The organism is Pseudomonas sp. UF-293 (assembly GCF_058245595.1).
This window is the reverse complement of the sequence record NZ_JBSICA010000006.1, coordinates 1-56,577: the sequence shown is the minus strand read 5'-3', so window position 1 is coordinate 56,577 and position 56,577 is coordinate 1. Positions and strand designations below refer to the sequence as shown.

The following is a 56,577-nucleotide window of genomic DNA, read 5'->3' as shown; positions in this document are numbered from 1 at the left end:
GATTTTCACACCGCACCGACCTGCTCGCCGACGCGCTCGATGCTGCTGACCGGCACCGATCACCACATCGCGGGCATCGGCACCATGGCCGAAGCGCTGACTCCGGATCTGATTGGCAAACCCGGTTACGAGGGCTACCTCAACGACCGCGTCGTCGCGCTGCCTGAGCTGCTGCGTGAGGCCGGCTACCAAACCTTGATGAGCGGCAAATGGCACTTGGGTCTGAAGGCTGAACTGGCGCCCCATGCGCGCGGTTTCGAGCGCTCGTTTTCACTGTTGCCGGGCGCTGCCAACCACTATGGTTTCGAGCCGACCTACGATGAGCAAACGCCGGGCCTGCTGAAATCCACCCCGGCGCTGTACATCGAGGACGATCAGTTTGTTGACGAGTTGCCGAAGGATTTCTATTCCTCCGATGCCTTCGGCGACAAGCTGCTGCAGTACCTCAAGGAGCGCGATCAGACCCGGCCGTTCTTCGCCTATCTGCCTTTCTCCGCGCCCCATTGGCCGCTGCAGGCGCCCGCCGATATCGTCGCGAAATACCGTGGCCGCTATGACGCCGGCCCCGAGGTGCTGCGCCTCGAACGCCTGGAAAAACTCAAGGCGCTGGGCCTGATCGAGCCAGACGTCGAGCCGCATCCGCTGATTCAGCTCAGCGCCCAGTGGGACGCCTTGAGCGATGAACAAAAGCAGATTTCCGCACGGGCCATGGAGGTCTACGCGGCGATGGTCGAGCGCATGGACTGGAACATCGGCCGGGTCGTCGATTACCTGCGCCAGCAGGGACAGCTCGACAACACCTTCATCCTGTTCATGTCCGACAACGGTGCCGAAGGCGCGCTGCTGGAAGCGTTCCCCAAGTTCGGCCCGGAGCTGATGACCTACCTCAATCAGCATTACGACAACAGCCTCGACAATATAGGCCGGGCCAATTCCTACGTCTGGTACGGGCCGAACTGGGCGCAGGTGGCGACCGCGCCATCGCGCTTGTTCAAAGCCTTCACCACTGAAGGCGGGATCCGCGTGCCGGCACTGCTGCACTATCCGCAATTGCCGCTCAAAGGGCAGATCAGCCATGGTTTCGGTACGGTGATGGATATCACCCCGACCATCCTTGATCTGGCTGGCGTGCGGCATCCGGGCAACCATTGGAAAGGCAAAGCGGTGGCGCCACTGCGCGGTAAGTCATGGCTGGGCTTCTTGTCCGGCGAGACCGCGCAAGTGCATGACGAGCACACCGTTACAGGATGGGAATTGTTCGGACGTCGGGCGATTCGCCAGGGGTCGTGGAAAGTGGTGTGGATCCCCGGGCCGGTGGGGCCGGCGAACTGGCAGCTTTATGATCTGGCGAGCGATCCGGGGGAGATTCATGATCTGGCGTTGAGTCAGCCGGACAAGCTCAGTGCGTTGATCGGGCATTGGCAACGTTATGTGGAAGAGACCGGAGTGATCCTCAGTGCTTCGCCGTTTCAGCCGGATTGATATCGTCTGACAGATCGTATTCGCGAGCAGGCTCGCGCCCACAGGAAACCGTATTCCAACTGTGGGAGCCTGCTCGTGAAGGTGCCTTTGAGAACAACCCGTTAAGCCCGGGCTGTACTCACCTCTTCATTCACCACTTCAGCCTGCCGAACAAACCGGTTCGCCCGGCCAAACGTGCCGAAATCATTGAACCGCACACCCATCTCGCGCATGACCTTGTGCGCCACCGGTACGGTCATCTGACGAATGTAAAACGGCTCCTTCACCACGAAGTGATGAATCCCGTGACTGCTGCCGAAGTTGAAGCAGAACGCTTGCAACGGCCACAGCCACCAAGGGTTCAGCACTTGGCATTGCTGCAGCACATTGCCCGGTTCGACGTCGCCGTAGTAATGCATGTTCGAGCTGATGAAGTGCAGGCAAAAAGTGCGCAGCACGTTCGGGCCGATGATCACCACGGCGGCGATATCGATCACCTGCATCACCGAAAGCGTGGTCGCCGACCACTCGATTGGCGAGCCGAGCAACTGCGCGATGCCATTGGCCGCGTGAAAGCCGAGAAACACATACCACGCGCCCCAGTGCAGCAGCGCCAGCGGTGCATAGACCTTGAGCACGCGTTTGCCGATGCTCAGCTTGTGTGCCCAGGTCTTGGCGCGCAGCAGGCGGATAAACGCCGACATGACGTTATCGCCAACCATCAACAGTCGCGCAAAACCCCACGGCTCGCCGTTGGTGATTGCGCGCTCTTCCATGTCGGCTTCAGTGCCGGAAACCTTGTGATGGTTGAGGTGCAGATGACGACGGATCCAAGGATTGATCGTGCTCGGCCGCGCCAGCCAGACCAGAGCCATCATCAGGTTGTGCGGCACGCGCTGTTTACGGAAGTACATGCTGTGAATCAGGTCATGCTCCAGCTCGTGGGTCAGCGAGGCGAAAAAAGCATTGAGCAGCAGACACACCCACCAAGCCATATGGCCAGTGATGTACAGCGCCGCCGAGCCGATCATCCCGGCCAGCGCTAACGCCAGAATCCCCGCGCCCAGAGCATCCTGATGCTGAAGAATCGGGTAGCGCTCACGCAATTGCGCACCTTTGGCCAACACCACCTGGCGAATATGTGCCGAGCGCTGCGCCGCATTCAGTCGTTCAGGGCTTGCAGAAGTACCGTCCATGCTTCCATCCTCGGGTCTAAGATGAATGCATCGTGCCTTGCCGGGGTTCGATCCGCGCTAGCCAAGAACGCCAACCTGTTGACCGGACGCGCCAATCAGCATGAAGGAACCGACCTCCCTCGCCAGCTGGACCCGCGCCTTGCGCAAACAACTCGATGCGCTGGGGCTGGACAGCCTTGCCTTGTGCCAACAGGCCGGGCTCGACCCAACGCTGATGGACGACCCCAATGCGCGCTATCCGCTGTCCGGTACCACGCGTTTGTGGGCGCTCGCGATTGAGGCCAGCGGCGACCCGGCGCTGGGCTTGCGCGTGTCGCGCTTCGTCAGCCCGACCACCTTCCACGCGCTCGGTTACGCGCTGGTGGCCAGCGGCAGCTTGCGCGAGGTGTTCGAACGCATCGTGCGTTATCACCCGGTGGTCAGCGATGCGCTGGAGCTGGAGCTGAGCCGCCACGAAGACCGCTATCAATTTCGCCTGAAAATCCCCTCAGGCAATCCGGCGCCGGCCTTCGAAGCCATCGACGCCTTCGCCGCGATCTACGTGCGCACCTGCCGCAATCGCCTCGGCCGCGATTACGCACCGCTGGCGGTGTACTTGCGCCGCCCGGAACCGAACGACGCCCAGCAATGGCACAAAGTCTTCCGCGCGCCGGTATGTTTTGCCGCAGCCGAAGACCGCCTGGAGTTCGCCCTCAACGACTTCGACAGCCACCTCGACGACGCCAACCCGGAACTGGCCGAACACAACGAAGCCGTACTCAAACGCACCCTCGCCCAGCTCAAGCCGCTGACCTGGGAGCGTAAGGTGCGCGATGCGATTGAAGAACAATTGCCCGAAGGCGAGCCGAGCGCCGAACGCATCGCCCAGGCCTTGCACCTGAGCCTGCGCAGCCTGCAGCGGCATCTGGCGGATGAAGGTTGCCGCTTCGACACTTTGCTCAACGAAAGCCGTGAAAACCTCGCGCTGCTGCACCTGCGTGACCCGCAGTGTTCCTTGAGTGAAGTCAGCTATCTGCTGGGATTCGCCGACACCAGCAGCTTCAGCCGCGCGTTCAAGCGCTGGACAGGGATGACGCCGGGGCAGTTTCGGGATCAGTTGCGCTGAGTTTCAACTGGTGCGCAGGCTGCGCGCCAGACCGGCCGACCATTGTTCGATCATTGCAGCGCCCACCTCTGCGAAGGCAGGATGATTTGCGCTGTACTCCGCCATTTCGCCCATCGCTTCCTGCACACCGTGCGCGACCATATGCAGTAACTGGTTGCAGCGTGCTTCACTCAGATTGCAGGCCGTACGACCAAACTTGGTAAGCATTTTATGCTTGGGCCACGCCTTCGAACCGCCCAACAGCAGTGCCATGCTATCGCTCTTGATGTACACCGACGTGGTGATGATGTCGTACGCCGGAGCGAGCCTGACCAATGAGTGCTCGCCACAATCCTCATAGAGCACGCCAAAGTTTTTCAGGTGGGCATCGCCGTTTTTCAATGCCGCCGATAAAGCGACAATCTTGAAGAAAGCTTCCAGTGCGTGCTTGAGTAATGAGGGCGAAACAAACGCCTTGATCTGCCGTGCGACTCCTTCGTAAGAGCCATCGTATTTGGCCTTCGACGGCCAGCCGTTGAGCACGCAAAAGTCTTCGAAACCGAGGTATCCGGTGTCGCTCAAGTCGAAACGCTCGATGACGAGAAATTTGCCATGCTCGCTGAGTTCGAAATGCGGCACGTCGAGGCCACAAAGTTGCGCAGCGCGCATGCAGAAATATTCGTTGGTTGCCAACTCGGGATAATCTTCGGCACGGAAGGCTTTGACCAGATGAGTCGAGCCTCGGTGCGTCAGTCGGTCTATTGCAGCGGCACTGTCGCGCACCAATACTTTGGGCTGCACGCCTGAAACCCCGGAATACTGCCCGTAAGTCTGCAAAAGATCCTCGAACAAACCTTGCGCACCGTCATGAACCAATAACTCAGCGAGCGAGGTTTCAGGTGGACGATCAGTTGTCGATGCGCTCGCGATCGAAAGACGCCCGAGTTGATGCGGGCCGACGATACCTAGTAAAGCGAAGTCATCGAAGCCGCGCACGGCTTTGCTGAACCGCCGTATCAACTCATCGCGCAACGCACCCTCAGGCAGGTTCATCTCGAATATCGGATGGATGCCGCGTTCACAACCATAACTTTCCAGGCGTGTCGGCATGGTCAGCGAAACGGCATTTTCATCAATCGCATCGTCCCGATAGCTGAACACGCTGTCGACACCTGCGTGCCCGCGCCCCAATCTTCCAACCTCATGGCCGCCGACGCAGACCTGCAAGCGGTCCAATGCCTCAGTCATGGAAGTTCACCTTGCGCAGCGTGTCGAGTGTCGGCCGTCGAGAGGCGCGGGGTATTGCGGCCAGTTCGTAGCCGAATCCGTTAAGAATGGCTTCGACTTTGCGCAAACCGATTTCCGAGATTGTGTTGTTTTCAATCCCCGAGATTGTCGCGCGGCTCATTCCGTATTGCTGCGCCAAAGCTTGTTGGGACAGCTTTTCGGCCTTACGCAAGCTTCTGATCAACTCGCCAATTTTTTCCATCACCGCCCCAAATGCATTGCTTGCAATGCAAGATTCACCTAAAAAATCGAAATGCATCATAAACAATGCAATTGAATGAGCTTAGCGTAGATGGTCAGCCATCGCTAACGTCTTGACACCGCCTCTCAAACCCCAACTCAAACACCGTCCCCGACACATCACTACTCACCCGCACCCGCCCGCCATGCAACTGCATGATCGATTGCACAATCGCCAACCCCAGCCCCCCCGAATCCCCCGGCTCCGCCCTTGAGGGATCGACGCGGTAGAAGCGGTCGAACAGTTTGCCCAAGTGCTCAGGCGGGATGACCGGGCCGTGGTTGTGCACTTGCAGCCAGCACATATCCGGTTCATCGCGGCGTTGCAGACTGATCAGGGTGCCGGGGTCGGCGTGGCGTACCGCGTTGGCCAACAGGTTGCCGAGGGCGCGTTGCAGCAGTTGCTGGTCGGCGAGCAATTCGCCGTGCATGCGATTTTGCAGTTGGAGGTCGCGGTCATCGGCCAGGGCTTCGAAGTAATCGCAGAGCTCGTCGCCGACGTTACGCAAGTCCAGTGTGTGCAGATTGAGCGCGCGTTCGGCCTGTTCGGCGCGGGCGAGGAACATCAGGTTCTCGGCCATGCGCTTGAGCCGTTCGAACTCTTCCATGTTGGAGGCCAGCAGTTCCTGATAGTCAGCCGTGCTGCGCGGGTGGTTCAGGGCCTGGCCGTTGCTGGCGAGCAAGGTGTGCAGCGGCGTGCGGATTTCGTGAGCGAGGTCGGCGGAGAATTGCGACAGGCGCTGCACGCTGTCATCCAGCCGCGCGAGCATGGTGTTGAGCGCGTGCACCGGCTCGCGCAGTTCGCTCGGCGTGCCCTCGGTGGGCAGGCGTCGATCAAGGCTGCGCAGATCGATACTGCGAACGGCTTCGCTCAATTGATGCAACGGTTGCAAGCCACGCCGCAGCAACAGCAGGCCCAGAGCAAACGCGAGCACCGCGCCGAGGCCGACAGACAGATACAGACGCAGCCGATAACTGCCGAGCATCTGCTCACGCTCGCTGAGCACCTTGCCGGCGATCACTGTCAGGGTTTCACCGTTGGGACCTTGCGCCTGGCCAGACAGCAACGCCAGTTCGGCGCCGTCGCTGGCCTGCCAGGTGAGCACGTCGCGGCGCTGCGGCATTTGTTCTCGCGGTAATGCATTGAGCGCCGGCAATTCACGCTGACGCGGGTTGATTGCGATCACACTGGAGCCGTCGGCCCGGCGCACCAGCAACAGGCTGTCGAGATTGCCGAGCATGTTCTGATACAACCGTGGCCGTGCCTGCAGGGCGTCGAGGCTGTCGCTGTCGGCGAGCAAGGCGCGCACTTGTTCGAGGCGCCCGAGCAGGGCCATGTCGTCGCGAAAGGCCAACTCCGAGGCCAGCGAGCGGTAGAGGAACACGCCGATTGCGCTCAGCACCAGCGCGCATACCACGGTGAAAGCCAGCGCCAATCGCCAGGCGATCGACTTACTCCACATCGTCCGGCGCTTCCAGTTGATAACCGACGCCGCGCACGGTGTGGATAAGTTTCGGCATGTACGGGTCATCAACCTTGGCGCGCAGGCGACGCACGGCGACTTCGACCATGTTGGTGTCGCTGTCGAAATTCAGGTTCCACACCTGCGAAGCGATCAGCGTGCGCGACAGCACTTCGCCCTGGCGGCTGGCGAGCAGCTGCAACAGAGCGAATTCCTTGTTGGTCAGGGCAATGCGCTGGCCGCCGCGACTGACCCGGCGGCGCAGCACGTCGATTTCGAGATCGGCGATGCTGTACGACTCGGCTTCGCGCATCGGCCCTCGTCGCAGCAGCGTGCGCACCCGCGCGAGCAGTTCGGCGAAGGCAAAAGGCTTGAGCAGATAATCGTCGGCGCCCAGCTCAAGACCACGGACGCGGTCTTCGATGGCGTCCTTGGCGGTGAGAAACAGCACCGGCGTGGCGCCGCGCTGGCGGATCAGTTGCAGCAATTGCCAGCCGTTGAGGCCGGGCAGCATCACGTCAAGGATGATCAGGTCGTATTCCTGCTGCTCGATAAAATAGCGGCCGTCGAGGCCATTGAGCGCCACATCCACGGCGAAACCCGACTCGCCCAGGCCCTTGGCGAGGAAATTGGCGGTTTTGGCTTCATCTTCTACGACCAGCAAACGCATGGCACACCTCGATTGATCAGGTACACAGGCTAGGCGTGTTCGGCGCCGTTGCCCATTACAAACTTGTAATCCGCCTGACGGGGTTCTGACGAAGTGCGCCGGTTAAGGTGCAGACCTACCCCATCGGAGCCTGCACATGACCGTCAAATACCTTGTCGCCAGCCTGATCCTCGGCCTCAGCGGCGCCGCGAGCGCCACGCCAGAACTGCCGCGCCACGCCGACCTCGACCTGAAAACCGCACGCTGGCTGGCGGACAAGGCGATGAGCTCCTGCACCGGCACGGTGTCGGTGCTCGACCGTGGCGGCAACCTGCTGGTGACTCTGCGTGGTGACGGCGTTGGCCCGCACAACACCGCCGCCAGCCAGCGCAAGGCCTACACCGCGCTGTCGACCAAGACGCCGACGCGGCTGTTCGCCGAGCGCGCCCGCAGCAACCCGGAAACCGCCAACCTCAACACCCTCGACGAATTGCTCTTGCTCGGCGGTGGCATTCCGCTGTTCGCCGGCAGCGAACTGGTCGGCGCCATGGGCGTGGCCGGTTCCGGCGGCGGTGAGCAAGACGAAAACTGCGCCCGCGCCGCCGCCGACAAAGCCGGCCTGACCATCACCCGTTCCCACTAAGGAGATCCACCATGACCACCCTGCGCATGACCCTCGCCGCGCTCGGCCTGAGCGCTGTTTCCAGCCTGGCGCTGGCCGCCGGTAATCCGCTGAGCGTGCACGTGCTCAACCTGGAAAACGGCCTGCCGTCACCGGGCATCAACGTCACCCTGGAAAAACACGTCGGCGAAAACTGGCAGCCACTGGCTCAAGGCACCACTAACGAACAAGGGCGGATTGCCGAACTGTTCCCGGCCAAACAGCCATTCGAAGCTGGTGAATACCGCGTGGTGTTCAAGACCGGCGAGTACTACAAGAAGATCAAGCAAGAGACATTCTTCCCGGAAATTCCGGTGATCTTCCAGGTCAAGCAGACCGATCAGCACTACCACATCCCGCTGCTGCTGAGCCCGTACGGTTTCTCCACCTATCGCGGTTCGTGATTCAGACCCCGATTCCCTGTGGGAGCGAGCCTGCTCGCGAAGGCGTTTTATCAGTCGACATCATCGTTGAATGACACACCGCTTTCGCGAGCAAGCCCGCTCCCACAAGTGATTTATGGCGCTAGTTAAATCGTGGCCATGGCCCGCAATCCTGCGGCATCGAGGATTTCGATTTCGCCGTAAGCCAACCCAATAATCCCCTGCCCCTGCAGATCCTTGAGGATCTGATTGGTGGTCTGCCGCGACAGCGACAGCATCGCCGCCAATTGCTCCTGCGGCAGTTGCAGCGTCCGGCGTGGCGCGTCGAGTTCGCCGTAGCCTTCGGCGATCATCAGCAAGCGATGGGCCAGACGCGCCGGAGCTGGCAGCAGGCTCAGCTGTTCGAGACTGATGAAGGCCAGGCGCAACTTGTGGCTCATCAGCAGCGCCAGATGTCGCCAGTACTGCGGCTGTTCGTCGAGCAATTTGAGCAACGCCGCCTGGGGAATATTCAGCAAGGTACACGGCCCGACTGCATAGGCGTCATGGGTGCGTGGCTGACCGTCGAACAGGCAGATTTCGCCGAACCAGTGCGGCGCCTCCACCAGACTCAGCAAGGCCTCCTTGCCCTGCTCGCTGACCGCGCCAATGCGCACGGCGCCATCGAGCACTGCATACAGACCGCACGGCGCATCGCCGCGCTGGAACAGTCGTTGCCCCGCCGTCAGCCGCCGCTCCCGGGCCATCGCCAGCAGGCTATCCTGAAAAGACCCAGGCAGATGATTGAACCACTGGCCGCTAAGCAACCGTGCACGAATTTGCATAACCACTCCTGGAGTGTCGCCTGCCCGACAGAACGAACGCGGATCCCGAGGGATGATGCATTCAACCCCACTGGAGGAACAACAATGAAAAGCCTCGTCGACCACCTCAGTCAATACGCCGCCTACCACCGCGACCCGCGCAACATCGCCAGCCACTTTATCGGCATTCCGCTGATCGTGGTGGCGGTGGCTGTTCTGCTGTCACGGCCGCAATGGGCGCTGGGCGGGTTGTGGATATCTCCCGCCGTTGTGGTGGCCCTTGCCTCGGCGTGGTTTTACCTGCGCCTGGAGTTGAAGCTCGGCGTGTTGATGTCCGTACTGATGGGCCTGTCGGTGTGGGCCGGGCATGCACTGGCGCAGCAGAGCACCATGATCTGGCTGAGCAGCGGCCTGGCGATGTTTGTGGTGGGTTGGGTGATCCAGTTTGTCGGGCATCACTATGAAGGGCGCAAACCGGCGTTTGTCGATGACATCAGTGGGCTGATTGTCGGGCCGTTGTTTGTCGTGGCCGAGCTGGCGTTCTTGCTCGGGCTGCGGCAGGAATTGAAACAAGAGATCGAGTTGCGGGCGGGGGTGGTGCGGGTCAATCCCAATCGCAAAGCGGCGGCTTAGGCCGCTTAAAAGATCGCAGCCTGCGGCAGCTCCTACATTGGAATGCGTTTCCCTGTAGGAGCTGCCGAAGGCTGCGATCTTTTGATCTTAGAGGTTGGCGACTTTCTGCCAGACCTTCGGCTTGAAGAACAAGGTCTCACCCTTGGCCAGGCCGATCAGGCTGTCGTGATCCTTGACCACTTCCGCTTCGATCAGATCAGTCTGCCCTTCCACTTTCAAGGTCACCCGCGTCGTCGCGCCCAGCGGGCGGATATCGCGCACCTCGGCGGCATGGTGATCTTCCAGCTCATGCCTGGACAACGACACTTCATGCGGGCGGAACAGCACATGGTTGTCGTCGCTCAGCAGCAGGCGGTTCGAATCGCCGAGGAAGTGATAAACGAAATCGCTGGCCGGGTTCTCGTAAACGTCGCCCGGTGAGCCGATCTGCTCAATCACGCCCTTGTTCATCACCACGATACGGTCGGCGACTTCCATCGCTTCTTCCTGGTCGTGGGTTACGAATACCGAAGTCAGGTTGATATCTTCGTGCAGCCGCGCCAGCCAGCGCCGCAGTTCCTTGCGCACCTTGGCGTCGAGGGCGCCGAAGGGCTCGTCGAGCAGCAACACTTTCGGCTCCACCGCCAAGGCACGGGCCAAGGCAATACGCTGACGCTGGCCACCGGACAACTGCTCCGGATAACGATCCGACAGCCAGTCCAGTTGCACCATGTTCAGCAGTTCGTGAACCTTGTTCGCGATCTGGCTTTCACTCGGGCGCTGGTTTTTCGGTTTCATGCGCAGGCCGAACGCGACGTTGTCGAACACCGTCATGTGGCGGAACAAGGCGTAATGCTGGAACACGAAACCGACGTTGCGATCACGCACGTCGTGGCCGGAAACGTCCTCGCCGTGAAAAACGATGTTGCCCTGATCCGGAGTTTCCAGACCGGCAATGATCCGCAGCAAGGTGGTTTTGCCGCAGCCCGACGGGCCAAGCAGCGCGACCAGCTCACCGCTGTGGATATCCAGGCTGATGTTGTCCAGCGCCTTGAACGCATTGAAATTCTTGCTGACGTTACGCACTTCGATCGACATGAATTATTCCTCCGCGGCGCTGGCGCGCAGGCGGTTGATACGGTTTTCGCTCCACTGCTTGAGCAGCAGGATGAAGAGCGCCAGGATCAGCAACAGGCTCGCCACGGCGAACGCGGCCACGTGGTTGTATTCGTTGTAGAGGATCTCGACGTGCAGCGGCAAGGTGTTGGTCACCCCGCGAATGTGCCCGGACACCACCGACACCGCACCGAACTCACCCATGGCCCGCGCCGTACACAGCACCACGCCATAAATCAGGCCCCACTTGATGTTGGGCACGGTGACGTGCCAGAACATCTGCCAGCCGTTGGCCCCGAGCAGGCGCGCGGCCTCTTCTTCCTGGGTGCCTTGTTCCTGCATCAGCGGAATCAGTTCACGGGCCACGAACGGCACGGTGACAAAAATCGTCGCCAGCACAATGCCCGGCAGGGCGAAGACGATCTGGATGTCGTGATCCTGCAACCACGGCCCGAACAGGCCCTGAGCGCCGAACATCAATACATAGACCAGACCGGCGATCACCGGCGACACCGAGAACGGCAGGTCGATCAACGTCACCAGCATGCTCTTGCCACGGAATGAGTATTTGCTTACGCACCACGCCGCGCTGACGCCGAACACCAGGTTCAACGGCACCGAGATCAGCACCGCGAAGACGGTGAGTTTCAATGCCGAAAGCGCGTCCGGTTCAAAAATCGCGGTGAAGAATGCGCCGAGGCCATTCTTCAAACCTTGCGATACCACGATGAACAGCGGCAGCAGCAGAAACAGGAAAAAGATCAGCCAGCCAAGGCCGATCAGGACTCTGCGCGAAGTGGCGCTGCCACGCCGCGCAGCGTTGGCCGAGGACGCGGCCGCAATAGACGATTGGGACATGTTCGCGCCTCCTTATGGGGTTTCGATGCGCCGCTGCAGCAAGTTGATCAGCAGCAACAGGATGAAGGAGACCACCAGCATCAATACGCCGATGGCGGTAGCGCCGGTGTAATCGTACTGGTCGAGTTTGACCATGATCAGCAGCGGCAGGATCTCGGTTTTCATCGGCATGTTGCCGGCAATGAAAATCACCGAACCGTACTCGCCGACGCCACGCGCGAACGCCAGCGCAAAACCGGTCAGCCAGGCGGGCAGCAGTGCCGGAACGAGAATGTGGCGAAATACCTGCCATGGCTTCGCACCCAGGCACGCCGCCGCTTCTTCGACTTCACGGGGAATATCGGCCAGCACCGGCTGCACCGTGCGCACCACGAACGGCAGCGTGACGAAAGTCAGTGCCAGGGTAATGCCCAGCGGGGTGTAGGCGATCTTGAAACCGAGGTCAGCGGCAAATTGCCCGACCAGCCCGGCCGGCGCGTACAGCGCGGTCAGCGCAATACCGGCCACAGCCGTCGGCAGGGCGAACGGCAGATCGATCATCGCGTCGATCACCTTGCGCCCCGGGAAGGTGTAGCGCACCAGCACCCAGGCCAGCAACGTGCCGATGATGCCGTTGATGATCGCCGCACACAGCGCGGTACCGAAGCTCAGCTTCAACGCCGCGAGCACCCGCGGTGCGGAAATGATCGTCCAGAACTGATCCCAGGTCAGCTGGGCGGCGTGGACGAACATCGCCGCCAGCGGGATGAGCACAATCAGGCTGAGGTACACCAAGGTGTAACCCAGCGTCAGCCCGAAGCCGGGTATGACGGGGGAGATACGACGCGACATAAAAGTCCCTGGTTGAAAACGCATCTATGTGGGAGCGGGCTTGCTCGCGAATAGAGTGGTTCATTCAACATTACCGTCGTCTGACACACCGTCTTCGCGAGCAAGCCCGCTCCCACATGGTTTCGTGCCTGAGCTTCAGGCCCGTTATGGGTCAGATTACTGCGCCTGATAAATCTGGTCGAACACGCCGCCGTCGTTGAAGAATTTCGGCTGCGCGGATTTCCAGCCGCCGAAGTCCTTGTCGATGGTCACCAGTTCCAGTTTCGGGAACTGCTGGGCGTACTTGGCCGCTACGTCCTTGTCACGTGGACGATAGAAGTTTTTTGCGGCGATTTCCTGGCCGGCCGGGCTGTACAGGTGCTTGAGGTAGGCCTCAGCGATCTGCGCGTTGCCCTTCTTCTCGGCGTTCTTGTCGACCACGGCCACTGGCGGTTCGGCGAGGATCGACAGCGACGGCACGACGATATCGAACTTGTCTGCGCCGCCATCTTCTTTCAGCGCCAGGAACGCTTCGTTTTCCCAGGCCAGCAACACGTCGCCCTGACCGTTGTTGACGAAGGTGATGGTCGAACCGCGGGCGCCGGTGTCGAGGATCGGCACGTGCTTGAACAGGGTTTGCACGTATTCCTTGGCCTTGCCTTCATCACCGCCGTTGGCTTTCAGACCATAGGCCCACGCCGCGAGGAAGTTCCAGCGCGCACCGCCCGAGGTTTTCGGGTTAGGGGTGATCACCGAGACATCGTTCTTGACCAGATCGCCCCAGTCCTTGATGCCTTTCGGGTTGCCCTTGCGCACCAGGAAGACGATGGTCGAGGTGTACGGCGTGCTCGCTTCCGGCAGACGCTTCTGCCAGTCGGCGGGCAGGCTCTTGCCGAGCTTGGCGATTTCATCGATGTCGCCAGCCAGGGCCAGGGTCACCACGTCAGCACGCAGACCGTCGATCACCGCACGACCCTGCTTGCCCGAACCGCCATGGGACTGCTGGATTTTCACCGTGTCGCCGGCATGATCCTGCTGCCAGAATTTGATGAATTCGGCGTTGTATTCCTGATACAGCTCGCGCGTCGGGTCATACGACACGTTGAGCAGTTCGTAATCCTTGGCAACGGCGGAACCGGCAAACACGGCACTGGCCAGCGCGGCCAAGGCGTAACGGCGAATCGACGACATGGTGAAAGCTCCTGGAATTCTTGGTGGTGGCTTTTTTTATGTATTGCTGGAATCGGTCCCGTTTCAAAGATCGCCGCCTTCGCCAGCTCTTGCACACAGCCCCCTGTAGGAGCCGCCGCAGGCTGCGATCTTTTGATTTCAGCCCGGTTGTTTACCGGGTTGCTGCAGACGGAATTTCTCTTTGCGTTCGATCTGTACGACCTGTGCGTTGTGCACAGTGATCTCCACCGCGCCGAACCGCAGATCGCGCAGGGCGCTCTGGATTTCACGCAAGATGGTGCTTTCGTCCTGACCGTCAACGCTGCGAAGGGATGCGCTCATGGTGCTGCTCCTTTGAAGGGGATTTGCCTGGCAGTGGGCGGCACTGCGTTCGGCGTGGGAGCAATATAAGAGAGCGACGGATATTCTTAAAAAGACTATTTAAGAATGTTTATATAACCAGAATTGTTTATCTGCCCTCACAAGGGGTTGCAGCCTGTAAAAGCAAAAGATCGCAGCCTTCGGCAGCTCCTGCACCGGTTCCCGTAGGAGCTGCCGAAGGCTGCGATCTTTTGATCTTTAACCAATCAGTGGAGCACGTTCCCAATCAATTTCCGCCGCAGGAATAGGCCGCCCAAACCAATACCCCTGCCCCAGATCACACGCCTGCTGGAGCAAAAACGCTGCCTGCTCAACCTGTTCGATCCCTTCGGCATGGACCTGCATGCCCATGCTCCGCGCCAGCGCGATGATCACCCGGACAATCGCCACGTCATCCTCATCCCACGGCAACCCTGCGACGAAGCCCTGATCGATCTTGAGTTTCTGCACCGGAAGACGCTTGAGCCGCAGCAGCGACGAATAGCCGGTGCCGAAATCATCAATGGCCAGGCGCACACCCAGCTCGCGCAAGCGATGCATCTGTTCCAGCGCCACTTCCGGATCGTCCATCACCGCGCTTTCGGTGACTTCCAGTTCCAGATAGACCGGATCCAGCCCCGTGTCGTGGAGCACCTGCGCTACCTGCTGGTAAAGCTCACGCCGGGCAAACAGCCGTGACGAGACATTCACCGCGACGAACGACAGCACCACGCCGCGCTGCTGCCATTGGCACATCTGCCGGCAGGCCTGCTGCATAACCCAGGCATCGATGTCGGCGATCAGCCCGGTGCGCTCGGCAATCGGAATGAATTCCGCCGGCGACACCAGGCCGCGCTGCGGATGCTGCCAACGCACCAGTGCCTCGACGCCAATCAGACGGCTGCTTTGCAGGTCATGCACCGGTTGGTAGTAGACGCGCAACTCCTCCTGCTCCAGTGCACGGCGAAGCTCGAAGGCGATTTCGACCCGTTGCTGGGCGTGGGCGGTCAGCTCTTCGGTGTACAGCGCGTAACCGTTGCGCCCGCTGCTTTTGGCCTTGAACAGCGCACTGTCGGCGTTGCGTAACAACTGCTCGGCGCTGAGGGCATCGCTGGGATACAGGCTGATGCCGATGCTCGCGTTGATGAACAGTTGATTCCCATCTACCAGCAGCGGCTCCTTTAACGTGTCCAGAATTCGTTGCGCCAATGCCGCCGCCTGCGCAGGCTGTGGACAACTTTCCGCAAGCACCGCGAACTCGTCTCCACCCAGCCGCGCGAGGGTGATGCCGGGGCCGAACAACGCCTGCAAGCGCGTCGCCAGCGCTTTGAGCAACCGATCACCGACGTTATGCCCGAGGCTGTCGTTGATCAGCTTGAAGTGATCCAGATCGAGCATCAGCAGTGCACAGCCACGCTTGTGTGTCTGCGCCGACGCCAGCGCCTGTTCGGCGCGGTCGCTGAACAGCAGGCGATTGGGCAGATCGGTCAACGGATCGTGATGCGCCAGGTGTTTGAGCTCGGACTCGGAATCCTTGATCGCACTGATATCGGAGAACACCGCCACGTAATGGCTGAGGCGGCCGAAATCATCGTGAATCACCCGGATGGTTTGCCACTGTGGGTAAATCTCGCCGGTCTTGCGCCGGTTCCAGATCTCGCCGCTCCATTCACCTTCAGCCTCGAGAGCGGCGAACATCGCCTGATAGAAGCCCGACGGATGATGGCCGGACTTGAACAGACTCGGCTGCTGGCCAATCACCTCATCGCGCCGATAACCGGTGATCTCGATGAAAGCACGGTTGACGTGGACGATCAGCCCTCGATGGTCGGTAACCAGCACACCTTCGCGAGTGCAATCGAACACGGCGGCCGCTTGACGCAGGCGCTCACGGTCGATGTGGCGCTCGCGCAAGCGCGCGCCGATGCCGAGAAACCGACCCAGCCGCGCCCGCGCGAGAAAAATCAGCGCGGCGCTGACGGCTGCCAGCAAATAACCGTTGATCAGTTGCCAGTGGGCCAGCTCATTGGAGTCATCGAAGAACTTGCTTAATAAATGATCAGAAACCTGCAGCCATACGGCGGCCAGTACCAGGTAGAGCAGCGCTGCACGCAAGGCATCGCGGTAAGTCGCAGACATTCGGTCGTCCATGTCCCTACAAAAAGGTTGGAATTATAGGTGAAGAAACATTCAGCGACTTCTTATCTGAAAGGGCGACTGGTTTTATCTGTGTGCTTAGTGATAATGCAACGGCTGTTTTTATCTTTATCGAGGGCCCTATAGCCTATGTGGTACGAAGGTTTTCTTGGCTTGTCGGCCTGGTCACTGGTCGCGGTCACCCTGCTGATGACCCATGTGACGATTGTCGCCGTCACGGTCTATCTGCACCGTTACTCGGCCCATCGCTCACTCGAGCTGAATGCGGGTCTCAAGCACTTCTTCCGTTTCTGGCTGTGGCTGACCACGGCGCAGAATACCCGCGAGTGGACCGCCATCCACCGCAAACACCACGCCAAATGCGAAACCGAAGATGACCCGCACAGCCCGGTCATCAAGGGTCTGTCCACGGTGCTGCGCACCGGTGCCGAGCTGTACCGCAGCGAAGCGCAGAACCCGGAAACCCTGCGCATCTACGGCAAGAACTGCCCGGAAGACTGGATCGAACGCAACCTCTACAGCCGCTATCCGCTGCTGGGCGTAGCGATCATGGGTGTGATCGACCTGCTGCTGTTCGGCACCATCGGCATCACTATCTGGGCGATCCAGATGATGTGGATTCCGGTGTGGGCCGCTGGCGTGATCAACGGTCTGGGCCATGCCGTCGGCTATCGCAATTTCGAATGCCGTGACGCGGCGACCAATCTGGTGCCGTGGGGCATCCTGATCGGCGGTGAAGAGCTGCACAACAACCACCACACCTACCCCAACTCGGCCAAGCTGTCGGTCAAGAAATGGGAATTTGACCTCGGCTGGGCGTGGATCAAGGTCTTCTGCTTCCTGCGTCTGGCCAAGGTGCAGCGGGTCGCACCGATTGCCCACCGCGTCGAAGGCAAGGGCAGCCTGGACATGGACACCGCCATGGCGATCCTCAACAACCGCTTCCAGATCATGGCCCAGTACCGCAAATTGGTGATCGGCCCGCTGGTCAAGCAAGAGCTGGCCAAGGTCGATCATTCGGTGCGCCACCAGTTCCACCGGGCCAAACGCCTGCTGTCGCGCGAAACCAGCCTGCTGGAAGACCGTCATCACTTGCGCATCCAAACCATGCTCGAACACAGCCAGGCGCTGAAAGTCATTTACGAAAAACGCTTGGCCCTGCAGCAGATCTGGGTCAAGACCAGCTCCAATGGCCACGACATGCTCGCCGCCATCAAGGAATGGATTCACGAGGCCGAGGCCAGTGGTATCCAGTCGTTGCGCGATTTTGCCGATCAGCTGAAAACTTACTCGCTGCGTCCAGCAGCTGTCTGACCCGGCATTGGCTGCGATCTTCTGATTCGAAGGATCAAGAGATCGCAGCTTCGTTGCACTCGTCGGCGCCTACACCTCGCCGCCCGGCGGGACTCGGTAATGGCCGGGAACTTCGCCGAAAATCCCCTATCTCAATGACACTTCGCCATCCCGGCGGGTTGTCCTGTGGCCGTCGTCGACATTGCGGCGCGCCCTTTGAGATTTGTGCCGATGGTCAACAACAACCAGAAAGACACATCCTTCACCCAATGGCCCGAGGCCGCGCAAACGCTGATGGCGCTGATGCATGCGCAAGGCGAAGTCGCGCGCCTGAGCGAGCGCGAACAATTGATCAGTTCGCTGCTGGTCAGCGTCAACGCCGTGCTGTGGGCTTTCAACTGGGAAACCCGGCAGGTGCTGTACGTCAGCCCGGCGTACGAACGGATTTTTGGCCGTTCCGCCGCGCTGTTGTTGGCTGACTACAACCAGTGGCGCGACAGCATTTACCCCGATGATCTGGAATACGCCGAACAAAGCCTGGCCGAAGTCCTGCACCGAGGTGCGGTGGAAGATCGCGAGTACCGCATCATCGCCGCCGATGGCCAGGTGCGCTGGCTTAGCGACAAATGCTTTATCAATCGCCAGGACGAGCCCGGACAGCCGGTGATCATCGTCGGCATCGCCGAAGACATCACCGACAAAAAGCACATGGAAACCGAGCTGCAACGCTTGGCCACCACCGATGTGCTGACGCAAAGCAGCAACCGCCGCCACTTCTTCGAATGCGCCCACCGCGAGTTTGCCGAGGCGCGCCGCCAAGGCACACCGCTGGCCTTCCTGCTGCTGGACATCGATGACTTCAAAGTGATTAACGATAGCTACGGCCACCCGGAAGGCGACAACGTACTGCAACGGATCGCCGAGTGTGGACGCGGATCGTTGCGCCGTGGCGACCTGTTCGGACGGATTGGCGGTGAGGAATTCGCCGCGGTGTTCCCCGGCTGTGCACCGGAAATGGCCGTGCAAGTAGCGGAGCGCCTGCAGCAGGAGATCCAGCGACTGCGCTTCAACCACGACGGGCAAGCATTCAGCATCACCGTGAGCCAGGGCCTGACCAACCTCACCGACGAAGACAAGAACCTCGACAGCCTGTTTGCCCGCGCGGATGCGGCGATGTACGAGGCGAAACGGCAGGGCAAGAACAGGATCATTGCGGCCTGATCCCGGTTTCCACGCCTGGTGCTGTACCTGTGGGAGCGAGCCTGCTCGCGAAAGCGTTTTGTCAGTGAACTCAAAGCTGAATGACACACCGCGTTCGCGAGCAGGCTCGCTCCCACATTGGAATGTGGTGATCTGTCATTTGCGCATCCGCAGCAACTCCGGCAGCCCGATCTTGAGCAACCGCGCGGTCCGGCTCTTCGCCAGTTCCTCAACGCCTTCATGCTCGGTCAGCCGCGCCATCTGCGCTGCCATGTTCATCACCAATGCCTCGCGGGAATACACGCCGCCGCCCAACTGGTAGACCGAAGCGATCAACTCGCGCAGCTCCAGCGGCAGACGCCAGCGGGTGCGCAACGCCGAGCCATAAGACGCGCCAAACTTCACCAGCGCTTCACCGACCTCCTCCAGCTCGTCCAGCTCGCCGCCGGCCTGCTGCCATTCCTGCAGGCAGCGCAGCAGCGCCAGATCACCGAGCCGATGCAGCATGCCCGCGCAATAGCAGCGCTCCTGATCCAGATCGAGCAGGCGCGCCAGCGTACGCGCGTATTCCGCCGTGTGCAGTGATAACCCCCAGTAGCGCTCAGCATAATCCGCCAGGCATGGATCGCTGAGCCGCGCGCTGCGTTTGAGCGCCAGCCCGAGGATCAGGTTCATGCTTTGCCCGGTGCCGAGTCGATGCAGTGCCTGAGCGAGGGTTTGCACCGGCGCGCCGTGATGCTGCGCGGCGCTGTTGGCTGCCGCAATCAGCACGGCAGTAATTTGCGGATCGGTGCGCACTTCCTGCTCCAGCAGCTTCAGGTCCAGCCCCTCGGGATTGAGGCTGCGCTTGACGGCCACTTGCACATCAGTCATCAACGGCGCGCCATCGGCCTGCTCGCGACGCCGCTCGAGAAACACCGACAGGGTCATGCCCGGCGCCAATGCCGGCACTTCGCAGACCACGGCTTCGCCGGCGTTAAGCAGCAAGCCCTGCAAGCGCTCGGTCAGGCCTTCCATGTTCAACGGTTTGGTCAGGTACGCCGTCGGCGCCAGCGGAATCGCTTCGCGCACGCTGGCGCTGTCGTTACGGCTGCTCATCAAAATGAACGGCAACGGCGGATTGCGTTTGCGCTGACGCACACTGCGCAACACATGTAATCCATCGATGCCAGGCAATTCCCAGTCAACGATGGCCAGGTCATAGGGCACCTCGCTGAGCAATGAAAGTGCTTGCTGGCCATCGGCACACAGATCCAGACGCGCATCGCAGCGCACGTTGAGCAGCACTTGTTTGAGCAGGTCGCGGGACCAGGGATCGGCCTCGGCAATCAGCACTCGGGGTACGGCGGGTAAATCAACGGCAGTCATGCGCGCTCTCCTTGCAATGCCTGAACCTTAGCCAATGCTGGCGATTCGATACAGCGCAAACAGGTTCGATGTGTTTCTACAGGCATAAAAAAACCCGCCGAAGCGGGTTTTTGTCGAGCAGGTCACAGCAATGGATCAGAGTTCAGAGAAGCACTCTTCGATGATCGCCAGGCCTTTGTCCAGTTGCTCGTCCGGCGAAGTCAGCGGGACCAGCACGCGCAGCACGTTACCGTACGTGCCGCAGGACAGCAGGATCAGGCCCTTGTCACGCGCCTTGGCCACCACAGCGGCCACGGCGGTCGGGTTTGGCTTGTGGCTGTCGCCGTTTTCAAACAGCTCGACCGCGATCATCGCGCCCAACGCACGCACTTCACCGATCACCGGGTACTTGGCCTGAATGGCCTTCAGGCCAGTGACCAGACGCTCGCCGACAGCCTTGCAGCGGTCCAGCAGTTGCTCTTCTTCAAATACTTCCATCACTGCCAGCGCAGCGGCGCAAGCGATCGGGCTACCCGCGTAGGTGCCGCCCAGACCGCCCGGAGCAATGGCGTCCATGTACTCGGCCTTGCCGCACACGCCGGCCAGCGGGAAGCCGCCAGCGATGGATTTGGCGAAAGTGGTCAGGTCGGCAGCAACACCCATCTGTTCCATGGCGAAGAAGGTGCCGGTACGGCCAGCACCAGTCTGCACTTCGTCAGCGATCAACAGGATGCCGTGCTGGTCGCACAGCGCGCGCAGACGCTTCATGAACTCCTTCGGCGCGACGTAGAAACCACCTTCGCCCTGCACCGGCTCGATGATGATCGCCGCGATGTCTTTCGGCTCGGCGTCGTTCTTGAAGATGCGTTCGATGGAAGCGATCGAATCGTCGATGCTCACGCCATGCAGTTCATTCGGGTACAGCGCACGGAAGATGCCGCCTGGCATCAGGCCCATGCCAGCCGAATAAGGCACGACTTTGCCGGTCAGGCCGAGGGTCATCATGGTGCGACCGTGGTAAGCGCCGGTGAAAGCGATCACGCCAGCGCGGCCAGTGGCGGCACGGGCGATCTTCACAGCGTTTTCCACTGCTTCGGAACCGGTGGTGACCAGCAGGGTTTTCTTGGCGAAATCACCCGGCACCTTGGCGTTGATTTTTTCGCACAGCTCAACGTACGGCTCGTAGGCCAACACCTGGAAGCAGGTGTGGGTCAGCTTGTTCAGCTGTTCGGTCACGGCAGCGATGATTTTCGGGTGCACGTGGCCGGTGTTCAGTACAGCGATACCGCCGGCGAAGTCGATGAACTCACGACCTTCAACGTCGGTCACGGTGGCGTTCTTTGCCGACTCGGCGAAGATCGGGTGAATCTGGCCGACACCACGAGGTACGGCATTGGTGCGGCGGGCCATCAGTTCAGCGTTAGTCTTGCTCATTACAGTCCTCATTCGCCGCTCATCGGGCGGCGTGGTTCAAGGATGAAGCGGGAGGAATCGGCGGTGGCAGCATGCGATGATCGACTGCCACGGCGTTCCCGGCCGCAGAGAAAATTCCTGTTTGAAACGACGCAAAGGGACAGCGCTCTCGTGCCCTTTGCGTTTACAGCGATCCCTTTCCCGGCTTAGATGCCCAGGCAGAGGTATTTGATTTCCAGGTAGTCTTCGATGCCGTACTTGGAGCCTTCACGACCCAGGCCCGAAGCCTTGATGCCGCCAAACGGCGCGACTTCGTTGGAGATCAGCCCAGTGTTGACGCCGACCATGCCGTATTCCAGCGCTTCGGCGACACGAAATACACGGCCGAGGTCGCGCGCATAGAAATACGAGGCCAGACCGAATTCGGTGTCATTGGACATCGCGATTACTTCGGCTTCGTCTTTGAAGCGGAACAGCGGCGCCAGCGGACCGAAGGTTTCTTCCTTGGCCACGGCCGCGTTTTTCGGCACGTTGGTGAGGATGGTCGGCTCGAAGAAGTTGCCTTCCATCGCCTTGCCGCCAGCCAGTACGGTGGCGCCTTTGCTCACGGCGTCAGCGATGTGTTCCTGAACCTTGGCCACGGCTTTTTCGTCGATCAGCGGGCCGGTAGTGGTGCCGTCTTCCAGACCGTTGCCGATCTTCAGTTTGGCCACTGCCACTTTCAGCTTCTCGGCGAACGCATCGTAGACCGCGTCCTGAATGTAAAGACGGTTGGCGCAGACGCAGGTCTGACCGTTGTTGCGGTACTTGGAAATGATCGCGCCTTCGACGGCCTTATCCAGATCGGCGTCGTCGAACACGATGAACGGCGCGTTGCCGCCCAGTTCCAGCGAGACTTTCTTGATGTCCTTGGCGCATTCGGCCATCAACTGGCGACCGATCTCGGTCGAGCCGGTGAAGGACAGCTTGCGCACGATCGGGTTGCTGGTCAGCTCGCTGCCGATGTCGCCGGCGCTGCCGGAGACCACGCTGAACACGCCCGCCGGAATGCCTGCACGCTGAGCCAGTTCGGCCAGGGCGAAAGCGGAAAATGGAGTTTGCGATGCTGGCTTGAGCACCATGGTGCAACCGGCAGCCAGCGCCGGCCCGGCTTTACGGGTGATCATCGCCGCCGGGAAGTTCCACGGGGTGATCGCGGCGGTGACGCCGATCGGTTGCTTGATCACGATCAGGCGCTTGTCCGGCTGATGGCCTGGAATCACGTCACCGTAGATGCGCTTGGCTTCTTCGGCGAACCACTCGATGAACGATGCGGCGTAAACGATTTCGCCCTTGGCTTCGGCCAGCGGCTTGCCCTGCTCGAGGGTCATCAGGCGCGCGAGGTCGTCCTGGTTCTCGATCATCAGTTCGAACCAGCGACGCAGCTTGCCGGCACGCTCCTTGGCGGTCAGTGCACGCCAGGCCGGCAGCGCTTTGTCAGCGGCTTCAATGGCACGGCGGGTTTCAGCGGCGCCCATCTTCGGCGCGGTGCCGAGGATTTCGCCGGTTGCCGGGTTGTTGACCTTGATCGTCTGACCGTTGTCGGCATCGACCCAAGCGCCATCGATGAAGGCTTGCTGGCGGAACAACTGGGTGTCTTTAAGCTGCATGTCGGCTTTCCTTAACAGCACCGCGGCCTGCGCGGAGCAAATTATGATTGTAGAAAGGCGCCTCGCAAGGCTGCCGTCAGGGAAATCAGTGAGCGGATTGTGGCGCATCGACAGTGCACGACCGGGCGCACTTGCGCTGCAACATCCCGTCAACGAGCGTTTGAAATCTCAAACGGATCGTAGGTTCAAAGGGGGTAAAGGACAATAGGTCGTTCGAAAAAAAGAACAAAAATGCCGATTTTCAGATCAACGTACAGAAAATCCGCGCCGCAGGAAAAACCTTAGATCAACCCCGGCAAAGCGCCAAGCGAGGGTTTTGCAGGACGTTACCGCTTTAAGGAATGCAGCGATTTCGCGCCGACACGCACACTGACAAAACCCGCCAAACCCGGCATGGACGCCCCGAGCCGACCTAGGTATGATGTCGCCCGCTGCACCAGTAGCTCAGCTGGATAGAGTACTGCCCTCCGAAGGCAGGGGTCGTGGGTTCGAATCCCGCCTGGTGCACCATGAATCAAACGAGAAAGCCCCGGACTGTGATGGTCCGGGGCTTTTTTGTGGGCGATGACAAGATCGCTGGAAGGCCGTCACTCCGTCGTCCAGTCAAACTCGTCATATTCATCGTCGTCATCTCCCTCCTCCTCAACCTCGTCAAACACCTCGTCTTCTTCAACGAGGTCTTCTTCCGGCTGATTCAGCAGAAATTCCTTACGTGTCTCGGTTACTGCACGCCGCATTTGTTCGCCCTTTTCCGGGCAGTTGAGTAGCTGGGCGATGCGGTCGATTTTTGCTGCCACGGTGTCCTCCAGCGCATTGGCAATGGCTCGATAGTGCGCGTTTTCGCGGGGCAATGCCAAATGGCTGGGGAATCAGGGCAGTCAGCCGCCCGTGAGCGGCCGAGCCTCAGCGGTGATAACGCCGCACCGCGCTGCTGTTGCGCAGCACATGGCCCTTGATTTTTTCCATCAGCTCGGCGCGGGTCAGGCCAGCCGGCAGGGCGTCCGGGGCGAGGTCGAGGGCGTAGATCTGGATGATGTAGTGGTGCGCGCTGTCACCCACTGGCGGGCATGGGCCCATGTAATGGGTGTTGCCTTTGCTGTTGGTGCCGCCGACACCTTCGAGCGCGGATTTGGCACCTACGCCGGCCGCGATCTGGTGGGTGGTGGGTTTGATGCCGTAGTGAATCCAGTGATCCACGCCCAAGCCTTTCTGGCCGTCCGGGTCGTGCATGACGATGGCGTAGCTCTGGGTTCCGGCCGGGCCGGCGTTCCAGCTCAGCGCCGGCGACTGGTTCTTGCCGCCGCAACCGGGTGCGTCACTTGCCGCTGCCGAGGTGAACAGACGGTTATCCGACACGCCGGGGATGCTCAGGGTGAAGCGCTCCTGGGCCTGTGCCGGGAACTGCACGCAAAGGGTCACGGCGATGGCCGCCAGCCATGGGTTGAGAGAGGTCAATCGGGTCATTCCGGGAGCACCTTGTGCAATGAGGCCGTCGTCGGCCCGCAAACTATAGCTGTACCGTTCGTGCCTTGGCAGTAGCAAATGGCTGAACCTCGCGCGGCGCCGCCAACTCACAAGAGAAATGCCTGCGAGGAAGCCGAAAATGTCCCTGCACCGTGTCGCCCGTTTCGCCGATGTCCCGCAAGACCGTGGCCTGCAAGTCGAAATCGGCGACTGCAAGATCGTCCTGCTGCGTGTCAACGGAGAATTGCGAGCGTTTCAGGGCCTGTGTCCACACGCCGGTGCGCCGCTGGCCGAGGGTGCGTTGTGTCACGGCAGGTTGATCTGCCCGTGGCACAAAGCCGCGTACCGGGCCGAGGACGGCGGCCTGTGCGAGCCGCCATCGCTGGACAGTCTCAAACGCTATCCGCTGGAGCTGCGCGGCGATGAAGTGTGGGTCGATGACCAGCCCCTGCCGGATCCGCACACCCCGCCCGCCGACGATCCAAGAACGTTCGTGGTGGTCGGCGCCGGGGCGGCGGGCACGGCTTGCGCGGCGGCCCTGCGGGAGAAGGGTTTTGGCGGGCGCATTGTGCTGGTCGATGGCGAACCGGATGCCGGCTACGACCGCACGGTGTTGAGCAAATTTGTCCTCGCCGGGGAGATGTCGCCGAAAGAAGTCCCGCCGCTGCGCGATGAAGCGTTCTATCAAGCGCAACGGATTGAGCGCGTGCAAGGCGACGTGACTTCACTCGACGCGCCAGGCAAAACGCTTCATCTGCACAACGACGGCATCCTGCGCTACGACGCCGCTGTACTCGCCACTGGCGGTGCACCCAACCCGCTGAAACTGCCGGGCGCCGAGCTGACCAACGTCTTCGTCCTGCACTCGAAAGTCCAGGCTGAACAGATCATCAACGCCGCTCAACCGGGTCAGCGCGCGGTGATCATCGGCGACAGTTTCATCGCCCTTGAATGCGCATCCGCCCTGCGCGAGTACGGCCTCGATGTCACAGTTCTCGCTCGCCACGCAATCCCGTTCGCCAAGCAATTCGGCGACGCTGTGGGCAAGGCGATTCGCGCCCTGCACGAAGAGCACGGGGTGAAGTTCATCAGCGAACACGAGGCCACGCAGATACTGGGCGAAGACAAGGTCGAGGGCGTGCTGCTCGACAATGGTCTGCGGTTGGCGGCAGATCTGGTTCTCGCCGGCGTCGGTGTTCACCCGGCCACTGAGCCTTTCGACTCATTGCCCAGGGAAGACGATCAGTCATTGCGCGTCGATGACGGCATGCGCGTCACTGATGGCTTGTGGGCCATCGGCGATATCGCCACGTTTCCGTTGAACGGCCAGCCAACCCGCATTGAGCATTGGCGCCTGGCCCAGCAACACGCGCGCATCGCTGCGGCCAACATGCTCGGTGGCGAGGAACATTATCTGGATGTGCCGTTTTTCTGGACCTACCACTTTGGCAAGAACTACGACTATCTCGGTCACGCGCAGGAATGGGACGAGGTCGAGTTCAGCGGCGAGCCGCAGAAGCCGCCATTCATTGGTCTGTTCGCAAAAGACGGCCTGGTTGTTGCGGCGGTGGCCTGCGACAAGCAACGCGCAATGGCGCTGCTCGCTGAGCGGATGAAGCAGCCGTTGCGGATGAAAGAGGCGTGGACGCTGATTCAGGTCTGACACCGGTCCTGTAGGAGCTGACGAGTGCAACGAGGCTGCGATCTCTTGATCTTGTTTTTACATAAGCAAAATCAAAAGATCGCAGCCTTCGGCAGCTCCTACAGTGGAGGTCAGGTCAGACGGTTAACCGGCTCGCGATTGCCATCTTCTTCGGCATGCAGAAAGATCACCCGCTGTTGCTCCAGCGGCGCCGGCAAGGCCTGCTGCTGAAGCGGCCAGAAATGCGTTTCCACGTGGCTGATATCACCGTCCTGATCGTTGTGGATGGTCATCACCCCGGGCGTGCGGAGTTTCTGGAAACGCTCGTCGCACAGCTTGAAGCTTTTGCTCAGCCCTTCATCACCAATCACCGGCGAAGGCAGACGGCGCTGGGCGAAGCTGCGGCTTTTGCGTTGCTGGTAACGCGCCCAACCGATCAGGATCACTGCGTTGACCAGCGCCACCCACATATAAACCTGCAAAGTGCCCAAGGCATCGAATGCCGAGTTCTCGATGCGCGGGCCGCCGGTGGTTTCGATCAATGGCCATAGCCCGCGTACCAGCAGGAACAGCAGGCCAACCCAGGCCAGCATCGTGAGGATGACGTCGATCACCACCAGAAAGGGCCGTTGGCGAGTCCGGATAATTTTCATTTGATCACTTCCTCCTGGTCGTCGCCCAGCGGGCGGATGCCCCGATCAGGACTGACCCAGCGCGCGCGTTTTTTGTGTTGGCTGAACAACACCTTGGGGAAACTGACCAGGGTGGTCAGCAGACTGACGAGCCAGAACACCAACGGATACCAGACCACCCAGAACATGGTCTTGCCCAGACCCGGCTCATAGCGCCGGTCAATGATGATGCTGACGGCGAACTGCACCAGGCAGACAAACGCCAGCAACAGGCCGGTGAAGGCCGGCGGCATCAGGTGATCCACGGCGATCGCGTCGGGCATGACCATGAACTTGCCCATGCCCCAGAAAATCACCGACAGCAGAAAGGTGAAGGCCCAACCGGTGGACAGGCAGTATTCGAACAGCAGCGGCCACAGGTAGCGATGGCGGTACTGCCAGATGCCGCGAATGTTCTTGAACAGCACTTCGGCGCCACCCTGAGCCCAGCGCAGACGCTGCTTCCACAGGCCGCCGAGGGTTTCCGGCATGAGGATCCAGCACAGCGCGCGCGGTTCGTAGAAGATGCTCCAGTGATCCAGTTGCAGCTTCCAGCTGATGTCGATGTCTTCGGTGATCATGTCCGGGCTCCAGTAGCCGACCCGGTTCAGCGCGGTGCGGCGGAACGCGACGATCACGCCGGAGACGGTAAAGATACGCCCGAACACCCGTTGCGTACGTTTGATCAGACCGATGATCGAGGAGAACTCGCCCACCTGCACCCGCCCGATCAAGGTTGAACGTGTGCGGATGCGCGGGTTGCCGGTCACTGCGCCAAGGCGCGCGTTATCCAGCATCGGCGCCACCAGATAAGCCGCCGTGTTCGGCGCCAGCAGTGCATCGCCATCGATGCACACCAGATACTCACTGCGCGCAGCGATCGCGCCCATGCGCAGAGCTACAGCCTTGCCCTGGTTTTCCGCCAGATGCAGGACCCGCAAACGCGGATCTTCCTTGGCCAGTGCGTCGAGGACCTCGGCAGTGTTGTCCTTGGAGCCGTCGTTGATCGCGATGACTTCGATATTCGGGTAATGCTGAGCCAGTGCCGCGTGAATCGTATCGGCAGCGTTATCGCCTTCGTTGTAGCAAGGGATCAGGATCGAAATCAGTGGTTCGCCTTCCAATGGCGGCGGCAGCGTGTCGTCCTGCCACGGCCAGTGGCGCTCCCAGTGCAGCCAGAAATACAGACCGCCAGCGATCCACAACCCGGACATGAACAGCGGGTAGAAGAACACGAACGACATCAGGAACTGGCCGGTCACCAGGAAGATCAGCCCCAGCGGAACGCCAAGGACAATCGCCAGAACAAGCAGGGCTAACAGTCTATCCAGCATGTTATGGATTCCATTTGTTGGAGAGTGCAGGCCTTACGGTTTTCAGGTCTGGCAGGTTGTCGAGGAAGTTGTCCGGGTAGTAACCGAAACTGGTCGCACCCTGACGCTTGAGCCGGCCCATCCAGTCCGCCAGATGCACGGCATCGATGTCGGCCTGATCCTTTTGGTTCCAGTCGCGCGCCTGCAATTCGAACACGGTGCGGTTGAGTGCCCCGGGACGTTTTTTCACCGTGGCGACCAGTTCTTCCAGCCACGGGCCGGACTCGGCCAGCGTCTGTTTTTCCATCAATGGCATGGCCATTGGCGCCGTCCAGTCGTAGGTGGCGAGGAAGTCATCGAGGTTCTGTGCGAACCACGCTTCGCTTTCAGGGTTGAGCATCGGCTCGGCGAAGATGTTGCGCGCGGTCAGCACCTGCGGCCCGCGGATTGCGCGGACCTTGGCGGTCAGTTCGTTGGTGAAGTCGATCAGGTAACGACTCTTGAAACGCGTCCAGCGTTGCATCGCCGCCGGGTCGTCGCGCAGCGCGGCAATCGAACCTGGCAGACCTTGAGCAGCGTAGGCCTTCAAGGCATCCGGGCTGGCGTCTTCGAAATCCGAAAGCACAGCATCGTCGTGGTAGAGAATGCCGTCGATCGAGGTCAGGCGCGCCACGTCTTCATAGATTTCACCGATGATCTTGCGCACTTCCGGATTGAACGGTGACAGGCGTTTGTACTGCTTCGGATCGACCGAGGTGATGGCGGTTTTCGGGTCCCACCGGGTTACACGCGGCAGCTTCGAATCGAGTTCGAAACTCAGCACCGGCATCCACGCAAAGACCTTCACATGGGCACGGGTGCGCAGTTGCCAGGCGACGCGGTCGAACAGGTCGGCACGCACCGGCAAGTGGCGGTTGGGGAAGTACAACGAATGCACCAGACCATCGCCCTTGGGATCGGCGAAGGCTTGCAGGAACACCGTGCTGGCACCCAGGTCGGCCATGCGCTGCACCAGTTTGCCGAGGTTGAGGTCCTGCTGCGCCGGGTCCGGATCGTAGACGTTGTCGAGATCGACATGAACCACGCGCATCGGCCCTTCGGCCTGTACCGAGACGATGCTGTTGGCGAAATGCTCGCCGTCAGGATCGGAGGCAACGAGGAAGCGCGGCCCGCTCATCAGGTTGTCGAGCGTATCGAGACCGTCGTCCAGAGTCAGGGCCATCTCATAGCCCTCCTCGCCAACCACGGTCAGCGACGTACCGTCGGCGGTGCCGTACGGCCAGACCCAGACGCGTGGTTTGTAACCGGTGGCCTTGCGGATCTTCTCGGAAATATTCTTTACGTCGGTACGAATGCGCGCCTGGAAATCGGCTTCGGACTCATAGCGCTTGGTCACGGGGTCATAACGCCGGGTCGCGGCGGCAGGCTGCAGGTTGCCCTGCGGGTTGGCAAGGATGCCTTTGTGGTTGGCGTCGGTGTGGGCGGCGATCTCTACCAACCCGGACTTGGAAATTTCGCGGATCTGCTGCCAGGTCAGGAAGTTCTCACGGTTACGCGGCGTGCCGGCAAAATCCACCGGTTGATTGAGCGGCGTGTCGATCCAGGTGCCAACCGGCGCCAGCAAGGCGTGCCAGTTATAGGCGCGCAGCACCGGCAGCACGCGGGTATAGAAGCTGGCATAACCGTCGTCAAAGCTGAGCAACACCGCTTTCGCCGGCAGCTCCGGGCCACCGTGACGCGCGGCCATGATCTGGTCGACGGTCACTGGTTTGTAGCCGTTCTCGCGCAGCCAGGCGAGCTGCTCGATCATGCGCTCGGTGCGCACCGCCACCACGGCCTGATCAGGATCACGGTCTTCGACATCGTGGTAGGCGATGCCAAGCACATGGTTTTTTGGCCACGGTTGTTCACTGGCCGCGACCGGGCGCTCGGAGGGCGGCGCGAAGGCCGGGGCTTGCTGGGCGCAGGCGCTGATCAGCAGCGCTCCCAGCAGAAGGATGAAACGCGAGATAAAAGGCATCTTCAAACTCTTCTAGAAGCGGAAAGTGAGGTCGACGAGCAGACGCAGATCAGTTTCCCGATCACCGTCATAAGGCCGGTTGATCACACTGAACATGCCGCCCACATCGAACACGTCGTTCCAGGCGTACCGTTGGCCATAACCGAGCAACGCCATGCCGCCGGTGCCGTGGTCGCGTTGGCTGTAGGTGCCGGCGCCGGCCTGGAATTGCTGGCTCCAGGAAGTTTCGTAGCGGTGGTAGAGCACGTGGTTGACGTTGACCAGCGGCATCACGCTGAAGTCCGACTTCGGGTTGAAGTACGGCACGTCGTCGGATTTCGAGTTGTGGCTGGTGCCCACTTCCAGGCCGGCGTCGACCTGGATGTTCGGCGCGGTGTAGATGCCCTCGCGCCCGGTCACCAACGCTTCGACGCGGTTGTTGCCATCGCTGAAGTGCGACGGGCTGACCGACACGCGCCACTCGCGGCTTTCGTTGGCGCGCCAGCGCAGGAACGCACTGCCGCCATTGGCCTTGATGTCGCTGTTGAGCGCGCGCAGCGGCGTTTCCGCCGAGAGGTATTCGAGGCTGCCGCCGTACTGCCAGTGATCGTTGATGTCGCGGGCAATCGCCAGGCGCGCGCCCTGTTTGTCACCGAAGCCGTAATCGTGATTCGACACTTCGGCTTCGAGGGTCATGTCACGGGTGCGCCGCTCCAGACCGACACGCTGGAAGCGATGGTGGCCGGTGCCTTCGGCGAAATCGCCAGTGGCATAACCGGCGCCGGCGAACACCCGCCAGTCTTCGTTGATCGGTGGGCTGTAAAGCGTGCTCTGGATACCGAAATCACGGCTGCCGCTGACCGCACCGGCATCGCCGCTGCCGCCACCGTTGGCCTTGCCGCCGTAGGCTTCGACGCGCAGTTCGGCCATGTCATGGACTTCGCGTTCGCGAGCCAGACGCTGCACCTGGCGATTGTCCGGATAGCGCGCGACGACGTCGTCGACCAGCGCATCATTCTGCCGCCACTCCTGCAACTCCATCGCGGTGCGCGCCTGCGCGACCTCCAGGGCGGCATCGCGTGGCGCCATGCTCTCGGTTTCCTTGAGCTGATTTTCCGCGCGGCGCGGCCACTGGCGGGCGAGGTAGAGATTGGCCTGGGCCAGACGCAAGCCAAGGTTGCCCGGCGCCTGATCGACCAGCGTCTGCAAGCGTTCTTCGCCGTGAGGCAGGTCGGAACCGTAGGTGCCGGCCTGGGCGGCGAGTTGCTGGGCGTCCATCCATTCGTCGTTGGGGTTGCCGATCGGCAAACCCTTGAGCTCGACGCGCGGACGCTGGGCTTTCGCCGCGTCTTCGGCGACCTTGCGCGCCTCATCGGCGCGGTCGCTTTCCAGCAGCGAGTAGTACAGCGCAGTGCTGTCTTCGAGGCGATCACCGACATCGGCATCCGGCGCCGAAAGCACCTGGCGATACAGATCGGTAGCAATCTCAGGCTCACGCTGATCCAGATAAGACGCCGCAACCCAGCGCAGGGCGTAGGTCGGAATCTGCACGCCCTCGGCCTGCAGCTTTTGATATTCGGCGATGACGTCGGCGGTGCGCGCCCGGGCCTTGAGCGCGCCCATGCGGTCGATGCGCCAGCGCGTCACGTCGTCGTGAGCAGTCGCGTCGGGCGTCCAGGTCGCGAGCAATTTGTCGTAATCGGCCAGCGCGCGATCGGCGATGACGTAGCGTTCCTTTTCGCTGCGGGTCGCCAGTTCGGCAAGGCGCACGCGTTCGGCGGCGAGATCGCCTTCCAGGCGGCGCAAGGTCACCGGATCAATCAGGCCGGGACGTTGACTGGCCAGACGCAGCGCCGGTTCAGGCAGACGGGCCTGTTGCAGGGCGACCACGTACTCGCGGGCGACTTCCGGTTTGTTGCCGGCGCGGATAAACGCCTGATCGAATTCGAACAATGCGTCGTATTGTTTGCCGGCGCGACCGAGTGCGTAGCCCAAGGCGAGACGGCGTGACGGATCGTCGGGTTTGGCGGCAACCAGCGCCTGGGCGCGGGTGACGGCCTGATCGGGTTTGCCGGAATCGGCCTGGGTCAGCGCCAGGCCCAGTTGCAGGTCGGCGTTGTCCGGCTCCAGCGCCAGCGCCTTGTTGTACACCTGGATGGCCTGATCCCAGCGCTTGAGGTTGCGATAGGCACGCGCGGCGGCGGTCAGTGCCTGCACCGGCAGGACGCGGTCGCGCCCCTGGGTTTCATAGACCTTGACCACTTCGGCATCGAGCCCGGCCCAACTGGCGATTTGCAGGTGATCGCTGACCTGGCTGTCGCTGGCCAGACCCGGCGGCACCTGACGCAGCACGGTCAATGCAGGCGTGTAATGCCCGGCGCGGGCATCGCGCACCATCTCGTCGTAGGGCGTGTCGGCCAATGCCAGCAGCGGCCAGAGCAACTGGCTGCACAGGGCGAATCGGAACAAAGGGCGCAAACCACGATGTAATACAGGGCCATCAATACGCGGCATTTGTCAGCATCCTTACATGGCCAGCCGGGTCGCAATGCCCTCCTTGCCCATTCGTAACGGTGGCCGACAATGACAGCCCTCGGCCAAGCTTGGTGAGGCAGTCTGCACGCAAGCGTAGTCGAATTTTCACAACGCAATAATTGTTCAGAATCGGCCCCGTCTGTACAAAATCCGTACAGCAAAACGCCCGGCACCTGTTCACACAGGGGCCGGGCGTCTGGGGGGGCGCGCGGTTGGGTTTATTGCTCTTGGGTGACGCCGGCAAACTTGCTCATCAGGAAGCCGATGAACTGCTCGACGGTCATTTTCTGGCCGTTGAATTCGACCTGATTGGCCGCGTAATGCAGTTTGGTCACCACGTTGGTGCCGTCGGCGACAGCCAATTGCGAGCCGACCGCCATGCCGGCGAACATGTCCGCCGCTTCCCTGGACTGATCGACGATGGCTTTGGCGTCAGTCTGGCCATCAAGTTGCGCCTGCACGCTGAGCAGATCGACCAGCATCGGCTTGGACACCTGGATGTTCAGGTCGAGCAATGCGATCAGTTGCTTGCCCAGTTGATCCGGCGGCAGGTCCATCGATTGCGGCTTGGTCAGGTCGATCACCAGATTGGCGCGGCTTTCACCGTTGGCGGTGTTGAACGACAGGTTCTCCAGCGCCAGTTGCGGACCGGCCGCCAGCAGCTTCTGCAGATCGGCTTTGACCTGGGCGTTTTCCGCTTCAGTCAGATTCAGCTCCGGTGCCGGCAAACCCTGCGCAGCAGCCTCGGCGGCAGCTTTTTCGTAGGGCTGCAACTTGGTCTGGTAGATCTGCATCAGCGACATGGTCGACGGAATGTCGAGATTCTTCAGGCTCATGGCCATGGCCGCCGAACCGACTTTCTTGTCATTGAGCGTCACTTCGCCGATTTTGTAGTCGGCACGCCCCGAGGCATTGCTGCCGCTTTCTTCGGTGCGGTTCTTCATTTCGAAGTTCTTCACGCCCAGCACCATCGGTTTGGCGCCGAAAGTGGTTTTGCTGCTGGTCACTTCCAGGGTGTTTTCCCCGGTGTAGTAGCCGTAGCTGCTCTTGGCGAGGTTGCTGGCCAGGGTCAGGCCGTTGAGCTCGACCTGCACCGGCGCCTGATCTTGCGACACAGTGACCAGTTTCAGGTTGTCCATGTAGCCGTCGGCCTTGACCTTCTGCGCCTGGGCGCTGGCGGCGATGTCCATGCTCAACCCGGAAAACTTCAGGCTCGATTGCTCATCCAGCGCAGTTTCGAACGGCACCAGATTCAGAGTGCTGGTGGTCGATTCGTCGTAGCCGATGTTGGTCACGCCCTTGAGCGGCGCGGCGCCGTTGGTGGCGGCGAACCATTTTTCCGTGGACGGGCTCTTTTCCAGCTCGTAGTTGCTGGTGGCCATGACCGGCAGCCACTTCAGCGAAACCAGCCGCGAGAACGGCAGCGGGCCGTGTTCGATGTGATCGACGAACAGCAGCTCGACCGGCGCATCACCGAACATCTCGCCTTCGCCCTTGAGGCGATAGTGCGCGGTGCTGGTGAAGGTGTGACGCTCCAGCGATACCAATTCCAGCGACGCGGTGCCGTTAGAGCCGGCCATGGCGGTTTGCAGCTCTTTGTTGGCGTTGGTCACAGCGTTGTTCAGTACGCCTTCGATCTTGGTCCCGGTGTACCAGGCCCCGCCTGCGCTGATCGCGCCGATGGCAACAACAATTCCGAGAAGCACGCCTGCTGATTTATTCATGAATGACCTGATCGGTTTCCGTGGCTGTGGATGATGTCGTCTTCCTTGAACCCGGGATCGGGTCGCGGCTCGACTGTGCGCAATCAAGCGGTGGAGATTAGCACCGGGCGCGCGCGACGGCCCAATGTTTAAAGGTTAAAGAGTGTCTATGGGGGGAATGGACAGTCGACAGGAGCGAAGAGTTTCGGTGTTTTTGCGGGCCTCTTCGCGAGCAGGCTCGCTCGCACCAGGACAGTGCTTTACCTGTGGGAGCGAGCCTGCTCGCGAAGAGGTCGGTGGATTCACAGCAAATCAGGAATATTGAACCTCGATTTCATCCAGCTGATGATCAAAGCTTTTCAGCCGCGCGGTCCAGGTATACACCAGCACTTCAAAGTCCCGATCGATCACCGCTCCGCCGGTGGTATCCGCTCGCACATCGCAGAAATCCAGCTGATAGCGTTCGCGGGCCATGGCCGTGGCAACGTCGGAAAGCTCGCGGGCGTTGTTCAGCCAGTGCCAACCCTCATCGGCGATCTGCTTGTCGAGTTCCAGGCATTGCTTCTTCAGCGCTTCGAGGCTTTTTTCCAGCGGCGTGCCGGTAAGCTCGCCCATGACTTCGGCGAAGGTTCGCCCCGGCTGCCAGTAGCTGCCCCAGAAGTAGCGGTCGAACACGGTTTCGACCCGGCGCAGGGCGACTTTGGTGTCCCAGATCAGCACGAGCATCTTGCCCCGTTCGAGCTGGCGCTTCTTGACCCGTTGCAGCTGAATCGAGGTCCACGCGACGACGACGATCGCCATCACCGCGATCAGCGCAACGGCGCTGTCGAGGAAGATCATCGCCGTATCGATCTGGTGGGCCAGCATGATCCCGTAGAAATACGTGGCCGAGAGCAGCACCAGTGCGACCAGAGCGCACCAGAAGCCGAGAGCGTAAGGGTTTTTCATTATTGTTTCCCCTGGGCCAGCACGAGCAATGTGCATTGCAGGAGCGCTTGGCATGGGGCGCCCCTCCAACACTTCAAAGCATAGCAACGGCCTCAGGGTTTGCTGGCGCCCGAGGTGTTCGTTCGTCCGCTTTCCCAGCCACCGCCCAGGGCGAGGAACAAATCGATCTGGCTCATCGCGACCTGAGTGTTGGCGGCGGCCAGTTGCGCGGTGACATCGGTGTAGGTGCGCGTCGCTTGCAGGTCGGCGAGGAACGACTCGCGGCCGGCCTGGAAGAAGCGGTGCGTCTGCTCGGCGGCGAGCTTGGCCGACTGCTCGGCTTCGGCCAGCGCATCGCGGCGTTGCAGCAGTGCGCTGTACTGGGCCAGACCGGTCTGCGTCTCGCGGATGGCGTTAAGCACCACGCCGTCGAAATGTGCCAGCGCGCCCTGGGTGTTGGCCTCGGCTTCACGGATGCGTGCACGGGCGCCGTTGGTCGGCACTTTCCAGCTCAGCGACGGGCCGAAGCCCCAGCGGTTGGTCGACGGGTCGCCAAGGTCATCAATGATGCCGACGGTGCCGATGGTCGCGCCGATGCTGATGTCCGGGTACAGCTCGCCGGTGGCGATACCAATGCCGGCGGTAGCCGCCGCAAGACGCCGCTCGGCCTGACGAATATCCGGGCGGCGCTTGAGCAGCGCAGCGCCGTCACCGACCGGCACCAGTTGCGCGATCTTCGGCAACTCGGCGCAACTTGCCGTACCTGCCGGCAATTGCTCGACCGGTTTGGCCAGCAGCATCGACAGACGGAACAGCCCGGCCTGCCGCGCCGCTTCATAACGCGGCAAGTCGGCGCGCAGGGATTTGAATTGGGTCTGCGAACGGGTGACCTGGGTTTCGTCACCACGCCCGGCATCACGCAGACGCTGGATCAGCGTAGTGCTCTGCGACTGCAGATCGAGGGAATGCTCGGCGATTTCCCGCTCTTCATTGGCGGCGCAGACCTGGGTGTAAGCACGAACCACGTCCGCCACCAAGGTGATACGCGCAGTGTCGGCGGCAGCCTGAGTCGCATCGGCATTGGCTTTCGCCGCTTCGATACCGCGCTGCAAAGTGCCCCACAGGTCGAACTGGTACGAAGCGCTGATGCCGATATCGGCGATGTTGGCCACCGGGACTTTTTCCGGCAGGAGGAACGCCTGACCGGATTCCTGCAAACGTTGCGCACCCATTTTCACCCCACCACTCCAACCGCCAGCGGCCTCGGCTTCATCCACCTGGGCGCGCGCCCGCGACAGGTTCGCCGCCGCTACACGCAAATCGGTGTTGGAAGCCATGGCCTGCTGCACCAGTTGATCAAGGCGCGGGTCTTTATATAGTCGCCACCAGTCCGCCGGGACGGGTGCCGAAACCACCGGTTTACCGGCGACTGCCAGCTCACCCTGAATGTCCTTGCGCTGCACCGCCGCGTCGGCGGGCACCTGATAATCCGGGCCGACCATCTGACAGGCCGAGAGCATCACGCCCAACCCGGCGATCAACCAGGCCCTGCTCATGGCTGCGACTCCTCATGTTGGTCGTCGATGATCGACACGGTGGCGGTACGCCCGGCGATCATGCGGAAGTCGGCCGGCACCTCATCAAAAGCGATGCGCACCGGAATCCGCTGTGCCAGACGTACCCAACTGAACGCCGGATTGACGTTGGGCAGCAGGTTGCTGCCGCTGGTGCGGTCGCGGTCTTCGATACCGGCGACGATGCTTTCGACATGCCCGCGCAACCGCGCGCGGTCACCGATCACGCGGATATCCACCGATTGCCCGACATGAATACCGTCGAGTTTGGTTTCTTCGAAATAGCCATCGATATGAAAGGAGTTGCTGTCGACCACCGACAACACCGGACGCCCGGCGGTGACGAATTCCTGCGGACGCGGCGCGCGGTCGTTGACGTAACCATCGACCGGGCTGCGGATCACCGAACGATCGAGGTTGAGCTGCGCACTGTCCACCGCTACCAACGCCTCGGCCAGCGCCGATTGCGCGCGGGCCACCCGCGACTGGCTTTCTTCCAGTTGCTCGGCCGGCACCAGATTGCCGAGGCCACGGTTACGCTTGGCTTCACGCTGGGCCTGGGCGAGGGTTTCTTCGCGATCGGCCACCGCGGCCCTGGCTTGGCGCAGGGCCAGTTTGAAGCGGTCCTGGTCGATGCTGAACAGCACCTGACCACGCTTGATCAACTGGTTGTCCTTCACCTCGACCTGCTGGATCAACCCGGACACGTCCGGGGCGATCTGGATGATGTCGGCGCGAATGTGGCCGTCGCGAGTCCACGGCGCGAACATGTAATACATCACCATGCGCCAGACGAGGACAACGGCAAAAGTCACGATCAGCAGGGTCAGAACCACGCGACCGATGGTCAGAAACGGTTTTTTCATGTCATCAGGTATCGACTGAGTGAGTCCACGCCGTACAGCAGCACGGCGTAAAGCGCCACGTTGAACAATGCCCGGTGCCAGACCAGACGGTAAAAGTGCAGGCGTTGCAGCACGCCATGCACCAACAAAAACAGCACGTAAGTAATGCCCATCAGCACCAGCAGGGTCGGCAGGAAAATGCCGCTGATATCCAGATCACCGATCATAGGGGCGCTCCATCGGGCAGCGGTTCTTCGGGCTCGGCGCTGGAGACGAACTCGACGCCGGGCAGCAAGGCAAGACGCAGACCGCTCAAGGCGTGCAACAGGTGGCGACGGGTTTCATCGTCGCCTTGGCCGTTGAGCGCACGGCGGGTGCGATCAAGGGTCATCAGCAGACCGCTCGGCGCCGGCAGGCGTTCGTCGGCTTTGAGGCACGCGCGGAAATACTCGCCAACCTCGCCCACCACCTGTCGCAACAGGGCGTTTGGCACGCCGGTGACGCGCGGGGTGTAGGCAAGCAGATCGAGCATATTCAGACCGACACGCACTTCACGCATGGCGATGCCGGTGTCCTGACCGGTCAGGGCCAGACGCGGCAGGTGCTGCATCAGCCGATCGAGCAACTGCACACCCAAATGCCGATGTTCGGCGAGGCTGGCCGGTTCGGTCATGCTGACGATGTCTTTCCAGCTGAATCGGGTCAGACGCTTGGCCGCCAGCTCGGCGCCGAACGGTCGCGCCACCAGCGTCCAGATAAAGGCGAACAACAGCCCCAGCGGCCCGGCCAGGTTGGAGTTGGCGAAGGCGAAAAAGTCAGCGTCGTACGCGCCCTGAATACTGATGAACGAGGAAGTGTTGACCAGCGTCAGCAGCATGCCGAGGTAGAAGCGCGGCTGCACCGTCAGCGTACCGATGCAAATGAACGGCACGGCAAACGCCAGAACCAGCATCGGAAAATCATGCAGGTTGGGCAGAATCAGGAACAGATAAAGGCTGGCGAACAGCACCGACATCCCGGTCCAGAAAAAGAACCGGTAAATCTGCGGTGCCGGGTCGTCCATCGAGGCGAAGAAGCTGCACGCCACCGCCGCCAGGATCACCGCGCTGCCGCCGTCCGGCCAGCCGAGCAGGATCCACAGCACCGAAGCAACGATGATCGCCAGAATGGTCGAAGCCACCGAATACAACATCAGCCCGCGATCGATGAACGGCGTCAACCGGCCGAGGCGCCAGTGCCGGTACACCGCGCGCCAGTTGTCCTGGCGCTCGCACAGGATCGCATCCTGCAGGCTGCGGCAGTCCTGCCACAGATCGATGAATTCACCGAGGCGGTAGATCGCGTTGGAGAACAGCAACTGTTTGCGGTCTTCCAGCGCTTCGGCGCTTGGTTGCAGTGCGTCGAGTTGATCTCTCAGCGCTTGCCAGCGCTCGAGATTGGCGTCTGCGTGGCCCAGCCATTCCCGGGTCGCGGTCAGCAACGGCTGGAATTTTTCCACCAGCTCCGGGGTGCGGCGTTCGAGGGCGTACAGCGAATCCTCAAGGGCATCGATCACCGGCAACAGATGAATCATTCGCCCGCGCAGTTCCTTGGTGTTGCGCACGGTTTGTGGCCGCGCGCCTTCGTGGGGCAACTGGCCGATCATCAACTCGAGGCTGTTGAAATTGGCGACCATGGCCATGCGCAGCGCGGTGACTTCTTCCGGCTGCACATCGCGGCTGAGAAACTTCAGGCTGTAGCTCGTCGCATCGGCGAACCACTTGCTTACCGCGTCGTTGAACACCGGCGCCAGCCGTCGCGGCCAGAACATCGCACCGACCACCGCAGCGACGGCGATGCCAAGGAAAATCTCTTCGGTACGCGCCTCGGCTACGTCCCACACCGCCAGCGGATTATCGACCACCGGCAGAGCAATCAGCGGCAAGGTGTAACCGGCCAGCATCAGCGCATAACTGTTGGCCGTGCGCAGATGCAGGGACATGAACAGCAGAATGCCGGTCCACAACGCGATCACCACCACCAGCACATAGGGACTCTGCACGAACATCGGCACGAACAGCACCGCCGCCGCCGCGCCCAGGAAAGTGCCCGCCGCGCGGTACAGCGCTTTGGAACTGGTCGGGCCGAGAAACGGGCTGGAAACGATGTACACCGTGGCCATCGCCCAGTACGGACGCGGCATTTGCATGAGCAAGGCGATGTACAGCGCGATCATCGACGCTGCAAAAGTACGGACCCCGTAAAACCAGTCACGGGCCGGCGGCATGCCAGTGAAAAAACCGTTCAAGAATTGACCACCACAGGCGAACTCGCCGCCTCAAAAGCCCTCAGTACCCGAAGCGTAGCTTCCAGATCGCTGCGCTCGATGCCTTCCAGCACTTCGTGGCGCAAGCGCACCAGCTCGGCTTCGACCGCTTGCACCAGCTCGCGGCCGGTATCGGTCAGGCTCAGGCACTTGGCGCGGCGATCCTGAGCGTCTTCGGTGCGACAGACGTAACCGGCATGGCACAACTGATCGAGCAACCGCACCAGCGAAGGACTCTCCATCCCCGCAGCCTGGGCGACTTGCACCTGACGCACGCCCTCGCCCAAACGCCCGATCATCAACAAAGGCACGGCGCAGGCTTCGGAAATTCCGTAGTTGACCAGCGTGGTCTGGCAGATCTTCCGCCAATGCCGGGCGGCCACCACCATGGCGCTGCTGATGTTCATCTGAAGACTGTCGAGGGAATCGGACACGGGATAACGGACACTGTTAGTTTGCTAACTATCAATATCGCATTGGAGGGGAATTTCAGTCAAGTTTTGAAACAAATCTCTCCGTTAGTCGCCCTATCTGACTCAAAGCTTTCTCCATCGATACTGACAAGGTGTATACGTTGTCATCACCTAATTCAGGAGCCTGATATGTCAAAACAAGCCGTTTTCACCATGAAACTGGAGCCGGAACTGCGGGAGGAGTTCATGGCGGAAGCCGAAGCGGCACACCGGCCGGCGTCGCAAATCATGCGAGACATGATGCGTCAGTATGTTCAAACCCAGCGAGAGGCCCGCGAATATGAAGCGTTCCTGCAACGCAAGGTTGAAATCGCTCGGGAATCCGTACGTGCCGGAGACGGATTGAACAACGAAGACGTAGAAGCAGCGCTCGCGGCAAATCGCAGGCAGGCAGAAGATCACCTATGAAAATCATATGGACGCCAGCCGCCGCACAGGATCGTGCAGACATTTGGGACTACTTGCAGGCCGCCAACCCAAGAGCGGCCATTGAAATGGATCTGCGCTTCAGCGAAGCGGTTCATCGCCTTTCCGACAATCCGTTGATTGGCCGTACCGGCATTATTGCCGGTACGCGTGAAATGATTCCGCATCCCAGTTACCGTCTTGTCTATCAAACGGAGTGAGACGCCGTCTGGATCATGGCGCTGGTGCATACGGCACGGACTTGGCCTCAGCCGAAGTAATCAGCCCGCCCCTTACGCAACATCACATTCAACTGATCCACCACCTCCGCCCAATCCGCATCATCCAGAATCTCCTCGCGCAGAAACTCCGCCTGACTTTCCGTCCAGAAAAACGCGTCGGCCAGATGCAATTCCGGTTTGAGCGGGGAATGGCTGGCGATGAATTGGTCGATGCCGGTCGGGTCGTCGGCGAGGCCGAGTTGTTTGAACAGGGCCGGTAGGCTGTGCTGCGGATTTTCCATGATGCAACTCCTCTGCAATTCGGTTCCGGCGTTACGCCGTTTGCTGCAGTGGAGTTGATCATAGCTGTCGCTGCGGGTTCAGGGTCTGGCGACGTCCGGCGAGCCTGCGGCCAGTTGCTCTGCCGGATAGACCGATTGCCATCCGCCGCCCAACGCTTTGTATAAACCGACCATCGCCAGGGACACGCCGGTCGAGCTTTCCACCCATTGTTCCTGCGTGGCGAGCAAGGCGCTCTGTACGGTGAGGACGTTGACGAAATCGACCACGCCTTCGACGTATTGCTGTTGCGCGGTGCGCAGGGCGATCTGATTCTGGCGCACGGCTTCGGCGAGGCTGTCGCGACGACGCTGGCTGGCGTTGTACGCGGTGATTTGATCGTCGATTTCATGCCAGGCGCGCAGCACAGTCTGCTGGTAGGCGATGGCCGCTTCCTGCTGTTGGGCTTCACGCAGTTGGAGCATGCCGCGCAGGCGACCGCCGTCGAACAACGGCAGGCTGAATTGCGGGCCGATGGCAAAGGCACGCGAGCCCCATGAACCGAAATCGCTGAGTTGCATCGCTTGCGAACCGAGGTTGCCGGACAGGGTGATGCGCGGATAGAAATCGCCCTTGGCCACGCCGATGTTGGCGGTGGCGGCATGCAGACGCGCTTCGGCCTGGCGGATATCGGGGCGACGTTCGGCCAATTGCGACGGCAGGCCGATGGCGACTTGCAGTGGCGACTGCGGCACTGCCGCGTCTGTGGATAACGCTTGAGCGAGGGCCTGCGGCGGTTCGCCCATCAGCAGACTGATTGCGTTGATCAGTTGCGCCTGACGCTGCTCAAGTGCCGGCAGCCGTGCTTCGATGGCGGCGACTTGCGCGGCGGCTTCGGCGACATCCAGATCGGTGGCCACGCCATCGGCCAGCCGCAGCTGCGAGAGTTTAAGGCTGTGGCGGGCGACATCGAGATTCTGCTCGGTGACGGCGCGGGTGCTCTGCACCCCGCGCAGCTGAATGTAGTTTTGCGCGGTGTCGGCAAGCACCGTCAGCAGCACGCCGCGACGATCGTTTTCCGCCACCTCGAGGTTGGCATCAGCAGCTTCGGTTTCACGGCGCACGCGGCCCCAGAAGTCCAGTTCCCATGACGCCGAGAAACCGGCATCCCACAGATTGAAAGCCTCGTCGCCGTTATTTCCCGATGGATCGTTCAAGCCTTTGCCACTGTTGCGTTTGCGCCCGTAGCTGCCGCTGGCGGTGCTGTTCGGATAACGCTCGGCGGTGATCACCTGACGCGCGGCGCGGCTTTGTTGCAGGCGGCTGCTGGCCAGTTGCAGGTCGAGGTTGCTGTTCAGCGCGCGCTGGGTAAGCGCGGAAAGCTGCGGGTCGTGGAAGGTTTCCCACCAGCGTTCGTTCAGGGGTTCGCTGACGGCCTGGCTTGGGGCGGACCGGGCAGGTTTGGCCCAGTCGGCAGGCTGAGGGACTTCGGGTTTCTGGAAATCTGGGCCGACAGTGCAGGCGGTGAGACTCATTGTGAGCAAGGCACTGAAGGTTAGCTGCTGCCACTGGCTTTTTCGTGAGCAGGCTCGCTCCCACAGGGGGAACGCATTAAAAAATGTGGGAGCGAGCCTGCTCGCGAAGGCGACAGCCGATTCAACACCGATCATCGCTGCGTCACCTCGCGCCCGGACGCCGTCGAGCTGGCGGTATCAATACTCGCCTCCACCGACATCCCCACCCGCAAGCGCTCGGCCAGTGGCTGGCCCGGTTCCAGCACAATCTTCACCGGAATCCGCTGTACAACTTTGGTGAAATTACCCGTCGCGTTATCAGGTTTCACCGCCGCAAAGGTCACGCCCGTTGCCGGCGCAATGCTCTCGACGCGGCCGGTGAGGGCTTCGCCGCCGAGGCTGTCGACCCGCACTTGCACATCCTGCCCGGGCCGCACGTCGGTCAACTGGGTTTCCTGAAAGTTGGCGACCACGTAGGCCTGTTGCAACGGCACCACCGCCAACAGCTTGCTGCCCGGCGTGACGTAAGCCCCGACACGCACCGCGCGCTCGCCGATCATGCCGTCCTGCGGCGCGGTGATACGCGTATAGGACAAGTTGAAACTGGCGATTTCCAGCGCCGCCTGCGCGTGTTTCAGATTGCCTTCAGCGGCGTTGCGCTGGGCGGTGAGAATCTCGACCTGCTTGCGTTCGGCCGCCAGTTTCGCCGTCGCGGTATCGAGGCGTGCCGAGGCCTGATCGATGCGCGTGCGTGCCTGCTGCGCGTTCTGCACGGTGCCGGCGCCGACACCGGCGAGATGGTTGTAGCGGTTCAGTTCCTGTTGTGCGAAGGCCATTTCCGCTTTGGCCGAGACCACGGTGGCCTGCGCCTGAGCAATCAGCGAAGCCTGCCGCTCCAGAGTCGCGTTGGCGTTCTGCAACTGTGCCCGCGCGACCAGGGTTTGCGCATCCGCCGCTTCCGCCGCTGCGCGCAAATCACGGTCATCGATCAGCGCCAGCAACTGCCCGGCCTTGACCTGCTGGTTGTCTTCGACCAGCACCTGCTTGATGAACCCGGCCACGCGCGGCACCACCAGCGTGTAGTCGGCAGAGACGAAGGCGTCGTTGGTGGTTTGCTCGGTGCGTTGGCCGAACAACCCGGGCATCGCCAGATACACCAGCACGCCCACCGCCAGCGCGGCAGCCACGGCCACCGCGAGTTTTTGCTTGGATTGAGTCATAAAAAACCTTCTGTTTCAGTACAGCTGTCAAGTCGGCGCGCGCGGCGGATAGATCCGCGTCGGCAGCCAGAAAATCAGCAGGATCAACGCCACGGCAACGCCGGCCATGCACAGGTACAAATCGGACGAAGTCAGCACTACCGCCTGCTCGTGCACGCGGTGAGCAAGGCCCGGATCGCTGTGATCGGCCAGCGGCGAATTGCCGAGGCTGTCGACCAACATGGTCGAATGGAAATGCAGGCGCGATGTGGTCAGCGCTTCGATGACGCCGGTGGCGACCACGGCGGCCAGGCCTTTGACGGTGTTGAACCACGCCGACGCGAACGGCCCTTCCATCGGCGTGATACTGCCGGTCGACAACATCAGCAGCGGCAACACCGCCATCGGCTGGCCGAAAATCTGCAGCCATTGCAGGACGTAGAAATCATCGCGGATCCACTGCGAAGTCAGGTGCGAACCACCCAGGCAGGACAGCGCGAGCATGCCCAGCCCAATACCGAGCACCCAGCGGCAATCGACCCAGCGCAAATTGCACAGCGCCGCCACCAGCGGTAGCGCGATCAATTGCGGCAGCGCGGCAATGAGCATGATCGGCGCGGTTTGCGCCGGACGATAACCCTGCACCTGGGCCAGATAACTCGACGGAATCAGCACCACCGCCAGCAGCACGATCAGCACCCCGGCGAGGGTGATCAACGCAAACAACAGGTTGCGGATGCCGAGCATCTGCAGCTTGAAAAACGGAATCGGCTGCGACCATTCATTGATCATAAAAGCCACCAGCAGCAGCGAACCGGCACCGAGTAATCCACAGATCAGATTCGACTCGAACCAGTCCAGTCGACTGCCCTGCAACAAACCGATCACCAGCATGCAGATCGCTGGAAAGCCAAGCAGCAGGCCTTTCCAATTGAACGTCCTGAGACGTTCCAGCCGCAGCGGATCCTGCGGCAAACCGTAGGCGACGGCGACCATGGCGATCAGACACGGCACGATGATCTGCCAGAAGGTCCATTGCCAGCCGACGTATTCGGTCCAAAGACCGGCCAGCGGCGTGCCGAGCCCCGGGCCGAACGTCGCGGTCAACGCGTAGCCGGCCAGCCCGTAGAGCTTGATGTTCGCCGGGAGAAAGCGCAGCGCGACGGTCATCAGCATCGGCGGCAGCGCGCCGCCGGCGAGGCCCTGAAGGATGCGCATCAACAATAGACTTTCGTAATTCGGGGCGAACGGGCACAGCACGCCGAGCAGGGTAAAAAGACCGATGGCGCACAGCGTGAAGCGACGCAGCGAGAAGGTCACCGAGCACCACGGCGCAAAGGCCATGGCCGCAACCGACGTCGCCGTATAACTGGCGACCAGCCAGGTGCCTTCGTCGTAGCCGATGTGCAGCGCGCCGCGAATATCGGCCAGTGCGACTTTGGTGACCATCTCGTTGAGGCCCGAGACCAGCACGGCCAACAGCACGCCGACCAGACCAATGATGATCCGCGCCCCGAACACCGGAGGCGCAACCGCCGTCGCCGGGCTGGCCGCGGCGAGAGGCGCCGAGACCGTCAGGGATGTCATGAATGAAAAGCTCCGGGGGTGAAAATACCGGAGAATTTTAGTGGGGCTTGATGCTGACGAAAATTGACTTATTGGCAGGTTATAAGTGCATCAGACACAACGGTGAATGCCTATGTGGGAGCGAGCCTGCTCGCGAAAGCGGTGGAACAGTCGCCATTGAGGTGACTGACCCGACGCCTTCGCGAGCAGGCTCGCTCCCACAGGGATTCGATGGTGTCTGATGATTTATGGCTGCGCCGCCAGCCACGTTTCATCGCAGCAGGTCTTGAGGGCTTCGCGCAGCCAGCGGTGGGCCGGGTCCTTGTCGAAGCGCGGGTGCCAGGCCTGGGTCAGCATCAGCATGGGCAGTGGAATCGGCAGGTCGAATGAACGCAGTTTCAGGCCCAGCCGCCGTACGCTGAGCAGGGCCTCCTTAGGCACCGGCAGGATCAGATCGGAGTCGGGCAAGGCAAACATCGCTGCATGGAAACTCGGCGCGATCACCGCCACCCGGCGCTCCAGCCCCAATGCATTCAACGCTGTGTCGATCGGGCCGCGAGCGATGCCACGGCGCGACATGCTGATGTGGGAAAAACCGGCGTAGCGCTCAGCCGTGATTTCGCCATCGAGCAACGGATGATTTTCGCGCACCAGGCCGACGAAATGCGTGGAGAACAGGTTCTGCACTTTCACTTCCGGCGTGAGCGGACGGGTGTTGCTGACGCTCAGATCGATGCGCCCTTCGCGCAGCGCCTCATCGTCGCCATCGCCTTCCGGGACAAAGCGCAATTCGCAATGCGGGGCGAGTTGGTCGAGGGTGTCGAACAGCTTGCCGCCGTAAACGCCGACGAAGAAATCATTGGCGCGGATGCTGAAGCGCCGGCGCAAGGTGCCCAGCTCGACGCTGTCGGCGGAGCGAAACAGCAGCGCCGCCTGCTCGACCACGTCGCGCACCTGTTCGCGCAGTTCGAGGGCTTTGGGGGTCGGCACCAGGCCACGCCCGGCGCGCACCAGAATGGGATCGCCGATGGCGTCGCGGATCCGCGTCAGCGTGCGGCTCATGGCCGCCGGGCTGAGGTTCATCCGCCGCGCCGCGCCGACCACACTGCCCTCGTCGAGCAACGCATCGAGGGCGACCAGAAGGTTCATGTCCGGGAGTTGCATGCTGAGCACTCTTGGCTGATCTGGATTGATCCGGGCGCAATGCTAACAAACATCCCTCAAGAGTGACGATGCCAGCGCTGGCCTCTTCGCGAGCAGGCTCGCTCCCACCTTGGAATGCGTACTCATGTGGGAGCGAGCCTGCTCGCGAAGAGGCCGGCCCAGCCAATGAAGAAATCAGCGCTGCATACCCCAGCGCTTGACGGTCACCCGCTCGAGGGTGGCAAACACCAGATTCTCCACCAGCAAACCAATCAGGATCACCACCGCCAACCCGGCAAATACCTTGTCGGTGTACAGCTCATTGCGATTCTGAAAGATGTACCAGCCCAGCCCGCCCTTGCCACTGGTCGCGCCAAACACCAGTTCGGCGGCGATCAAGGTGCGCCAGGCAAACGCCCAGCCAATCTTCAAACCCGCGAGAATCGACGGCAGCGCGGCCGGGATCAGGATGAACAAGACCAGGCGCAATCCCTTGAGGCCATAATTGCGCCCGGCCATGCGCAGCGTATCGGAGACGCCGAGAAATCCCGCATAGGTGTTCAGCGCCAGCGCCCACAAGACCGAATGCACCAGCACGAAAATCAGGCTGTTCTGGCCCAATCCGAACCAGAGCAGCGCCAACGGCAGCAGGGCAATCGCCGGCAACGGGTTGAACATCGAAGTCATCGTACTGAGCAGATCACGTCCCAACTGGGTCGATACCGCCAATGTCGTCAGGGCAAAGGCGAGGACGATGCCGATCAGGTAACCCTTGATCAGCACCACCAAAGATATCCACACCTTGGCCAGCAACTCGCCACTGAGCATACCGTCGAACAGTGCCTGCGCGGTTTGCAGAAAACTCGGCAGCATCAGGTCGTTGTTCTGAATCCGCGCGACCACTTCCCAGATAATCGCCAGCACGATCAGGATCAGGCTTTTGCGCAGCCAGCCCTGTTGCCACAGGCGCGTGCCGAGCGGCAATTCGCGCTCGACCGGCACTGCGGTCAGCGGCTCGAGTACGGTTTCGAATTCTTCACGCACGGATGATGAATGGCTCATCGGGTAGTCCTCCTGGCCGCTCAATAGGCGATGCGAATGTCATTGAAGTCGTGATCACGTTCGGTCTCCGGCGCCTGGCCCTCATCGAACAGCAGACGATGAATGCGCCGCGCCGATTCCTGAAACGCTACGCCGCCGAGACTGTGCAGATCGTATTGATGGCTGTGCACTTCGGCGCGCACCCGGCCCGGATGTGGCGACAACAAGAGGATGCGATTGCCTACCACCAAGGCTTCTTCAATCGAATGAGTGACGAACAGCAGGGTGAAGCGCACCTCTTCCCAGAGCAGCAGCAACTCCTCCTGCATCTTGCGTCGGGTCAGCGCATCGAGTGCAGCGAAGGGTTCGTCCATCAAGAGGATTTTCGGCTGCATGGCCAAGGCCCGGGCGATCGCCACCCGCGCTTTCATGCCGCCGGACAAGGTGTGCGGATAGGCGTCGGCGAACGCCGCCAGACCGACCTTTTGCAGATAGTGCAGCGCGCGTTCTTCGGCGTCTTTCTTGTTCAAGGTGCGCGAGGCGAGCAGCGGGAACATCACGTTCTGCTTGACGGTTTTCCACGGCGGCAGCTGATCGAATTCCTGAAACACCACAATGCGGTCCGGCCCCGGCGCATCGACGCGCTGGCCTTGCAGACGGATCTCGCCTTCGCAGGGCTGGATGAACCCGGCCACCGCTTTGAGCAGGGTCGATTTACCGCACCCGGACGGGCCGAGCAGGACGAAACGATCAGCGGGGTCGACGGCGAAACTGACTTGGTGGGTGGCGCGCACCACGCGTTGCGGCGTGCGGTATTCGAGGCTGACGTGATCGACGGTCAGCAACGCTTCGCTGTGGGCGATCGGGTTGCTGGCCGCGTGGCCTGGCAAAGGGGCGTTCATGGTCGATCTCCGGCAAATCAGAAAGGCGCATCGCCCTGAATGGTCGTGCGATACAGCTTGCGGCGCAGGTGCGCAGGACAGCCGGCGGCGAGATGGATCAGCGAACGGTTGTCCCAGAACACCAGATCATGCGGCTCCCATTGATGGCGGTAGATATTTTGCGCAAGCACGCTGTGAGCGAAGAGCTCGGCCAGCAACTGGCGGCTCTCGTCGTCGGGCAGACCGACGATGCGCGTGGTGAAGCCTTCGCTGACGAACAAGGCCTTGCGGCCGTTTTCCGGATGAGTGCGCACCACCGGGTGCACCACTTCGGCGACCTGAGCCAACTGTTCAGGGGTCAGGGTCGGGCGCCAGTTGCCTTCGAATTTGCTTTCGCTGTAGCGCGCCGTGTAGGAGTGCGCGGCAAAGCGCCCTTCAACCGCATTGCGCAACGCAGCCGGCAAGTCGTCCCAGGCTTTGTGCATGTCGGCGAACAGCGTATCGCCGCCCTCGGCGGGCAGCTCTTGGGCGTGCAGCATCGAGCCGAGGCTCGGCAGCTCTTTATAGGAAAGATCGGAATGCCAGAACTTGCCGGCGTCACCGAGACCGATGTTCTGGCCGTTCTCGATAATGTTGGAAACAATGAGAATTTCCGGGTGGTTGGCCAGCAGGAATTGCTTGAGCACATGGATCTGCAACACGCCGAAGCGACGGCTGAAATCGATTTGCTGTTGCGGGGTGATCTGCTGATCGCGAAAGACCACGACATGGTGATCCAGATGTGCGCGGTGGATCCGCGCGAAGTCCTGATCATTCACTGGCCGGCTCAGGTCGAGGCCAACGATCTCGGCACCGACGGCATCGCTGAAGGGACGAATTTCGAAGATTTGCGGCGCGGCAGTTGCGGCGCTTTCGGTGGCAGTAGCGGCGGACATCAATCATCTCCCACGCACGGCGCGCTCACAAACGCGCTCGTCGATCAGACACTCACGCTGGATTGCGTGTCGGTTCAGGTCGTGCGGCGCGCCGATTGGTCGGCAGGTACGCAGGCGGATGACTTTATAGCTATAAGAATTTGAAATTAAATACCGTTAATGAATAACGATATGGCGAATGGTGAGGGGGTGGGTGACGATTTGTGTCACTTACCGACGGATATGTAGCGCTCCCGAAGACGCCTTCGCGAGCAGGCTCGCTCCCACAGTTGGAATGCAATCTCCTGTGGGAGCGAGCCTGCTCGCGAATGAGGCGTCAACAGCGCTGAAGACCTAGCGCTCGTGCAACGCCTCAGCCCGTGCGCGGATAATCGGCTTGAGCAAATAGCTCAACACCGACTTCTTGCCGGTGATGATATCCACCGAAGCGACCATCCCCGGAATGATCAACAGAGGTTTCTCGTCTGTGCCCAAATGACTGCGCTCGGTGCGTACCTTGATCACGTAGTAAGTGGTTTTTTTGTCTTCATCGGTGATGGTATCCGCGCCGATCTGCTCCAGCTGCGCCTTCAGCCCGCCGTAAATGGTGTAGTCATAGGCGGTGAACTTGACGATCGCTTCCTGCCCCGGATGCAGGAAGGCAATGTCCTGCGGGCGGATCTTGGCCTCGACCAGCAGGGTGTCGTCCAGCGGCACGATTTCGACCATGTCGCTGCCCGGCTGGATCACGCCGCCAATGGTGTTGACCAGCAACTTGTTGACAATGCCCCGCACGGGCGAGGTGACCAGCGTACGGCTGACGCGGTCTTCCAGTGCTTTGCCGGTGGCCTGGGCCTTGTTCAGATCGGTGCGCGCTTCGTTGAGTTGGGTCAGCGCTTCGCTGCGGAATTTGCCACGGGTTTCGTCGATCTTGCGCTGCACTTCCTTGATCGCCGATTCGGCGCGCGGGATCGCCAGCGTGGTCGCATCGAGCTGGCCTCGGGTTTCCACTTCGGCACGCTTGAGGCGCAACACTTCCACCGGCGAGACCGCGCCCTGCGCCACCAGTGGCTCGGACATGTTGATTTCCTGACGCTGCAAGCCGAGTTGCTGGCGGTACTGCGCCTGCTTGGAGCTGAACTCACGCAGCTCTTGCTGACGCTGGATCAACTGCTCCTGCAAACCACCGATTTCGTCGTGCAACTGCTGACGCCGGCTGATGTACAGCGACTCTTCGCTTTTTGCCTGGCCCGGCACGGCTTTGAGCACGTCCTCGGGAAAACTCAGCGGACGATCATCGACTTCCGCGCTCAGACGCTCGACCCGCAGCAACATCGACAGGCGATCAGCCTCGGTTTCGCCAACGTTGGAGGCGAAACGCGTGTCATCGAGACGAATCAGCGGCGCGCCGGCCTCGACGATCTGACCTTCCTTGACGAACAGCTCGGAGACGATACCGCCCTCCAGGTTCTGGATTTTCTGGATCTTCGACGACGGAATCGCCTTGCCGTCGCCCTTGGTCACTTCGTCGATTACGGCGAAGTTGGCCCAAAGCATGAGGAACACGAAGAAGCCGATAATCGCCCAGATGGTCAGGCGCACGACGCGCGGGGCGTCTTCGATCAGCGCCTTGTTGACCTCCGGCAGCGGCTGGCCCTGCAGCGAGGCAGAGCCCTTGAAGTAGCGACGGATCGACTCCTTGACACCGGACTTAAGCAACACTGATCTGCCCCTTCTTCAACGCTTCCATCACGGCGGCTTTCGGGCCGTCGGCGAGAATCTGTCCGCGATCGATCACCAGCAGGCGATCAACCAGCGACAACAGCGATGCCCGGTGCGTGACCAGCACCACGGTCTTGTTTTCAATCACCGCTGCGAGGCGTTGCTTGAGGCGTTCTTCACCGGTGTTGTCCATCGCACTGGTTGGCTCATCCATCAGCAGAATCGGCGGATTGAGCAACAGCGCCCGGGCCAGGGCGACGTTCTGTCGTTGGCCGCCGGAGAGGTTCTGCCCGCGCTCGCCGACTTGCAGTTCATAGCCTTGCGGGTGCAAACGGGCGAATTCGTGGACGCCGGCCAGTTCTGCGGCTTGCAGCACCAGCTCGTCTTCGACGTAACGCGCACCGGACACCAGGTTGTCACGCAGCGTACCGGACAGCAGTTGAATGTCCTGCGGCACGTAGCCGATGTTGTAGCGCAGTTCGCTGACATCGATCTGGCGGATGTCCACGCCGTCGACCAGCAAGGCACCGTCGTCCGGTTGGTAGAGGCCGACCAGCAGTTTCGCCAGCGAACTCTTGCCCGAACCGCTGCGGCCAATGATGCCGATCTTCTCGCCGGGACGGATGACCAGGTTGATGTTCTTCAGCGCCGGGTTCTGCTGGTCCGGGTAGGTGAAACTGAGCTGACGGCATTCGATCGCACCCTGCAAGACCTTGCGGCTCAGCGGGCGCTCCTCGAAATTGCGCTCCTGCGGCAGCTCCATCATCTGGTCGACCGAAGTCATGGTCACACGCGCCTGTTGATAGCGCGTGAGCAGGCCCGACAGCGACGCCAGCGGGCTCAGCGCACGGCCACTGAGCATGTAACAGGCGATCAGCCCGCCCATGCTCAGGTTGCCGGCGATGATCTGGTACACGCCGAAGACGATCATGATCACCCCGGCCAGTTGCTGGATCAGCAAGGTGATGTTCATCGCCAGGCCGGAGAGCATTTTCACTCGCAGCTCGAGACGGCTGAGGGTGCCGATGGTCTGCTCCCACTGATACTGGCGCTCGCTTTCGGCGTTGTTGACCTTGACCGCATCCAGACCGGCGAGGGTTTCGATCAGGCTCGACTGGCGCTCGGCGCCCAGCGCCATGGTGCGCTCCATGGTCGCGATCAGCGGCTTCTGCAAGGCGTAGCCGATGAGCAGGGCAATCGGGAACGCCAGCACCGGAATCCACACCAGATGCCCGCCGAGAATGGCGATGACGATGAAAATCAGAATGGTAAACGGCAGGTCGATCAGGCTGGTCAGGGTCAGCGAGGCGAGGAAGTCGCGCAGGCTCTGAAACTCATGGATGTTCTGGGCAAAACTGCCGACCCGCGCCGGGCGGTATTTCATCGCCATGCCGACGATGCGCTCAAACAGCGTGGCGGAGATGATCAGGTCGGTTTTCTTCCCGGCCAGATCCAGGCACAGGCTGCGCAGACTCTTGAGGATCAGGTCGAAGATATAGGCGCCGGTAATGCCCAGCGCCAGTACCCACAGAGTTGCTTCGGCCTGGTTCGGCACCACGCGGTCGTAGACGTTCATCACGAACAGCGGCGCGGCCATGGCGATGATGTTGATCAGAAAACTGGCGGCGATCGCATCGGCGTACAGCCAGCGCGAACGCTTGAGGGTGTCACGGAACCACGAGCGTGCGCGCGGGATCAGCGTGCCGTGGTTGACGTCGAATTTGTGCTGCGGCTGGGCGAAGAACACTTTGCCGGTGTAATCGTCGCTCAGCAGTTCGCGGCTGACCACCGACTCGCCGCCGTCGCTTTCGCTGAGCAGCACGCGTGCTTCGTGGTCGCCCTGCCAGCCGAGCAGGACGGCACTGCGGCCATCCTTGAGCAACAACAGCGCGGGCATGGCGATCGCCGGAATTTCTTCGAGCTTGCGCTGCAACACCCGACCCTGCAGGCCGGCACGAGCCGCTGCGCGCGGCAGCAGCTCGATACTCAAACGTTGTTTGGGCAGCGGCAGGCCGGTGGTCAGCATCGCCGCGCTGGCAGGCTTCTGGTGCAGCATGCACAGGGCGAGCAGACCATCCAGCAACGGATCGTCATGCAACGCGCGTGGATCATGGCTGAGTTGAACTCGACTGACTTCTGATTCCACGCTCGACACTCTTTAACAGTTGAAAGGGATAACTCAGTTCATCCCAGGCAGCTGGACCTTGGGCTTCACGTCGTTCTGCACAACGGATGCCAACGGCGCGACCACTCCCTGGCTTTTGAGCAATTGGCCCATGGTCGCCTTGATTCGGTACTGAGTAAATAACTGAATGTTCTTGATTTCCGCCAGACGCCGCGAAGCAGTGAACAGTTCGTTTTCGCTGTCGAGCAAGTCCAGCAGGGTGCGCTCGCCGAGGCTGAATTGACGCTGGTAGGCGGTACGCACCGAGGTGCTGTGGTCGACGTATTGCTGGGCGATCGGCACCTGGGCATTGGCATTGTTCAGGGCGTTCCAGGCCAGGCCGAGCTCTTCGTTCAACTGGCGCAGGGCGTTGTTGCGGATGTCCAGCGCCTGGTTGGCCAGGTACGACTTGGATTCCAGATCAGCCTTGTTGCTGCCACCGGAATACAGGTTGAAACGCATGCGCAACATGGCCTGCCATTCGTTGTTGTGTCCGTTCTGGCCGTCGAGATCGTTGTCGGCGGTGCGGCCGAGTTCGGCGTCGAAGCGTGGGTAGAAGGTCGATTTGGCGGTGGCGAACTGCTTCTCGGCAGCGGCGATGTCCGACTCGGCGGAACGCAGGATCGGGCTGTTTTCCAGCATTTGCGCACGGGCCTCATTGAGGTTGGCCGGCATCATCGCCATGAACGGTGCCGGACGCTCGAGCTGGTCTGGCATCTGGCCGACGGCGCTGAGGAAGTTGGTTTCCGCGTCGGCGAGGTTGGTCTGTTCGGTGATCAGGTTGTTGCGGGCCTGCGCCATACGGGCTTCAGCCTGATCAAGGTCGGCACCGCTGCCGACGCCGCGCTGGGTGCGCAGCTGGATCTGGTCGTAGATGCGCTGGTGGCTCTTGAGGTTTTCCTCCGCCAGACGGACGAATTCGCGACGGGTCAGCACGTCCAGATACACCTGGGCGACGGTCAGCGCGGTACGCTCGGAAGTGCCCAGCAGCGAGTAAGCACGGGAGCTGACGTTGGCTTGTTGACGCGCTACTTCGTTGGACGTCGCGAAACCGTCAAAAACCATCTGCGAGAGACGTAAACTTGACTCACTGCGGTTCAACGTCTCCCAGTGATTGCCGCCGCCATTGGCCCGGGTCGTTACGCTGTCAGTGCCTTCGCGGCCATAACCGCCCAGCAGATCGACCTTGGGCAGGTATCCCCCTTTCGCAGCCTTTAACTGATAATCCGCCGCCAATCGACTGTTGACCCCCGCCTGAATCTCCGGATGGACATCCAGCGCCTGTTGCATGGCTTCTGGTAAGGATTGTGCTTGTACAAAAGAGGCGGCGAGAGCGAAGGGAGCGGCAAGGAGCAAAAGCGAACGCATGGTTGGAATTTTCCCGGAACTTCTTGTCTTGAATCACAGCAGAAACGTGGCGCTGCGTCGGATGATGGCAACCCGAAAGACCGTATGTCGGAAAGTTCAAAACAGGAACTGGATGACAGGCTGAAGGACAGGTCGCCGCGGAAATATCAATGTGACATTAGTGGGGCGATTGTTTAGGATGGCTCCCAGAAGGTCAATAGTTTGGCATAAAGTTAATCGCGATAATTTATAGCCAGATTATTGACGAAAACCCAGCGTCAATAAGTTATCCATTTATAGAAAGTACGTCCAGACTGAAGTGGCGCCGACGCCCGTCAGGTCCATGGAAGTCAACTGAATGTGACACCCCGGAGAGTCTTCAATGAGCAGTGTTGTTGCCGTCGTCAAAAGCATTGTCGGTCAGGTTTTCGTGGTGTCCCCAGAGGGCGTGCGTCGCGTACTCGTTGAAGGCGATCGCCTGTATGTCGGCGACCAGATCGATACCGGTCTGTCCGGCGCGGTGTCGCTGGAACTGGCCGATGGCCGCATGCTCGATCTGGGCCGCGACACCCAGTGGAGCGCCAGCTCGCCTGACTCCAGCACTGACCTGGCCGAAGCGACGGCGCAGGCTGCGCCTTCTGTAGAAGAACTGCAGCAAGCAATTGCCGCCGGGGTCGACCCGACCACCGCACTCGAATCCACCGCTGCCGGCCCAACTGCCGCAGGTACCGGTGGTGCTGCCGGTGGCGGTCACAGCTTCGTCATGCTCGACGCCACCGCTGGCCGCGTCGATCCGACCATTGGCTTCCCTACGGCGGGCATCAACTCCGCCGGGCAAGTCGCGCAGGACACCACCGGCGGCCTGACCACCGACACCACCACCAATGCGCTGCGTGATTCGACCCTGAGCCTCAGTGCCACGCCGACCATCACCGAAGCCGGCGGCGTGCTGGTGTACACCGCGACCCTGACCCAGGCGCCGCTGACCGACCTGACCATCACTCTGTCCAATGGCGCAGTGATCGTCATTCCGGCCGGCGCCACCACCGGCACCGTCAACGTGCCGCTGGCGCCGAACGACACGGTCTATAACGACCCGACCCAGATCGACGTGACCGTCACCGGCACAACCGGCGGCAACGGCATCACCGTGACCCCGCCAACTGTCCCGGCGACCACGCAAGTCACCGACACTGTCGACACCACTACCGTTACTTTGACGGCTGGTTCGAGCGTGACCGAAGGTGGCCAGATCACTTACACCGCGACATTGACCAACCCGGCGCAAACCCCGGTAACCGTCACACTGTCGAACGGCTCGACCATTACCATTGGCGCTGGCCAGACTACCGGCACCGTCAACGTGCCGACGCCGGCCAACGACGTGTACAACAACGGCAGCACCGTCAGCACCACGATCACTGGCGCTACCGGTGGCAATTTCGAAAATCTGGTGCCGAACGCTACGCCAGCCGTCACTACGATCACTGATTCGGTCGACAACACCGGCCTGACCCT

The 56,577-nt window shown here is 61.2% G+C and carries 50 protein-coding genes and 1 tRNA gene (1 of these 51 only partly in view); 12 read left to right on the top strand and 39 right to left on the bottom strand.

The genetic code is table 11. From position 1 onward, the window contains the following. A protein-coding gene (locus AC4IHP_RS09200; RefSeq protein WP_490831532.1) for an arylsulfatase crosses the window boundary here: on the top strand, positions 1-1,482 show its 3' portion. 129 nt of this gene lie to the left of the window's left edge; 1,482 of the gene's 1,611 nt are visible here — the last part of the coding sequence; its start codon lies off the left edge, out of view; the stop codon is at positions 1,480-1,482. Between the two features lie 101 nt (positions 1,483-1,583). Here AC4IHP_RS09200 and AC4IHP_RS09195 read toward each other — a convergent pair whose 3' ends face one another. Continuing rightward, positions 1,584-2,657 (bottom strand): fatty acid desaturase, encoded by a 1,074-nt coding sequence (locus tag AC4IHP_RS09195; protein ID WP_490831531.1) that lies wholly within the window; start codon positions 2,655-2,657, stop codon positions 1,584-1,586. A gap of 100 nt (positions 2,658-2,757) precedes the next feature. Between AC4IHP_RS09195 and AC4IHP_RS09190 the strand changes: the two genes are divergently transcribed. Continuing rightward, positions 2,758-3,762 (top strand): AraC family transcriptional regulator, encoded by a 1,005-nt coding sequence (locus AC4IHP_RS09190; protein WP_490831530.1) that lies wholly within the window; start codon positions 2,758-2,760, stop codon positions 3,760-3,762. A gap of 3 nt (positions 3,763-3,765) precedes the next feature. Here AC4IHP_RS09190 and AC4IHP_RS09185 read toward each other — a convergent pair whose 3' ends face one another. From AC4IHP_RS09185 to AC4IHP_RS09170, 4 genes are all read right to left on the bottom strand, one after another. After that, the gene (locus AC4IHP_RS09185) at positions 3,766-4,989 is read right to left on the bottom strand and encodes a type II toxin-antitoxin system HipA family toxin (protein WP_490831529.1); all 1,224 of its coding nucleotides are present in this window, start codon (positions 4,987-4,989) and stop codon (positions 3,766-3,768) included. Beyond that, positions 4,982-5,230 carry a helix-turn-helix domain-containing protein gene (locus AC4IHP_RS09180; protein WP_016772238.1) on the bottom strand — a complete coding sequence of 83 codons (249 nt, stop codon included), beginning with the start codon at positions 5,228-5,230 and terminating at the stop codon, positions 4,982-4,984. Before AC4IHP_RS09180 ends, AC4IHP_RS09185 begins: the two co-directional genes overlap by 8 nt. A gap of 94 nt (positions 5,231-5,324) precedes the next feature. Continuing rightward, positions 5,325-6,731 carry a heavy metal sensor histidine kinase gene (locus AC4IHP_RS09175; RefSeq protein ID WP_460122767.1) on the bottom strand — a complete coding sequence of 469 codons (1,407 nt, stop codon included), beginning with the start codon at positions 6,729-6,731 and terminating at the stop codon, positions 5,325-5,327. Beyond that, positions 6,721-7,401, bottom strand: coding sequence for a heavy metal response regulator transcription factor (locus AC4IHP_RS09170; protein ID WP_041477440.1), 681 nt, complete (start codon positions 7,399-7,401; stop codon positions 6,721-6,723). The genes AC4IHP_RS09175 and AC4IHP_RS09170 overlap by 11 nt, the downstream gene beginning before the upstream one ends. A 136-nt stretch (positions 7,402-7,537) precedes the next feature. On the opposite strand from AC4IHP_RS09170, the gene AC4IHP_RS09165 reads away from it, so the two are divergent. Together AC4IHP_RS09165 and uraH are read left to right on the top strand one after the other, a co-directional pair. Beyond that, on the top strand, positions 7,538-8,023 hold the full coding sequence (locus tag AC4IHP_RS09165; protein WP_041477439.1) for a GlcG/HbpS family heme-binding protein: 486 nt from the start codon (positions 7,538-7,540) through the stop codon (positions 8,021-8,023). Positions 8,024-8,034: 11 nt separating this feature from the next. Beyond that, positions 8,035-8,445, top strand: coding sequence for a hydroxyisourate hydrolase (uraH, locus tag AC4IHP_RS09160; protein ID WP_490831528.1), 411 nt, complete (start codon positions 8,035-8,037; stop codon positions 8,443-8,445). A gap of 125 nt (positions 8,446-8,570) precedes the next feature. On the opposite strand, the gene AC4IHP_RS09155 is transcribed toward uraH, so the two are convergent. Next, positions 8,571-9,248, bottom strand: a complete 678-nt coding sequence (locus AC4IHP_RS09155) for a Crp/Fnr family transcriptional regulator (protein WP_490831527.1) — start codon at positions 9,246-9,248, stop codon at positions 8,571-8,573. An 84-nt stretch (positions 9,249-9,332) separates the two neighbouring features. Between AC4IHP_RS09155 and AC4IHP_RS09150 the strand changes: the two genes are divergently transcribed. Continuing rightward, positions 9,333-9,860, top strand: coding sequence for an Mpo1 family 2-hydroxy fatty acid dioxygenase (locus AC4IHP_RS09150; protein ID WP_490831526.1), 528 nt, complete (start codon positions 9,333-9,335; stop codon positions 9,858-9,860). Between the two features lie 87 nt (positions 9,861-9,947). On the opposite strand, the gene AC4IHP_RS09145 is transcribed toward AC4IHP_RS09150, so the two are convergent. The 6 genes from AC4IHP_RS09145 to dibA all read right to left on the bottom strand — a co-directional run bounded on the left by AC4IHP_RS09145 (position 9,948) and on the right by dibA (position 16,292). Further along, a complete protein-coding gene (locus tag AC4IHP_RS09145; RefSeq protein ID WP_460122757.1) occupies positions 9,948-10,937 on the bottom strand; it encodes a sulfate/molybdate ABC transporter ATP-binding protein in 990 nt (329 codons plus the stop codon). Between the two features lie 3 nt (positions 10,938-10,940). Beyond that, positions 10,941-11,813: a sulfate ABC transporter permease subunit CysW gene (cysW, locus tag AC4IHP_RS09140; RefSeq protein WP_041477435.1), complete on the bottom strand. Its 873-nt coding sequence runs from the start codon at positions 11,811-11,813 to the stop codon at positions 10,941-10,943. Between the two features lie 12 nt (positions 11,814-11,825). After that, positions 11,826-12,644, bottom strand: a complete 819-nt coding sequence (gene cysT / locus AC4IHP_RS09135) for a sulfate ABC transporter permease subunit CysT (RefSeq protein WP_016772245.1) — start codon at positions 12,642-12,644, stop codon at positions 11,826-11,828. Between the two features lie 156 nt (positions 12,645-12,800). Further along, complete coding sequence (locus AC4IHP_RS09130) at positions 12,801-13,814, bottom strand: sulfate ABC transporter substrate-binding protein (RefSeq protein WP_460122754.1); 1,014 nt, start codon at positions 13,812-13,814, stop codon at positions 12,801-12,803. Between the two features lie 138 nt (positions 13,815-13,952). Beyond that, a complete protein-coding gene (gene oscA / locus AC4IHP_RS09125; protein ID WP_007917682.1) occupies positions 13,953-14,135 on the bottom strand; it encodes a sulfur starvation response protein OscA in 183 nt (60 codons plus the stop codon). Between the two features lie 237 nt (positions 14,136-14,372). After that, complete coding sequence (gene dibA, locus AC4IHP_RS09120; RefSeq protein WP_490831525.1) at positions 14,373-16,292, bottom strand: phosphodiesterase DibA; 1,920 nt, start codon at positions 16,290-16,292, stop codon at positions 14,373-14,375. 147 nt (positions 16,293-16,439) lie between these two features. On the opposite strand from dibA, the gene desA reads away from it, so the two are divergent. After that, the gene (gene desA, locus AC4IHP_RS09115; protein WP_042610168.1) at positions 16,440-17,624 is read left to right on the top strand and encodes a delta-9 fatty acid desaturase DesA; all 1,185 of its coding nucleotides are present in this window, start codon (positions 16,440-16,442) and stop codon (positions 17,622-17,624) included. 210 nt (positions 17,625-17,834) lie between these two features. Next, on the top strand, positions 17,835-18,824 hold the full coding sequence (locus AC4IHP_RS09110; RefSeq protein ID WP_460125204.1) for a GGDEF domain-containing protein: 990 nt from the start codon (positions 17,835-17,837) through the stop codon (positions 18,822-18,824). Positions 18,825-18,959: 135 nt separating this feature from the next. Here the strand turns inward: AC4IHP_RS09110 and AC4IHP_RS09105 are convergent, their stop codons facing one another. From AC4IHP_RS09105 to gabD, 3 genes are all read right to left on the bottom strand, one after another. Beyond that, positions 18,960-20,171: an HDOD domain-containing protein gene (locus AC4IHP_RS09105; RefSeq protein ID WP_490831524.1), complete on the bottom strand. Its 1,212-nt coding sequence runs from the start codon at positions 20,169-20,171 to the stop codon at positions 18,960-18,962. A gap of 135 nt (positions 20,172-20,306) precedes the next feature. Then, positions 20,307-21,584, bottom strand: a complete 1,278-nt coding sequence (gabT, locus tag AC4IHP_RS09100; RefSeq protein WP_016772251.1) for a 4-aminobutyrate--2-oxoglutarate transaminase — start codon at positions 21,582-21,584, stop codon at positions 20,307-20,309. 185 nt (positions 21,585-21,769) lie between these two features. Next, positions 21,770-23,212, bottom strand: a complete 1,443-nt coding sequence (gene gabD, locus AC4IHP_RS09095; RefSeq protein WP_490831523.1) for an NADP-dependent succinate-semialdehyde dehydrogenase — start codon at positions 23,210-23,212, stop codon at positions 21,770-21,772. A gap of 433 nt (positions 23,213-23,645) precedes the next feature. Here gabD and AC4IHP_RS09090 point away from each other — a divergent pair. Next, a tRNA-Arg gene (locus AC4IHP_RS09090) sits at positions 23,646-23,722 on the top strand. 77 nt (positions 23,723-23,799) lie between these two features. On the opposite strand, the gene AC4IHP_RS09085 is transcribed toward AC4IHP_RS09090, so the two are convergent. Both AC4IHP_RS09085 and AC4IHP_RS09080 read right to left on the bottom strand, forming a co-directional pair. Further along, positions 23,800-24,069, bottom strand: coding sequence for a hypothetical protein (locus AC4IHP_RS09085; protein WP_263471648.1), 270 nt, complete (start codon positions 24,067-24,069; stop codon positions 23,800-23,802). 46 nt (positions 24,070-24,115) lie between these two features. Continuing rightward, a complete protein-coding gene (locus AC4IHP_RS09080; RefSeq protein WP_016772253.1) occupies positions 24,116-24,676 on the bottom strand; it encodes a YbhB/YbcL family Raf kinase inhibitor-like protein in 561 nt (186 codons plus the stop codon). 139 nt (positions 24,677-24,815) lie between these two features. Between AC4IHP_RS09080 and AC4IHP_RS09075 the strand changes: the two genes are divergently transcribed. Beyond that, complete coding sequence (locus AC4IHP_RS09075) at positions 24,816-26,339, top strand: FAD-dependent oxidoreductase (RefSeq protein WP_490831522.1); 1,524 nt, start codon at positions 24,816-24,818, stop codon at positions 26,337-26,339. Between the two features lie 110 nt (positions 26,340-26,449). Here AC4IHP_RS09075 and pgaD read toward each other — a convergent pair whose 3' ends face one another. From pgaD to AC4IHP_RS09020, 11 genes are all read right to left on the bottom strand, one after another. Beyond that, positions 26,450-26,971: a poly-beta-1,6-N-acetyl-D-glucosamine biosynthesis protein PgaD gene (gene pgaD, locus AC4IHP_RS09070; RefSeq protein ID WP_460122743.1), complete on the bottom strand. Its 522-nt coding sequence runs from the start codon at positions 26,969-26,971 to the stop codon at positions 26,450-26,452. Then, positions 26,968-28,323, bottom strand: coding sequence for a poly-beta-1,6-N-acetyl-D-glucosamine synthase (gene pgaC, locus AC4IHP_RS09065; protein WP_460122741.1), 1,356 nt, complete (start codon positions 28,321-28,323; stop codon positions 26,968-26,970). The genes pgaD and pgaC overlap by 4 nt, the downstream gene beginning before the upstream one ends. Before the next feature lies 1 nt (position 28,324). Then, on the bottom strand, positions 28,325-30,322 hold the full coding sequence (gene pgaB / locus AC4IHP_RS09060; RefSeq protein WP_490831521.1) for a poly-beta-1,6-N-acetyl-D-glucosamine N-deacetylase PgaB: 1,998 nt from the start codon (positions 30,320-30,322) through the stop codon (positions 28,325-28,327). A gap of 12 nt (positions 30,323-30,334) precedes the next feature. Then, entirely contained in the window at positions 30,335-32,815 is a 2,481-nt protein-coding gene (gene pgaA / locus AC4IHP_RS09055) for a poly-beta-1,6 N-acetyl-D-glucosamine export porin PgaA (RefSeq protein WP_490831520.1), read from the bottom strand. Positions 32,816-33,054: 239 nt separating this feature from the next. Continuing rightward, positions 33,055-34,560, bottom strand: coding sequence for a YdgA family protein (locus tag AC4IHP_RS09050; protein ID WP_490831519.1), 1,506 nt, complete (start codon positions 34,558-34,560; stop codon positions 33,055-33,057). A 291-nt stretch (positions 34,561-34,851) separates the two neighbouring features. Then, complete coding sequence (locus tag AC4IHP_RS09045; protein ID WP_460122733.1) at positions 34,852-35,487, bottom strand: NADH:ubiquinone oxidoreductase subunit N; 636 nt, start codon at positions 35,485-35,487, stop codon at positions 34,852-34,854. 92 nt (positions 35,488-35,579) lie between these two features. After that, positions 35,580-37,022, bottom strand: coding sequence for an efflux transporter outer membrane subunit (locus tag AC4IHP_RS09040; RefSeq protein ID WP_460122731.1), 1,443 nt, complete (start codon positions 37,020-37,022; stop codon positions 35,580-35,582). Next, positions 37,019-37,906, bottom strand: a complete 888-nt coding sequence (locus tag AC4IHP_RS09035; RefSeq protein ID WP_460122729.1) for an efflux RND transporter periplasmic adaptor subunit — start codon at positions 37,904-37,906, stop codon at positions 37,019-37,021. The genes AC4IHP_RS09040 and AC4IHP_RS09035 overlap by 4 nt, the downstream gene beginning before the upstream one ends. After that, on the bottom strand, positions 37,903-38,112 hold the full coding sequence (locus AC4IHP_RS09030) for a DUF1656 domain-containing protein (RefSeq protein WP_016772264.1): 210 nt from the start codon (positions 38,110-38,112) through the stop codon (positions 37,903-37,905). The genes AC4IHP_RS09035 and AC4IHP_RS09030 overlap by 4 nt, the downstream gene beginning before the upstream one ends. Beyond that, positions 38,109-40,172: an FUSC family protein gene (locus AC4IHP_RS09025; protein ID WP_490831518.1), complete on the bottom strand. Its 2,064-nt coding sequence runs from the start codon at positions 40,170-40,172 to the stop codon at positions 38,109-38,111. Before AC4IHP_RS09025 ends, AC4IHP_RS09030 begins: the two co-directional genes overlap by 4 nt. Continuing rightward, entirely contained in the window at positions 40,169-40,597 is a 429-nt protein-coding gene (locus AC4IHP_RS09020) for a MarR family winged helix-turn-helix transcriptional regulator (protein ID WP_016772266.1), read from the bottom strand. Before AC4IHP_RS09020 ends, AC4IHP_RS09025 begins: the two co-directional genes overlap by 4 nt. A 195-nt stretch (positions 40,598-40,792) precedes the next feature. Here AC4IHP_RS09020 and AC4IHP_RS09015 point away from each other — a divergent pair, with 195 nt between their 5' ends. Both AC4IHP_RS09015 and AC4IHP_RS09010 read left to right on the top strand, forming a co-directional pair. Continuing rightward, complete coding sequence (locus tag AC4IHP_RS09015) at positions 40,793-41,071, top strand: antitoxin of toxin-antitoxin stability system (RefSeq protein ID WP_490831517.1); 279 nt, start codon at positions 40,793-40,795, stop codon at positions 41,069-41,071. Beyond that, the gene (locus AC4IHP_RS09010; protein ID WP_490831516.1) at positions 41,068-41,289 is read left to right on the top strand and encodes a type II toxin-antitoxin system RelE/ParE family toxin; all 222 of its coding nucleotides are present in this window, start codon (positions 41,068-41,070) and stop codon (positions 41,287-41,289) included. The genes AC4IHP_RS09015 and AC4IHP_RS09010 overlap by 4 nt, the downstream gene beginning before the upstream one ends. A 47-nt stretch (positions 41,290-41,336) precedes the next feature. On the opposite strand, the gene AC4IHP_RS09005 is transcribed toward AC4IHP_RS09010, so the two are convergent. The 11 genes from AC4IHP_RS09005 to AC4IHP_RS08955 all read right to left on the bottom strand — a co-directional run bounded on the left by AC4IHP_RS09005 (position 41,337) and on the right by AC4IHP_RS08955 (position 55,080). Then, positions 41,337-41,591, bottom strand: coding sequence for a DUF2789 domain-containing protein (locus tag AC4IHP_RS09005; RefSeq protein ID WP_490831515.1), 255 nt, complete (start codon positions 41,589-41,591; stop codon positions 41,337-41,339). 78 nt (positions 41,592-41,669) lie between these two features. Next, positions 41,670-43,238 carry an efflux transporter outer membrane subunit gene (locus AC4IHP_RS09000; protein ID WP_490831514.1) on the bottom strand — a complete coding sequence of 523 codons (1,569 nt, stop codon included), beginning with the start codon at positions 43,236-43,238 and terminating at the stop codon, positions 41,670-41,672. Beyond that, positions 43,235-44,302 (bottom strand): HlyD family secretion protein, encoded by a 1,068-nt coding sequence (locus AC4IHP_RS08995; protein WP_490831513.1) that lies wholly within the window; start codon positions 44,300-44,302, stop codon positions 43,235-43,237. The genes AC4IHP_RS09000 and AC4IHP_RS08995 overlap by 4 nt, the downstream gene beginning before the upstream one ends. Before the next feature lie 27 nt (positions 44,303-44,329). Further along, positions 44,330-45,868, bottom strand: coding sequence for an MFS transporter (locus tag AC4IHP_RS08990; protein ID WP_490831512.1), 1,539 nt, complete (start codon positions 45,866-45,868; stop codon positions 44,330-44,332). 225 nt (positions 45,869-46,093) lie between these two features. Continuing rightward, on the bottom strand, positions 46,094-47,011 hold the full coding sequence (locus tag AC4IHP_RS08985; protein ID WP_490831511.1) for a LysR family transcriptional regulator: 918 nt from the start codon (positions 47,009-47,011) through the stop codon (positions 46,094-46,096). Positions 47,012-47,185: 174 nt separating this feature from the next. Further along, positions 47,186-48,052, bottom strand: coding sequence for an ABC transporter permease (locus AC4IHP_RS08980; protein WP_490831510.1), 867 nt, complete (start codon positions 48,050-48,052; stop codon positions 47,186-47,188). Positions 48,053-48,072: 20 nt separating this feature from the next. After that, a complete protein-coding gene (locus AC4IHP_RS08975) occupies positions 48,073-48,933 on the bottom strand; it encodes an ABC transporter ATP-binding protein (protein ID WP_460122711.1) in 861 nt (286 codons plus the stop codon). A 17-nt stretch (positions 48,934-48,950) separates the two neighbouring features. Beyond that, positions 48,951-49,847, bottom strand: a complete 897-nt coding sequence (locus AC4IHP_RS08970) for a TauD/TfdA dioxygenase family protein (protein ID WP_490831509.1) — start codon at positions 49,845-49,847, stop codon at positions 48,951-48,953. Positions 49,848-50,180: 333 nt separating this feature from the next. Beyond that, positions 50,181-51,548, bottom strand: a complete 1,368-nt coding sequence (locus AC4IHP_RS08965; protein WP_471878398.1) for an HlyD family type I secretion periplasmic adaptor subunit — start codon at positions 51,546-51,548, stop codon at positions 50,181-50,183. Beyond that, positions 51,538-53,694 carry a type I secretion system permease/ATPase gene (locus tag AC4IHP_RS08960; RefSeq protein WP_490831508.1) on the bottom strand — a complete coding sequence of 719 codons (2,157 nt, stop codon included), beginning with the start codon at positions 53,692-53,694 and terminating at the stop codon, positions 51,538-51,540. Before AC4IHP_RS08960 ends, AC4IHP_RS08965 begins: the two co-directional genes overlap by 11 nt. Before the next feature lie 33 nt (positions 53,695-53,727). Continuing rightward, positions 53,728-55,080, bottom strand: a complete 1,353-nt coding sequence (locus AC4IHP_RS08955) for a TolC family outer membrane protein (RefSeq protein WP_039756280.1) — start codon at positions 55,078-55,080, stop codon at positions 53,728-53,730. A gap of 361 nt (positions 55,081-55,441) precedes the next feature. Between AC4IHP_RS08955 and AC4IHP_RS08950 the strand changes: the two genes are divergently transcribed. Beyond that, a partial coding sequence (locus AC4IHP_RS08950) for a retention module-containing protein (RefSeq protein ID WP_490831507.1) occupies positions 55,442-56,577 on the top strand: 1,136 nt, incomplete at its 3' end.

What these genes read in the sequence shown, in the direction of transcription:
- uraH (WP_490831528.1), top strand. Translation starts at nt 8,035, where the DNA reads ATGACCACCCTGCGCATGACCCTCGCCGCGCTCGGCCTGAGCGCTGTT.
- AC4IHP_RS09005 (WP_490831515.1), bottom strand. Translation starts at nt 41,591, where the DNA reads ATGGAAAATCCGCAGCACAGCCTACCGGCCCTGTTCAAACAACTCGGC.
- AC4IHP_RS08975 (WP_460122711.1), bottom strand. Translation starts at nt 48,933, where the DNA reads ATGAACGCCCCTTTGCCAGGCCACGCGGCCAGCAACCCGATCGCCCAC.
- AC4IHP_RS09165 (WP_041477439.1), top strand. Translation starts at nt 7,538, where the DNA reads ATGACCGTCAAATACCTTGTCGCCAGCCTGATCCTCGGCCTCAGCGGC.
- dibA (WP_490831525.1), bottom strand. Translation starts at nt 16,292, where the DNA reads ATGTCTGCGACTTACCGCGATGCCTTGCGTGCAGCGCTGCTCTACCTG.
- AC4IHP_RS09155 (WP_490831527.1), bottom strand. Translation starts at nt 9,248, where the DNA reads ATGCAAATTCGTGCACGGTTGCTTAGCGGCCAGTGGTTCAATCATCTG.
- pgaA (WP_490831520.1), bottom strand. Translation starts at nt 32,815, where the DNA reads ATGCCGCGTATTGATGGCCCTGTATTACATCGTGGTTTGCGCCCTTTG.
- AC4IHP_RS08985 (WP_490831511.1), bottom strand. Translation starts at nt 47,011, where the DNA reads ATGCAACTCCCGGACATGAACCTTCTGGTCGCCCTCGATGCGTTGCTC.
- AC4IHP_RS09020 (WP_016772266.1), bottom strand. Translation starts at nt 40,597, where the DNA reads ATGAACATCAGCAGCGCCATGGTGGTGGCCGCCCGGCATTGGCGGAAG.
- cysT (WP_016772245.1), bottom strand. Translation starts at nt 12,644, where the DNA reads ATGTCGCGTCGTATCTCCCCCGTCATACCCGGCTTCGGGCTGACGCTG.
- AC4IHP_RS09015 (WP_490831517.1), top strand. Translation starts at nt 40,793, where the DNA reads ATGTCAAAACAAGCCGTTTTCACCATGAAACTGGAGCCGGAACTGCGG.
- AC4IHP_RS09175 (WP_460122767.1), bottom strand. Translation starts at nt 6,731, where the DNA reads ATGTGGAGTAAGTCGATCGCCTGGCGATTGGCGCTGGCTTTCACCGTG.
- AC4IHP_RS09180 (WP_016772238.1), bottom strand. Translation starts at nt 5,230, where the DNA reads ATGGAAAAAATTGGCGAGTTGATCAGAAGCTTGCGTAAGGCCGAAAAG.
- AC4IHP_RS08995 (WP_490831513.1), bottom strand. Translation starts at nt 44,302, where the DNA reads ATGACTCAATCCAAGCAAAAACTCGCGGTGGCCGTGGCTGCCGCGCTG.
- AC4IHP_RS09185 (WP_490831529.1), bottom strand. Translation starts at nt 4,989, where the DNA reads ATGACTGAGGCATTGGACCGCTTGCAGGTCTGCGTCGGCGGCCATGAG.
- pgaC (WP_460122741.1), bottom strand. Translation starts at nt 28,323, where the DNA reads ATGCTGGATAGACTGTTAGCCCTGCTTGTTCTGGCGATTGTCCTTGGC.
- gabD (WP_490831523.1), bottom strand. Translation starts at nt 23,212, where the DNA reads ATGCAGCTTAAAGACACCCAGTTGTTCCGCCAGCAAGCCTTCATCGAT.
- AC4IHP_RS08955 (WP_039756280.1), bottom strand. Translation starts at nt 55,080, where the DNA reads ATGCGTTCGCTTTTGCTCCTTGCCGCTCCCTTCGCTCTCGCCGCCTCT.
- AC4IHP_RS09105 (WP_490831524.1), bottom strand. Translation starts at nt 20,171, where the DNA reads ATGACTGCCGTTGATTTACCCGCCGTACCCCGAGTGCTGATTGCCGAG.
- pgaD (WP_460122743.1), bottom strand. Translation starts at nt 26,971, where the DNA reads ATGAAAATTATCCGGACTCGCCAACGGCCCTTTCTGGTGGTGATCGAC.
- AC4IHP_RS09040 (WP_460122731.1), bottom strand. Translation starts at nt 37,022, where the DNA reads ATGAGCAGGGCCTGGTTGATCGCCGGGTTGGGCGTGATGCTCTCGGCC.
- cysW (WP_041477435.1), bottom strand. Translation starts at nt 11,813, where the DNA reads ATGTCCCAATCGTCTATTGCGGCCGCGTCCTCGGCCAACGCTGCGCGG.
- AC4IHP_RS09130 (WP_460122754.1), bottom strand. Translation starts at nt 13,814, where the DNA reads ATGTCGTCGATTCGCCGTTACGCCTTGGCCGCGCTGGCCAGTGCCGTG.
- AC4IHP_RS09000 (WP_490831514.1), bottom strand. Translation starts at nt 43,238, where the DNA reads ATGATCGGTGTTGAATCGGCTGTCGCCTTCGCGAGCAGGCTCGCTCCC.
- gabT (WP_016772251.1), bottom strand. Translation starts at nt 21,584, where the DNA reads ATGAGCAAGACTAACGCTGAACTGATGGCCCGCCGCACCAATGCCGTA.
- AC4IHP_RS09030 (WP_016772264.1), bottom strand. Translation starts at nt 38,112, where the DNA reads ATGATCGGTGATCTGGATATCAGCGGCATTTTCCTGCCGACCCTGCTG.
- AC4IHP_RS09080 (WP_016772253.1), bottom strand. Translation starts at nt 24,676, where the DNA reads ATGACCCGATTGACCTCTCTCAACCCATGGCTGGCGGCCATCGCCGTG.
- AC4IHP_RS09170 (WP_041477440.1), bottom strand. Translation starts at nt 7,401, where the DNA reads ATGCGTTTGCTGGTCGTAGAAGATGAAGCCAAAACCGCCAATTTCCTC.
- AC4IHP_RS09190 (WP_490831530.1), top strand. Translation starts at nt 2,758, where the DNA reads ATGAAGGAACCGACCTCCCTCGCCAGCTGGACCCGCGCCTTGCGCAAA.
- AC4IHP_RS09050 (WP_490831519.1), bottom strand. Translation starts at nt 34,560, where the DNA reads ATGAATAAATCAGCAGGCGTGCTTCTCGGAATTGTTGTTGCCATCGGC.
- AC4IHP_RS08980 (WP_490831510.1), bottom strand. Translation starts at nt 48,052, where the DNA reads ATGAGCCATTCATCATCCGTGCGTGAAGAATTCGAAACCGTACTCGAG.
- pgaB (WP_490831521.1), bottom strand. Translation starts at nt 30,322, where the DNA reads ATGCCTTTTATCTCGCGTTTCATCCTTCTGCTGGGAGCGCTGCTGATC.
- AC4IHP_RS09045 (WP_460122733.1), bottom strand. Translation starts at nt 35,487, where the DNA reads ATGAAAAACCCTTACGCTCTCGGCTTCTGGTGCGCTCTGGTCGCACTG.
- AC4IHP_RS09150 (WP_490831526.1), top strand. Translation starts at nt 9,333, where the DNA reads ATGAAAAGCCTCGTCGACCACCTCAGTCAATACGCCGCCTACCACCGC.
- AC4IHP_RS09110 (WP_460125204.1), top strand. Translation starts at nt 17,835, where the DNA reads ATGGTCAACAACAACCAGAAAGACACATCCTTCACCCAATGGCCCGAG.
- AC4IHP_RS09010 (WP_490831516.1), top strand. Translation starts at nt 41,068, where the DNA reads ATGAAAATCATATGGACGCCAGCCGCCGCACAGGATCGTGCAGACATT.
- oscA (WP_007917682.1), bottom strand. Translation starts at nt 14,135, where the DNA reads ATGAGCGCATCCCTTCGCAGCGTTGACGGTCAGGACGAAAGCACCATC.
- desA (WP_042610168.1), top strand. Translation starts at nt 16,440, where the DNA reads ATGTGGTACGAAGGTTTTCTTGGCTTGTCGGCCTGGTCACTGGTCGCG.
- AC4IHP_RS08990 (WP_490831512.1), bottom strand. Translation starts at nt 45,868, where the DNA reads ATGACATCCCTGACGGTCTCGGCGCCTCTCGCCGCGGCCAGCCCGGCG.
- AC4IHP_RS09075 (WP_490831522.1), top strand. Translation starts at nt 24,816, where the DNA reads ATGTCCCTGCACCGTGTCGCCCGTTTCGCCGATGTCCCGCAAGACCGT.
- AC4IHP_RS09035 (WP_460122729.1), bottom strand. Translation starts at nt 37,906, where the DNA reads ATGAAAAAACCGTTTCTGACCATCGGTCGCGTGGTTCTGACCCTGCTG.
- AC4IHP_RS09145 (WP_460122757.1), bottom strand. Translation starts at nt 10,937, where the DNA reads ATGTCGATCGAAGTGCGTAACGTCAGCAAGAATTTCAATGCGTTCAAG.
- AC4IHP_RS09195 (WP_490831531.1), bottom strand. Translation starts at nt 2,657, where the DNA reads ATGGACGGTACTTCTGCAAGCCCTGAACGACTGAATGCGGCGCAGCGC.
- AC4IHP_RS08970 (WP_490831509.1), bottom strand. Translation starts at nt 49,847, where the DNA reads ATGTCCGCCGCTACTGCCACCGAAAGCGCCGCAACTGCCGCGCCGCAA.